The sequence below is a fragment of the Bacillus sp. SD075 genome (assembly GCF_017355165.1).
Lineage (GTDB): Bacteria > Bacillota > Bacilli > Bacillales > DSM-1321 > Peribacillus.
Genome location: NZ_JADILK010000009.1, coordinates 1 through 57,671 on the forward strand (window position 1 = coordinate 1; position 57,671 = coordinate 57,671).

Here is a 57,671-nt window from a genome sequence, read left to right on the forward strand (position 1 = left end):
AGAGCATCGGTTTTTCGATGCTCTTTTTTGGCTGGACTTTTTCATATGAACATCAGATTGCTACTTAATGACTCGTTTTGCCCCTATATATTTTTCTTTCCAATACTTATCACTCATTTTGACCATCTGGACCCCTTTGGTGGTGGTCCCGACAAATGTACCATTTCCATAATAGATTCCCACAAAAGAGACCTGCCCTTTCTTACCTGTCGCATAGAAGACCAAATCTCCCGCTTTTAAATCTTTCTGGTTCACGGCCTTTCCGGTTTTATACTGTTCCGCACTCGTTCTTGGAATCTTCATTTCTGTGGCGGCATTTTTATATACATACTGGGTAAGACCGCTAGCATCGAATCCTTTTGGTGTCGTCCCCCCATATTTATATTTGCTTCCCACCTGCTTCTTTGCCAAAGCGGCAACTTCATCACCATAATTAATAGAGGCTGAAGCATTAGCCGGACTGATTATGAATGCCGTGAATAATGCTCCGATTAAAACTATGGCTGCAAGCCATTTTGAAACTGGTAAACTATAACTCATCTTTTTTCCTCCTCAAACTGAAAATGACCACAATTTTAAATGTATGTTGCAATGCGATTTTCAGACCAAAAATCATTTTTCAATTCGGCCATCATCTCTGACAAAAAACAAATAACCAGATAACACCGTTTTGTAACTAGTACGGTGTTATCTGGTATTCTACTCTTCAATAGAGAAAGAATAGTGCCTATTACTTAGGATCCTTGTATTGTCGAGCATTTTCACTGTCACGTAGACCATTAAAGGTATGATCGACCACACCGCCGACCCCAAATAATGTAAGCGCCATGAAGTTGATGATGCCTAAAGCCCCGTTCATTGCATCATCAGTAATGGTAAAGCCTATGGGCGTAATGAAAATTGATTAGGAATGAAGGCAACCATCTGCGCCAATAATAGAAGCCAGGAAGGAGCACAGTGAATATAAACGTAGGATTTTCAAGACGCATTTTCCAGTTGATCATCGCTTATCCCCTTCTCTATCAAATTAAATCCGCTTCTTTGAATATGGTTACGGACTTTCTATATATTATGCGGCTTGTCCTTTTTAAAAGCACATCCGAGGATGGACCTTCTCTTAAACTTCAAAATAGTTTTTTTAAACCACTAGAGGGCGCCTCACTTTAACAAGTGAGTACCAACTCCCTCAAGGTGCCAGTTGATTCCAATAAGCTTCTTGCCTCTATAGGTCACCATAAAAGCGGGAGAAACAAAGAAAAGAACGTTCGATCCGTGATCGAGCGTTCTTATAACCTGGATATATTGGATACTGGATTTTTCACACTTCAATTTTCCCCTCGAAAAACAATCGGATCCGTTCAGCAGCTTCTGTCAATCTCTTAGCCGGCTGGACCAAGGCCAACCGAACATACCCTTCACCCTGCTTCCCAAAAGCATCGCCTGGGACGACCGTGACCCCTGCTTTTTCAATCAATGCATAGGCAAAATCCCGTGATTTCCAGCCAGCAGGAATTCGGGCCCAAATAAACATGGTAGCTGAGGTTTTCGACACATGCCATCCCCCTTCCGCAAGACCTGATATCAAGGCATCTCGTCGGGACTGGTATTCCTTAACCTGTTCGGATAGCAGCGAAAGATTGGAAGTAAGCGCCATCTCCGCAGCTTTTTGGATGGGATAAAAAACCCCATAATCGATGTGTGATTTCAACGTTCCAAGGATGTTCAGCGCCTCTCGATTGCCCACCGCATACCCAATGCGGCAGCCGGCCATATTAAAAGTTTTGGAAAGTGAGTTAAATTCAATCCCCACTTCCTTGGCACCAGGAATGGACATAAAACTAATTTGCGGATGATCATCAAAAATCAACTCGGAATAAGCAAAATCGTGAACCACCATGATCTCGTTCTTTTTCGCAAATGATATGACTTCCGAAAAGAAAGCTTCATCAGCAAGGGCAGTGACAGGATTTCCTGGATAACTGATGATCATCATTTTAGTCTTTTCCACTATTTCATCCGGAATTCCGTTGAGCTGCGGCAGGAATCCATTATCGGAAGTAAGTGGCATTGGATATATGATTCCGCCGGCAAGCTCTACACTTGCTTCATAAATTGGATATCCCGGATCTGGCACCAGCACAAAATCTCCAGGATTTATCATCGCCGTTGCCAAGTGTGCAAGGCCATCCTGCGATCCCATCAGTTGGAGGACTTCCCTTTCCGCATCCAGCTCCACTCCATAACGCTTCCGATAAAAATAACGGACTGCCTCATTGAATTCAGGCGTACCTTTTAACGTATACCCGTAGGAATTGGGATCCTGCGCATACTTCACTAGCGTATCCATGACAAAATCAGGCGGTGGTAAATCCGGACTTCCTACACTCAAATCGATAACATCCATTCCTCGTTTCATTGCATCCTGCTTGCGAGTCGCCAACTCTGAAAATATCCCTATTGTGAATCTTCCGACTTTTTCTGATGGAGTCATATTCATTCTACGATTCCCCTCCATTAATGATTTTCTATCTATCATTATAGCAATCAATCACAAGCATTTTATGAGTTCATAAGTATTTGTTCCAGAGCCTCATCAAGATGATGGAATTTAAATGCATATCCCGCATTTTCCAATCTCTCAGGTATGACCCACCGGCTTTTTAATATCAATTCCGTTTCGGTCCCCATAAAGAAAGCCCCCATTTCAAGCATGGGTGTTGGACAGGGAAGCCCTATCCTAATATTCATAAGCTTTCTCAAATGAGCCATCAATTCACGATTTGTAACGGGATGCGGCGATGAACAATTGAACACCCCGCTCAGCTCTTGATTCTTTCTCAGAAAAAGGACAATGTTAAATAAATCTTCTATATGTATCCAACTGAATTTCTGATTTCCTGACCCTTGATGGCCTCCCAGTCCGAATTTAACCAAATTTCTATATGGGGTCATCACGCCCCCATCCCCCAATACAATGGCGATCCGTAAAGCAATTTGTCTCGTCTTGGGTAATCGGAAATCGAAAAATGATCGCTCCCATGCTTTCGCAACATCAACGGAAAAGCCTGAACCGATTACACCACCCTCCTCCGTCATTGGTCTATCTTGAGCATGCCTGTATATCGTTGCCGTACTTGAGTTTATCCATAATGAAGGAGGGTTTTCACATTGTTCGATCGCCTCACCTAGCACTTCAGTCGTATCAGTTCTTGAATCCAATATTTCTTTCTTATTCTTGGAATTGTAACGGCAATTGACCGTTTTTCCTGCTAGGTTGATTAACATATCCGAATTATCGATTGTTTCCCTTATTCCTTCTTTATCTTCCCAGCCAATATGCGGGGTTTGCCTGGAGATGATCCTAACCTCATATCCCAAATTACTGAAATGCTTTTCAAAGTATTGACCGACAAAACCGGTCCCGCCAGCTAAAACCACTTTTTTCAGCATATAACCAACCCACTTTCCTTTATATAGATCACATGATGATCCGTTGATCCCTTTTTGTGAACCACTTCACAATTATACCATATTATTACATTTATTGGTATCACGAATACATATCATACGCATCAACAATTGGTGAACTTGTCCAAGCAAAAAGGAAGATTAAACATAAATTAGTAATGTGAAAATTTATAAAGCAAAGGAATGATTACAGTGCCAAACAAAAGACTAAGAAGAGCTGATAGTTCCAGCAATGGCAATTCCGGAAGTGGAAATAACAGCCTTAGGTCAGCCTTGAGAAGAATCTTAAATAATTTGTTGAAAAAGAATAAAGGTTCATCGATCAAGGAACCTACTTCAATCAAGAAATTTAAAAGGGATTAATAGATTGCTTTTTTAAGATTGAGATGGAATCCCTTTGGAAATATTCCAAGGGGATTCCATCTTAATCGAACATAATTACATTATTTTAGGATTTTTGTTTTTTTCAAACGCACTAGCTATATATTTCTGGTGAATAGCTGTTATATCTAATAGAGATAAAGGAGAAATTATGATGTATGTTCGTGAATGGCATCCTAAAAAAGATATCAAGAAACTAACGGATATTACGGTAAGTAATTTTCTGGTTTCGTCTAAAAAAGTGAATGAAATTTTGCAAAAATCACATAAGGTACTTGTAATTTGTAATGATAAAGGTAAAGTAGTGGGGTTTCTTTGTTATAATCTTTACTTATATAAAGTGGCTCATATTAATTATGTCGTACTTGACAAAAAATATAGAGAAAAAGGAATTCTGCAATCCCTTTTACCAGAATTAGTAGCTTATGTGAAAGAAAAAGGGATTCTTATAGTGTCTGGATTTGTTAACAAAAATAACCCTGAAGCATTACAAAAGTTTAAAGACCTTGGGTTTAAACCGGTTCTAATTTATCATGATGACATTCTAATTCAATCACTCGTTTAAAAAGGCCCTCCCGTCACCTATTACCGCAAACAAGAAGATAGATTAAGAATTACCCTTCCCTAGCTCTTTCCATGGCCGAGTTTAATTCCGCTTCAACAGAGATAAGCGGCTGTTTTTTCAAATGGTGATTCATAAACGGGTAAACTACCTTGATTTTTAATAGATAGATGATAATAATGTTCACTATCAAGGTCATGCCTAACCATTTCTAAACAGCTCAATGCCTTGTCATCTGGTTTCCAATGAACCTTACAGGAGTGACTTTTTGGAAACGATCCTATCCTTCAGCGCAAACGACTTATCCAATAATAAAATTGATGGTTCCAATATGGGATATATCAGGGATTTAGGAGACATGTTGCTAAGAATCGCTTATCATGAGTCTGTACATACTGGTCAATTATTGGACAACTTAAGAACTGCTGGAGTTCCTAGAATCAGTGTTTGGGATTAACTACATCATTTTCAAAGTGTTTCAACATCGTGAATCAGCCTTTTTATGGTCTTATACGGCATGGAATTACTCGTATTGATCTATAACCGTGGCAGCTCCGCCCCAATCAAATCTATAATCTTTGTCATAAATTCTCTAATGTGGAAGTCACGCAGTCCAATCATTTTCCCATGATGAAAGGCCATGAAATGCCCCTGATCCATAAACCTGGAACTCCCGGGAGCGGTTTTCAAATAGTTTATCTTTAGTAGACACCCCAACCATACTCCCTAATGCACCACCATAATCAATCCAATTGATCATCAAGAAAATGTTTCATGTAAGTAAATTGTGGAAAAGTAATGATATAGGAGGGATAAGAAATGTTGTCTAAAAAACCAGCGGCCAGAATGGTCAGCGCCATTATTTTAACCGGTTCTCTTTTAGGGGCAGGTGCACCGTTTTTAACAGAGCCGGTTGAAGCTGCATCCACATTGGATTCCGCTTCTGGAATAGCTAAGGAACACGCTCTTACCACCTTATCTGAAATCTACAACAAAGCTTTTTCAGGAGAAATGCCTTATACTGCCACGGGTTTGAAAATTAATGAAAACACCCAAAAAGAAGTATTTGAGACATTTGGTTCTCCCCCTGAACCAGGTAAAACGGATGAAACTTTTGACTATTACCATGCAGAAATGGGGCATCCAGGATTTGCATTTGCCTATAACGATGACAAGACCATCTCACAAATCCGGTATTTTGGGACAAATGTAGAACGGGACCATAATCTGGGAAGCATCACACCTAAAGTTTTAGGGAATCAACTCGGCAGTGCTGACGAAATACGCCATATTTCCAGTACGAATGAAATCAACTACATTTACAAGACAGGGAATTATGAACTGCAATTCATTGTCGGTGAAGATCAAACTGTAGATCATATCAATCTACTCGAAGTTAAATGAACGGCAACATAGCCGCCGCAGGTTGTAGAGAAAGAAAATTTTCGCTACAACCTTTTTTGTTTCAAGTCCCTTCCCTTCTCTCCCTTTCAACTTTCAAACTGCTGTCAGCCCCAAAATATATAATGGAAGCAAACCGGTCATTTCATTTACATAAACCATACTCACCCAAACGGGATTCTTAATATTTTTACAATAAAAATAGCTTGCTCAACATTATTTCAATATATGGAGGGGATCGGTAAGATGATGAATAAGTTCAGGGCTTTCACAGATGGGATCATTAAGAATCTAAGGGACAATACTCCCTTTATCCACGTAGCAACCGCGACCAGAAGACCCTGAAAAAGGATCGCCATGCTTAGATGCTTTTTTTAGGTTCCTTCCTCGGCTAACGCTTCACCTTTGTTTTAGTATTATTTCACTTCAATGCGTAAAAATCCGTATAATTCACCAAGTTTCATTAACACTAACATATAAGTTATTTTCATTGACTTTTTTCCTTTACTTGTATAGTATCACAGAGTATCAATCCCTATCAGATTACTAGGAGGTTTACCCAAATGAAAAAAATGGTTGCACTTTTGTCGCTATTGTTAGCTTTCACGGTTTTACTTACCGCTTGTGGTACCAATACAAAAAATGAGGCAAACGAGACCGACAATAAATCTTCTTCACAGGAAAGTCTATATGATAAAGTCAAAAAAGACGGCGTATTAACTGTTGGAACAGAAGGTACATACCCTCCTTTCACATTCCACGATGACTCAGATAAACTAACGGGGTTTGATGTTGAAATTGCTAAAGAAGTGGCAAAACGCCTTGGAGTGAAAGTTGAATTCAAGGAAACACAATGGGACGGCATGTTTGCAGGATTGGATGCAAAACGTTTTGATATGATCGCAAACCAAGTGGGCATTGATGAAGAGCGTCAAAAGAAATATGATTTCTCTGACCCCTATATTCAATCAGGAGCCGTATTACTTGTACACAAAGATAATTCGGATATTAAATCCTTCGATGATTTGAAAGGCAAGACCTCTGCACAATCTTTAACGAGTAACTACAATGATCTAGCCAAATCACATGGTGCTGAAGTTACCGGTATTGAAGGATTTTCTCAATCTGTACAGCTAATTGGCTCTAAACGTGTAGATGCGACGATCAATGACAAATTGTCGTACCTTGATTATAAAAAGCAACATCCGGATGCACCTATCAAAGTCGCTGATGAGGAAGAAAGCGGAGCCGCCAGTGGTTTAATGTTCAGAAAAGACAGCGGCAAATTAGTGGAAGAAGTAAACAAAGCATTAAAAGAAATGAAAGACGACGGCACGTACGCAAAAATCTCTGATAAATGGTTCGGTGAAGATGTTTCTCCTAAGTAATATTATCACCGACCCCGAGCGTATGGACCAGCTTGTTTCAATCGCTCGGACCTCCCTCTATCCGATGATAGAGGGAGCTATTCAATATACGATTCCACTAACGCTAATTTCATTTGTTCTCGGCCTTATTCTCGCTGTACTCACAGCATTGGCTAGATTATCTTCCATTAGGATTTTTCAAATAATTGCGCGAGTATATGTGTCGATCATCCGCGGGACACCTTTACTTGTGCAATTATTTATCATTTTCTATGGACTTCCAAATTTAGGTGTAACCATAAGTCCTTTTATATCGGCTATAATCGGATTCTCGTTAAGTGTTGGAGCATACGCTTCGGAAATTATTAGAGCGGCCATTTTATCCATACCTAAAGGGCAATGGGAAGCGGGCTATTCAATCGGGATGTCATATACCCAAGCTTTAAAACGGATCGTCTTGCCGCAAGCAGCGCGTGTATCCGTTCCCCCATTATCCAACACGTTCATTAGCCTTTTAAAGGATACATCGCTTGCATCACTCATTCTTGTAACGGAATTATTCCGTAAAGCTCAAGAGATCGCTGCAAAAAACTATGAATTTCTACTACTTTACATGGAAGCGGCTGCTTTATATTGGATTTTGTGTACCATTTTATCTTTCATACAAGGAAGTTTAGAAGACAGACTTAATCGTTATGTAGCAAAATAAGAACCGCAGCAGTTAAAGGAGATTTTAAAATGATCAACATTAAGAATCTTCATAAATCGTTTGGTGACCTTGAAGTTTTAAAGGGCATCGATTTGGAAGTCGAGCAAGGTAAAGTCATTGTATTGATCGGTCCTTCGGGTTCAGGCAAAACAACCTTTCTTCGGTGTTTGAATCTCCTTGAGGTGCCAACGGACGGGACGATTGAAATCGATGAAACGGTAATGGACTTCAAAAAAACCGTTAGAAAAAAATCGATTACATCTTTTCGCAGTTTGACAGGGATGGTTTTCCAAAGCTATAACCTCTTCCCCCACAAAACAGCATTGGAAAATGTAATGGAAGGCCCCATCATTGTAAAAAACATAGCCAAACATCAAGCGAAAGAAACGGCTGCTGCCCTGCTTACAAAAGTGGGCTTAGGTGAAAAAATCGATTTTTACCCGTTTCAATTGTCCGGCGGACAGCAGCAACGAGTCGGTATTGCGAGGGCCCTGGCCATGGAGCCTAAGGTCATGCTATTCGATGAACCGACTTCCGCTTTAGATCCAGAACTCGTTGGAGATGTGTTACAGGTCATGAAAGACCTGGCGAAAGAAGAAGGCATGACAATGATCGTGGTAACCCATGAAATGCGTTTCGCCCGTGAAGTCGCCGATGAAGTCATTTTCATGGATGAAGGAAAAATAATGGAGCGGGGAAAACCCGAGCAGATTTTTACAAACCCTAAAGAAGTGCGTACACGTAAATTCCTCAATATGATTCAATAAAAAACGGTGCTATTCAAGCACCGCTCGCAGCCCCTCATTTTTTTTGAAATGGGGGGTTTTTGCCCATCATTAAATTAATGAGATGCTTGGACCTGTTTAGTCTGTGTCCGTGCATGGTATAACTGAAAAAGAATCAAAGCAAAAACGGACAGGATCGCGCCTGATATGAATGGTAAACCAATCGAAATCGAAAATAACCAGCCGCCTATTGGAGGACCTGCAATCCTGCCGAACGAGTCGAAGGAAGATAGCAATCCAGTGACACTGCCATGGCCCGTCATGGCACTTTTCGTCAGCAGTGCCGAAATGGCTGGCCGGATGAACCCATTTCCCACTCCGAAAATCGTCAGGAAGAGCGCCGATGTCCAAAAGCCGGAAGAAAACAGGATCAGAATGAAACCAACTGCCGATACGATGATTCCCATTCGGATGACAGCGCCTTCCCCATATTTCTTTGTCATCCTACCCACTAATCCACCTTGAACGATCGCACTGCCAACCCCCATGATCATAAAGATATAGCCTAATTGGACAAGACTTATATCAGCCTTTTTTGCTGCAAAATAGGCAAAAGTCGTTTCGAGTCCTGCCATTGAAAGAGTGACGATCAATTGCAGGAAGAACATGGTTTTAAGAGGCCCCTTAAAGGCATTCCACATGGACTCTTTATTTTTTGACTGTTGGGCCCTCTTTTCAACTGTATGTGATTCCTTCAGTATCGCAATCACTAAGAATAATGTAATCAAAGAGGAAATTCCAGCAATGTAAAACGGTAGATTCAAACTTGATTTGGAGAATACCCCGCCAATCGCAGGTCCAAAGATGAATCCAAGCCCTGTAGCGGCCCCGATGATTCCCATCCCTTTTCCCCGATCTTCCGGCGTAGTGATATCAGCCACATACGCCATTGCGGTTGGCATGTTTGCCGATGACAAAACCCCGCCAATGATTCTGGCTACAAATAATACCCATAAGGAATCTGCCGAGGCCTGGATGAAAAACGAAAGGGCCAGTCCAGCAATCCCGATTATCATGACAGGCTTACGTCCTATCCGGTCGGATATACGTCCCCACATCGGGGCAAAAAATAATTGCATCAGTGAATAAACGGCCATTAAAAGACCAAGTTCGGTCGGACTGCCACCAACCTTTTCAGCAAGGAACGGAATGACGGGAATGATGATCCCAAATCCGACCATGACTAAAAACATCACTAAAAAAAGAACGGGTAACACCTTTTTTGTTTCCATTATATTTTTCTCCTTTTATTCTTCCACATTCGCTAAGATTCGGGGCAAAAGAACAGCAACGAATTCCTTAATCATATTACTTAGCATAATATTCCTAACAATACTTTAAACAGTTTATCATACAACCTTTACCAAATCAGCATGAAGCACGATCTTCTTTCGTAAACTCCCTTAACAAAATAATAACCAGGCATCAGAATTTTGATTCCTACAATAATTTTTCATGTAATGGCACTTTCCTTTTTCCACTCTGTTTCATGAAAATATTGGAATGAGTCCGTTAAAAATCTTTCCTCCCCTTATCTTTTCATAAGGGGTACTCTATACTGTAGGGTATGATTGATGTTTGGAGGAAGAAGAATGCCTAATGATCAGTGGATTTTAATTATTGACGATGAAGAAGATTTGGCACGTCTCATGGAGACAGTTTTACATAAAGAAGGTATCCCGAATATTGTTACAGCGGGGACGATTGCGGATGGGTGGACCAAGTTTCAGAAGTTTGATCCAGCACTAGTCCTGCTAGATATTATGCTGCCAGATGGTGAAGGTTATGATTTATGCAAGCAAATTCGTGAAGTGTCGAATGTACCCATTTTATTTTTGTCGGCAAAGGATGAGGAAATTGATAAGCTTTTAGGGTTGGCGATTGGCGGGGATGATTATATTACCAAACCATTCAGTCCGAAAGAAGTTGCATTTCGGGTAAAGGCGCAGCTGAGACGAGCGGGTTTTTCAGAGGGAAAAGCGGCTCCGAAAAAACTTCAAGTTGGTCCTTTTGAGCTTAGTGCAAATGGAAATGAAGTGAAAAAGGATGGCAAAACGCTTGAGCTCACAGCTAAAGAAATCGGGCTGATGAGCTGTTTTATGCACCACCCGAATCAGATCTTGAGCAAGGAAACTTTATTTGAACATGTGTGGGACGATGATTTCTTTGGCTCTGATAATACAGTGATGGTACATATTCGCCGTTTACGCGAAAAAATCGAGGCAGACCCTTCAAAGCCTTCTTTTTTAATAACCGTTAAAGGACTTGGTTATAAATTAACCAAGGGTGAAACTAAATGAAATGGAAATTGACACGGCGCTTTTTAGGATCCGTTGTGACAATTGTTGTAATCATAGGGATCGTAAATACAATTTTACTCTTATCTCTACTCTTTTATCGAGCCATGCATAATTTCGAGGCAGAAGAAGTATCTGCAGAAAACTTTAGCAGAACATTTTCACAATATGTGGAACTAATAGATAACAAACCAATCGTAAATGAAGAAGGGCTGGAAAAACTGCGGAACAATAACGCCTGGATACAATTTTTGAATGAAAAGGGTGAACAGGCTGCAGCCTTTTATACACCTCAAAAATTGCAGACCGTATATTCTCCTGTTGAAATCGTCCAAATGTATAAGTATAAGGAAATTGATGCAGAAACGACTGTTTTTGTCGGCGAAGCCCATAATTTCAGCTATTTTATAGGAGTTAAGGAACAGAAAATCGGCCGCTATATAATAACCTATGATTATGAAAAAGTTATTAAAAACTTAAAAATCTTACTAGTAATATTTTTAATCGTGGATATCATTATTGCATTAGTCATTGGTTTCTTATTTGGAAAAAAATTAACGAGTCCGCTGAATATACTAATAGAAGGAATTCAGCAGCTTCGGGAGCGGCGCTATAAAAAAATGAGCATACCAAAAGGCGTTTATGAAGATGTATTTCGCAATATGAATGAACTATCGGTGAAATTGGATCAGTATGAAAAAGAACGTGATCAACTCGACCAAATGCGTGAGGAATGGATCAGCAATGTCTCTCATGACATGAAGACACCACTTGCTTCCATCCATGGTTATACTGAATTTATGAAAGATAATTCCACTGAATTAACGGCACAGGAATTGTATGAGTTTACATCCATTATTAATAGACAGTCCGTTTATATGAAAGATTTATTGGATGACCTGAATTTAACGATGCGTTTGCGCAACCAACGACTTCCTTTGCAATTTGAAGATGTTGATATCGTTGGGTTTATAAGAGAAATGACGATCGAGCTTTTAAATGATTCACAATTTGGTGATCAACAGGTTGAGTTTGTGGCAAATGTGGACAAAGCAACACATAAAGTGGATAAAAAATTACTGAAACGGGCGATTTTCAACCTTATCTATAATGCACTCTTGCATAACGGGGAAAATGTCGTTGTAAAAATACAAATTGATGATATTCATCTACAATCAGAACAGCATACCCTAATTACGATTGCCGATAATGGCCGGGGTATTCCCGCCAAAGATTTAGAAAAGGTTTTTGAACGCTACTATCGAGGTACGAATACTGCCAGTACACATGGGACCGGTTTAGGAATGGCCATTGCAAGGGACATTATTCTGGCTCACAAAGGTAAACTTGATTTGACTAGCCTTGAAAATAAAGGAACCATAATTACGATACTTTTATAATCATTTTTCTTACAGGGAAAGGGCTGTCCATAACTTACAGACAGCCCTTCTTTCCTATTTATTTTGTTTGTGCCTTTTTTGGAATATCCTCAAATTCCACTTCATCATATGACGAAACTTCATCACCATTTTTCACGTACATCTTTAAGTAAGCATCTTTTCGTAGATTTTTTTGTGCCGTGAATTCAAGCGGTATCGTTTCACCAGCTGCATTTTTGGCGTCCAGTTCATAAGAATAGTAAGTCATCACTGAACCGTCATCCAGTTTGGTTTCATGTTGTATCCCATTTTCAGTAATTTGCAAATAATAATTATCGGCGTTCATGCGGTTAAAGTCTATTTTAGTAAGCGCCAAGACTCCTGCTGCCCCCAGTATAAACAAAATGCCAACTACCATAAGAAATTTCTTCAACTTGATCATCCTTCTATTTTATTATTTTGTGTGATAATACGATTATAGGAAGCTACCGTTAAGATATAATACAGTCCGTAAATAACCGTATAAGCGATCATCCAGATCAGCACAGGTTTTGCAAGATTCAACATCAAAAGGCCCGAGAAGGCTTTTAAAGCAACCGCACTGTGTAATAGCCCCGCTGCCAATGGAACGAAAAAGATTACAAACACTTGTGATCCAATGGATTTCCGCATTTCTTTTGCGTTAACGCCCAATTTATGAAGCATATTGTATTGGGATTGATCTTCCACTGCTTCCGTTAAAACTTTAAAGTAAATGATACTGCCTGTTGCCGCTAAAAAGACCAGACCAAGAAAGCTTCCAATAAAGAGTAATGAGCCTACACCTTCGATGCTTGTTTGGAAATCTTGAGGGGCACTAGAAAATAGCGCTTCTTCAGGCACTTGTCTTGCAATCTTTTCAGATAAATCCGTGGAAGCATGATCAACACCTATGACACGGTATTTTAGCGCTTTCCCTTCTTTTTGCAATGACTTATATTGATCATTCGATACGACCACTGCAATGCCTGCTGTTCCGGCATTTAATACTGTTTGTGTTTTAAAGCTTTGGAATGTGATTGCCGTGTTGTTTTCTGTCCTGATGGTCTTGTCCTTGTATTCAGGTGAGAATCTTTTGTCATATCCAATATCCAAAATCACTGTTTTGCCATTATTCACATGCAGTGCGTCCTTGCCTTGTACTTCAGCTAATTTGTTATAGGTTCTTTCATCGATGACCGTGTAAATCCTTTTATCCGAGCTATCGAATGCCGATCCCTGGTTTAATTCTTTCGTATTAAATGTGACAGATAACGCTTCGACATTTTCATCATACTTTGTATCTGGCAATACAGCGCTCACTTGTTGATCGCTTATTACATTGGTTTGCTGATACATGAAGGTATTCGGATCAACGGTCATAACTTGATCATTCGCGTTGTAATAAAGGCCATAAACCGAACCGCCAGCTGTTACCGTTGTAGCACTTAACACCGCAATAACGGTCAATGTACGTGCATTACCCCGTATGCGATATAGCAATTGCGAGATCGTCATCAGGTGCAAGCCTTTCCATAGCCATTTTTCATTTTTCTTAATAACCGCTAACACAAAGCCTGTCACGCTATGAAACAATAAATACGTACCGGCAATGACCGTTGTCAAAATGATGAGTGCCGTCATTAGAAATCCTACTTTTTCCCACACTTTAGAAATGAAAAGATCTTGCATCGCCAACCAATAACCCATGACAATCAGGAAAATTCCAAGAAAGGCTACAATCACCGATGGCTTCTGAGCCTCTTCCCCCTTTTTCGATGCATGGAAGAGATCAATTAGTTTAAATTGATAAATTAAACGATAGCCTTGGAATGATGTCACCAAGAAAATAAGAAGAAATACGATAGATGTGTTCAAAACTGCAGATCCCGAAAACGTAAATGGTGCTATGACATCATAGCCCATTAAATAAATCAAAATCGTCATGAATCCTTTTGAGCATAGAACTCCAAGAAAAATCCCCACAATCAATGAGACCATACCTAACAATAGGTTTTCAAAGAAGAGCATCAGGCCAATCTGACGATTACGTACGCCAAGCAATGCATATAATGCCACTTCTTTTTTACGTTTTTTCATAAAGAATGAATTGGAATAGGCAATAAAAATCGCAACGAAGAAAATCAGGATGACTGCCGCACCACTCATCAATGAATCTAACTTTTGTGATGAAGCCGTTTGTTCTGAAACTGTATCGCTATATTTTAATGTAACAAATGTGAAGTAGATGATAATGCTAAATACCATGGATGCGATATATAAAAAATATTGGGATAGGTTTCGAGCGATATTTTTTCTCGCTAGACTAAATAACGTCATCTACCTCACCTCCAATTGTTGCAAGGACGTCCATAATTTCTTGGAAGAAAGCTTTACGTGTTTGGCCACGACGATAAATTTCAGTTGAAAGTGTACCATCCTTGATGAAAATGATCCGCCTACAGAAGCTTGCCGCATATGCATCATGTGTCACCAACATGATCGTGGAATTATTGCTTTCATTTAGTTCACTTAAGCTTTCCAGCAGACCTGTTGCTGATTTTGAATCAAGTGCACCCGTTGGCTCATCAGCCAGGATCAATGCAGGCTCTGTCACAAGCGCTCTGGCTGCAGCTGTTCTTTGCTTTTGCCCACCGGAGATTTGGTACGGATATTTAGCTAATAAATCTTCAATCCCAAATGCTTTAGCAATACGATTCACCAAGTTAGTAATTTCTTTCGCTGGAATTTTCGCAATCGCCAGTGGTAATATAATATTTTCCTTAACAGTCAATGAGTCTAGCAAATTGTAATCCTGGAAGATGAACCCAAGATTATCACGTCTGAAATCCGTTAAGTCAGCCCCTTTCATATCGTGAATGCTCGTATCATTCATATATATTTCCCCTTCAGTCGGCGAATCAATGGTAGCTAACATATTGAGCAACGTCGATTTCCCGGCTCCAGAAGGTCCCATGATCCCTACAAACTCTCCTTCATGAATGTCAAAAGATATATTTTCCAATGCTGTGTAGGCAGCACTTGATGTACCATAAGTTTTTTTTATATTTTCCACTTTTAATAATGGTTCCATTTGTTTCACCTCTTCAGTATTGTTGATACTTATACTTTACATGCTCATTCTTACAGCATCTTTGTGCCAACCTTACAGCAAGCTTAAATCCATAAAAAAACGCCTTCCATTTATATAGAAGACGTTAAAGTATAAGAATTTAACTTTGCTTCAGAAGCCTGCGGTCGATAATAAAATTACCAAATGGAATGAATGAAACGATGAAAATCATCGCCATTTTTAAAAAGGACCATTTTGATATGATGCTCACATATAGTAATAAAAGCCCAAACACGACAAACAATAAACCATGGATGCTGCCTAAAATGAGTGTTGCTTCCCCAATATCCAATATGTACTTAATGGGCATCCCAATGGCAAGCAATAGAACATACGAGATTCCCTCAATTATTGTAATAAACCGAAACCAACCAATAGCTGTCGAAAACATTTGCACATCCCCTTATTCATTGTACAAGGACGGCACACAAATATACTTCCAGATTCTCGTCCTCCATCCAAAATATGTTACACCATCATATTATATTACCTGCAGAAAGCCTAATAAATATTACCGAGTTTTCCCCAAAATAGAACAATAAAAGCCCAATCCAAGGATTGGGCCCTTAACAAAGTAAGTTGTAATTTTACTTAAAGATGTTCAATTCCGAAACCAATTCGCTCCCTCATCCATATGCACGAATGGAATATCCGTATCAATTACACCTTTGATTCGTTCTAGCTTAACATCTTCCCCTTCGAGCCATTTCGCAAAATCTATTGAAGTCGGCTCCTGGTTCCCACCTAATGCAATCCAAGCTTTCATCTCCTTAGGTAAGTAAGCAGATGTATGAATCGTTCCCGCCCAGCTGCTATATAAATCCGAGAAGACTCCTTGATTGGTGTCATTAAACAACCTATAAGCTTCGTAGGCGGATGAAAGTCTCCCTTCATGATCTTGAATAACCTCCAATCGGCGTTTCGAATCGATAAGATGGTTGCGATTTTCATTTTTCATGATTTCAAAGTGATTGGTACAGGCATTTGACGCGCGCACCTCTACATTTCTCGGAGAGGTTTCCACAATATAAGTACTTCCGTTTTTATCATAGACGACGTAAGAGAAAGAATGGCGATGCGGGATTTCCATCAACATCGCGACCGCTTCCTGAACGTTCGCACAAGATTCAACAATCAGTCTGCCAATCATGCAACAAATGAAACCATCACCAGGGTTCTTGCGATTCATGAAGTTATAGCCTATCACCAACCCCTTTTCGTTCATTCCATCCATCCGGCCAGTCCCTCGCTGACTCGGGCCGATGCTTGAATATCCTTGATCGGTTGGCTGGAATAAGACATAGCGTCCTTCATAGGTCTTCGGGTGGTAATCATAATTGCGAATGAGATAATCATTGCCTGTCATGATGGAACAGCCCGACCGGACATAATCCAATCGGTATCCACCGAACTCTTGCAACACGCGGTCAATTGGCCATTTCAGCGCTTCTTGCAATCCCAGTAATTCTTCCCAAACCCCAGGGGCGAATCGTGTAATCGCTGTCTTGACCTCTTCTTCTTCAACCGTAAACCGCGGCTGCCTGATCTTCCACTGATCTTCACGATTTTTTACCGTTAGTGAATCTTTTAACTCCTCCCCTTGCATGTATCCAAACTCATAATGTGTACCCCGAAATTGTATGACATCACTATATATTTGCTTCACGGCTTATCCCTCATTTATAGTAGTTGCTATCAAATTAAGGATACTTGAAGTATTGTTGAAAATAAAGAAGATAAGCCTTATATTTTTCCATGTAATTAGTTCAGATTTTAGAAGACCCAGATAGGGCTGCTGGAATTACGGCATTCAATTTCAGAATAATGATATAACGGTGTTAGTTAAGACGGTTTGTCTAGAATTTGATTTACCTTTAAAAATGAAAATAGCCACTTTCAACTAAGAGAAGGACCTTTTCTATAAGAATTTCATGTGAAATTAGTTTTATTAGGTTTCAATTATTCTGTAATGAATTTCAATGATTCCTCATTGTATTTCTTTATATCAACTACATCAAAGCCAACAAATTCTTGATTATCATTGTCCGCGAAACAAAAGTCCATTCCTTTAAAGCTAAACTTACTTTTTATATCTTTTTCCGATAAGCGGAATGAAAATCCCTCTCCATTTTACTTATATATTTTCCTGCGTCCAGCTATCTATTTTGGTAATTCCGATCACTACAACTTCAAAATATAGATTTCATCCATTATTCTAAGGATTTGAACACTTTTGGGCATATTCTATTTTCCACTATTATTTTTTCTTAGACGAAGGTTTCAAGTTGATACTGTACTTAAATTAGAATTTCACATCGATTACTGATCAATTTATCCTGAATCATTTTTAATACAATATTTGAATTAGAGCAATCGATTTGATCTAATTTATAATCTGGAGACGATTTACTAGAAATGAATCAATGTCTCCTTATTACCATAATCTAATCTATTTTTGCCGCGGGCAACTATCGCACCCATGCTATCCCCAAAGACAGCCACTTATTGCCGTATACCATAAACAATATGCAATAGATCAACCAAGCTATCAGGGTGCCGCTTCTTGGGTTCAAAATTTCAACATAAGGGGGGAAATTGAATCCAAACCTTTAAATTTATGAAACAACTCACCACCCCGTACCTCCCTCATAATCTGTAACTAGGCACATTTTTGAGGGGGACGGATCATGGAGATGGAATTAACGGCACTCCATTGGATTTATGTTGTATTTATTGCATTGATAATCGGGTTTATGGTAAGACGTCGTGATACTACCCTCATCTGCATAATTGGTATTTTCCTTTTGGCTTTAGTGGCTACAGGCAGTTTAGCATCCTCCATTAGCGGGATATTCAACAGCTTCATTTTCGCAATCACGGAATTAATGTCCACGATATTAATCATTTCAATCATCGTTGCCATGAGCACGGTTTTAACGAAGTCAGGCATTAATGATGTCATGATTGCACCGTTTGCGAAATTCATTAAGAATCCTACACTTGCCTTTTGGGTGATCGGGATCATCATGATGATGATATCCTGGTTTTTCTGGCCATCACCTGCCGTTGCCTTACTGGGGGCTGTTCTGCTCCCCGTTGCCTTACGGGCTGGTTTACCTGCCCTTGGCGTGGCGATGGCGATGAACCTTTTTGGTCACGGAATTGCATTATCAGGGGATTTCATCATTCAAGCTGCACCTAAACTCACGGCGGATGCCGCTTCCATACCAGTCGGTGATGTCATTGCTGCGAGCATCCCCCTTGTCATTACAATGGGAGTCGTCACCACCCTCTCTGCCTTTATCCTTTTAAAGCGCGATATGAAGCTTGGAAGAATCAAGGCGGCGGATAATGTGGGAATCGTCCAAGATCAGACAATCAGTGAAGATCTGCTTACACTGGCACAAAAGAAGTTTTTTGCCGTTTTCATCCCGATCGCCTTTATGTTGGATGTTATGGCATTGTCGATTTTGAAGCTGCAAGGTGGGGATGCAACAGCATTGGTTGGCGGTACAGCCGTTTTTATTTTGCTGATTTTATCCCTTGTCGCTCATAAGCAACAAGGACTTGAAAAATCAACGGCTTATTTGATTCAAGGTTTTCAATTTGGCTTCAAAGTATTCGGACCCGTCATTCCAATCGCGGCATTCTTCTATTTAGGTGATTCTGGATTCAATCAGATCATCGGTGACTACTTACCAAAAACGTCACTCGGCATCGTCAATGACCTCGGTGCCTCCTTAGCGGCTTCCGTTCCATTAACGAAAGAAATAGCTGCCGTCACATTAACGGGCATCGGTGCCATAACTGGCTTGGATGGATCGGGCTTTTCAGGCATTTCTTTAGCGGGATCTGTCGCCAAACTTTTTGGCACGGCCATCGGAAGCGGAACCGCCACCTTGACCGCACTCGGGCAAATAACTGCGATTTGGGTTGGCGGAGGTACCCTGATTCCCTGGGCACTGATCCCAGCCGCTGCAATATGTAACGTCAGTCCCTTTGAACTTGCGCGCCGGAACCTGCTGCCGGTATCCATTGGTTTGGCAGTCACTACGATAGTGGCGATGTTTCTCATTTAATAGTTCTGCGCCGAAAAGTGTGGACTCTAAAACACGGAACGGCATCTCAATTTCCATATAAAAAGGACTGAATAAAAAATCAGTCCTTTTTTCATTTCAGATAAAAACCGGGTTACATGCGCATCCAGAATCAAAGCGGAAAATGCCAAACTCACTTCACTTAAATTAAAGATTTGAGCATGTATAAAGCAGAAGATATTTTATTGGCGGGGCCATTCCCATTGTGGAAAAGCTCGTGGTTCTGCCATATCTTAAATCAGAACTTCACAACGACTATCGAGTACATACTCTTGTATGATTTTTAAAACGGTATCCTGATTTTGATTTATATAGAAATGATCTCCCTTTAATATATGCAATCCTTCAATATGTTCAATGTATTCATTCCAGCTTTCGATACTTTCCTTCGTCACGGTATCGTCCGATCCCAAAAGCAAAACGGCTTTATTTCTTACCTTTTTCTTGCGTTTTTTTTCCTGGTGATAGTTGGCTAATACATTCAGGTCCGACTGGATTATCGGCAGGAATATATTCATGAAATCTTCCGTTTCCAGGAGTTCCTTGTTCGTTCCCCCGATTTTTTCAAGCGATTGTTTTAAATGTTCTGTATTAGAGCAATCGATTTGATCTACTTTATAATCTGGAGACGATTTACTTGAAATGAATAAATGCTCTACTTCATTGCCATATCTCTCCTCTAATTTCGCCGCAATTTCATAGGCTACGATCGCACCCATGCTATGCCCAAACAATGAGATGTTTTCCAATGAATTCATTTGATGTTTCGTTTCCATTTCTTCTATTAATAGATCCGCCAAATCCGCCATATGGTCAAACAATGGTTCACTATATTTACTGCCATGTCCAGGGTATTCCAGTGGGACTACCTTGATCATATCATCATCAAATTTCCATTCTCTATAAAAGGATGCACTTCCCCCAGCATAAGGGAAACAAAAAAGTGTTTTCTTCAGTCCCTTCATCCCCCTTCTCCCCTATCAATTATTTCAACATGAACTTCATAAAGCTTTCAACATACCTTGAATCAATTTCCGGCATTTTCATTGATAGTGATTCCATTTCCTTCTTGGTTTTGGATTGCAGGATTTCCGACTCTTTTAATTTTGTTGACTCATCAATTAACTGGGACAAAGCACTTAATGAATGAACCTCGTTAGATTGTGTCTTTTCTTTTAAAGATTGTAACCATTCTTCCAAATCCATATTGGAGTAAGGTATTTCATTTTTTTCGAAGAAAGAGGTCACGAATTCACTGGAAACTCTCTGATCATTGAACATATGATAGATCCCGAGCTTCTGATTCTTATTCAATCTTGATATTTTGTAAATGAACTCACTTACGAAATCGACTGGCATCAATTCAAAATGAATTTCCTCTTTAAATGGCAATATCCTTTGTTCAATAAATGATTCAAAAACCTTATACAACATATCCTTCTCGTTCCAAAAACCGTTTGAATTAGATGAAATCCTTCCTAATCGGAAAATATCGATTGTCAGTCCATGTTCCCTTGCTTGAAGAAGTAATTTCTCGGCAACCCATTTGGACTGGCTGTACCCGATCATTAAATCGGGGGAGTAAACCAATTCGTCTTCCTCATCCCACTTCCTTTCGCCGGTCAAGACAGAAAGCGTTGATGCATAATAAATGTTTTTCCGAGTGTATGATGAAGCAAACTTAATGATTTCCACTACACCATCCACATTCGAAACCTTTGATTTGCTATACGGTTCGAAGAAATTCGTTTCGGCACCGACATGATATACATGAGAAACATCATTGCTTAATTTCTCATATGTCATATCATCCAAACCGAATTGATGTTTACTAAGATCCCCTTCAATTCCGACGATTCGGCTTACGAAATCATCCTGCCAAAGACCATATTTCATTAATGTATCTTTCAATCTATTTCTTGAAGGAAATCTAACCAAACAATAGATTTTGACATCATCCATTTCCAGTAACAATTTGTTTAATAAATGTGCTCCTAAAAAACCTGTTCCGCCTGTAATCAACATATTTTTTTCAACTTGAACAGGTTTAGTGCATATTTCCCTTATTTTCTCCTTCAAAGCTCGGCCGAGCATGGAATCCTTTTCCATCACTGCTTCCATGCTGCCAGATGAATCGACTTCAAGTGCCTCAACAAATTTATTGACTGTGTTATTTTCCAATAGTATTTGTAAAGTGGCTTCAGGAAGTACCGTTTCCTTCATTATATAGACCAGTTTTGTAGCTAAAATGGAATGGCCTCCATTTTCAAAGAAATTGTCGTCCAATCCTAGACTTTGATTTCCTACTACATTTCTCCAGATCTCCAATACTTCTTTTTTCTTTCCAGTTTCTTGAATGGCTAAGGAAGTATTATTTTGCATGAAATCGATTTCCAATAATTTCTCTTTATCCACTTTACCGTTGGCATTAAGCGGAAAATCATCCACTCTGACAAAAAAATGAGGAATCATATAGTTTGGCAATTCATTGCATAGGTACTCTTTAATATCATTTTCAGCGTTCTCCGCTTTTTCATCTTTATCTTTGTAATAAGCGATAAGATATTTTTCATCATTGATGTTTTTAACAGCAACTACTGAACTTTCAACCTTCATGTATTTATCAAGCTTGTCTTGAATTTCATTCAGTTCAATTCTAAAGCCGCGAATTTTCACTTGACTGTCTTTTCGACCTTTGTACAGGATCTCACCATTGTGTAGGCGGATGCCATGATCACCTGTTTTATACCACTTCATCTGATTCAGATCATCCATGATCAAAACTTGTTCTGTTAATTGCGGCTGATTTAAATAGCCTCTCATGACTCCTTGACCGCCAATGTAGATCTCGCCTATTTCCCCATCTGCTGCCTCGACTTGTTCTTCCGATAAAATCCTGATTTCTACATTGCTCAAAGGCTTACCAATGGGAATAACATCTGCATCTTTGTCTTCGACCTCATGACAAATGGCAAAAGTCGTGCATTCAGTTGGTCCGTACCCATTAATTAAGGAAAACTGACCGATTGTTTGCTTCAATCTTCTCACATGGGAAACCGAGATTTTATCTCCGCCAACCACGATTTTCTTTAATCCTTCAAAAATGAATGGATCCTCATCAACCATTGCATTGAAAAGACCTGTCGTAAAAAAGGCTACATCCACCTTTCCCATGGATATCGCTTCTTTCCAATCATCAAAAGAAGTGAACTCATTCGACTTCAAGAATAAAGTTGCGCCATTCAATAAAGCCCCCCATATCTCGAAAGTTGCGGCGTCAAAGCATGGGTTGGAAAATTGAGCCACTCTATTATTTTCGTTTATATCCAGTATTTCAGAGTTCAATACTAAATTGACTACACTCTTATGCTCTATCATTACGCCCTTTGGCTCTCCGGTCGTTCCTGATGTATAGATAACATACGCGAGACCATTCTCTGAAGAACGGTTAACGGGAATATGCCCTTCCCTGCTTAGTTCATTCATCTCAAATGGAATTGGTTCAATATCCAATTCACTGAGCTTTCCTTCTTGGCCATTAAACGATAAGAAGAATTTCATATCCGTATCTGCAAGCATGTATTCCAATCTTTTTAAGGGGTACTTTTCGTCGATTGGAACATAGCAACAGCCTGACTTTATAATGGCAAGCATCCCTATGATCAGTTCAATGGACCTTGTGCTTGGAATCCCGATCATTGTTTCTTCTTGAATCCCCAAATCAATGATCCTTTTGGCAAGATTATCTGAAAGAATATCTAATTCTTTAAAAGAAACTTGCCGGTCATTTTCATAAAGTGCCGCTTTTGCCTGATTATCTTCCACGATTTTTTTAAATGCTTCAGTTATTGACATCCATTTATTCGTCGTCATCGATTTACTTATCATCGGGTCCCAACTTTCAAGAGATTTATTAATTTACTAATAGATGGTAGTTTTTCATTTTCTGTTAGTTTTAAGAATATTTCTTGCATGGAATCCATAAAACTTAAAATTTCATTTTCATCAAATTTGCTGTCTTTATAAATGATTTTATAATGCAGCTTGGATTGCACAACAGCCGCAGAGAACGTGAGATCAAAATTGGTCGATTCACTTCCAACTGAGTTTTCGATCATGATTCGTGAATCCTCTGCCAGTTCTGTGCTCGGATAATTTTCGAATACAAATATATGTTGGAACAATTCCTTATCCCATGGAATTTCAGCGTATCGCTTTATATCCGTAAGTGAACTGAACTCAAACTCTCTCATTTGTAATTGCTTGTTTTGAATGGCAGTGAAATAGGATTGCAAATCATCATCCCAATCGATTTTTAAAGAGAATGGTAGAGTATTGATCAATAAGCCTACAGCTGATTCAATATGCGGAATGCTGAGGTTCCTTCCTGAGCTTGTCACCCCATAGCATACTGAGTCACTTTCACTAAGGTAGGATAGGACGATGCTCCAAACTCCTTGAACTACAGTATTAATTGTCTTTCTGTTCCGCTTGGATAATTCTATTAATCTTTCGGTAAGCTCTTCAGGTAAGCTATATTCAATAACTTTATCCGATGTAAAAGCTTCCTTATCCGTTTTCTTACTCACTAATGCTTTTACTTGTTCAAAATCCCTCAATTCTTCATTCCAAAAAGCTGCTTCATCCTTTTTATTCATTTTCCTGATATGATTCATGACTTGTTTATAAGCATACTTATGTTCATCACTGTCTTTTGCCGTATTGGATGGACTTCGATAATTATCCAAAAAATGATTAATGACAATTTGCAGGCTCCAGCCATCTATTAAAGCATGATGATGTGTCCATATGAATTTATAGCGATGATCAGATAGCCGGATCAAGGTGATATTCATGAGCGGACCATTTTCTAAATCCGTTTGTCTGCTTCTGTTATGCTCCAATAGACTTTCTATCTTGGATTCTGACTCATCTCCACTAAACATCGTTAGATCCAAATGATTAAACACATAATAAATGTCATTGAGTATGAGTTGATAACGGTCCCCCAATTGATCGCGCCTGAAAACAGATCTTAAAACGTCGTATTTTCTACAGGTTTCATTCCAAGCTTCTTCTAATTTGACCAAGTCCAGATCACCTATTAAATCAATGGATAGCTGTGAAATATATTCAGGGCTTTGAGTTACTTCACTATGGAATAACATCCCTTCTTGAAGTGATGTCACTGGGTAAATCTCTTCAATGTTATTAAACTTATTAATGAAATGGGTGATCGTACTTCCATCGACTATTTTCTTAGCTTCAAAATCCGTTTCGACAATGGAATCATTCAAATCTGCACGTCCACTTAAAATTTTATTTAATTGCACGTCCACTTCTTTACATATCATTTGGAAGTTTTCATTGTTGCTATCCCCAATAATATTCAGCATGAGTCTATTATTTACGATGCTGGTTACAAAATTGAGTTTATATGGAAATTCATAGTTCAAATCGATATTGCTGCTATTGCTTTGTACCATATCACCAGTGTTATTAAACTGCCCTAGATAGTTGTAACTCACAAGGCTATCTGGATAGGTGTAATTCCGAGTGGAAATATACTTTAGGATTCCATAGTCAAACCCTTTGTTTGGCACACTTCTTAATATATTCTTTGTACTTCTCAAGGCTGAACCCAAAGAAGCCATTCCTTTAATCCTTACTGGATAACTGGAGGTGAACCATCCTACTGTCCTCGATAAATCAATATCATCCTCAATATCCTCTCTGCCATGTCCTTCTAAATCGAGCCAAAATTCATTGATTCCCATTATATTGGAAAACGAATGGGCAATAACGGATAATAAAACTTCATCAATCGTCGATTTATGTTTTCTTAATGTGTTTTTAATGAGGTTTTGTGTTTGGGCCTCATCCACTTGTATTTTGTACATGTTTTCAAAATCACACGTTTCCCCTAAGCTTTTCGTCAGTGGAGAAACGGGAATATTCATTTCCTTTTCCCAATATTGAACCGCCTCTTCCGGTAGGTCAGTGTTCTGGTATTCATTTAGTTTCTCAGACCATTGTTTATAAGAAGTCGTTTTTAAAGGTAGTGATGGTTCTTGTTCATTCTTTATCTGTAGATAGCATCTTTCGAAATGTTCAAGAAGTATCCTCCACGAAACACCATCGACCACTAGGTGATGAATCACCCAAAAAATCCTTACCTCCCTTTCATCCCTGAATAGAAGGAACTTCATCATGGGACCATTATGTATGTTTAAACTTTGTTGGGCATTTTCTTCTAGCTCCTTAATTACTTTCAGACTATTTTCATCTTTAAAACTTGAAACATGATACTCATAAAAACCGTATGCCGTATTAGCATCTGAAATATTGCCAATATATGAATCTCCATGTTTTTCAAATACTGTTCTCAATACGTCGTGCTGATCAATTAATTTCATGATGATTTTTTTATATTGTTCTGTCGCCAACATATTATCCTTCATCAATACGACTGATTGATTCCAATGATGGATATTCTCATGATTTTCATTAAAAAACCAAGATTGAATAGGGGTCAACGGTACATAACCTGATATTTTTTCTTGAACCACCTGTTTTTTCTCCAGCCCATTTACAATATTTCCTAGCTCACGGACCGTTTGGTATTCAAATAAATCTTTAGGGGTTATAAATAAGTCTTTTTCTTTTGCAGCAGAGCATATTTGGATACTGATGATTGAATCGCCGCCACATTCAAAAAAGTTATCTTCCGGTCCTATAGTGGAATCATTTAAAACATTTCTCCATATTGTCAGAAGCTCTGTTTCAGGTTTGGATAATTCCTGCTCATCCAGCACTTTCTCCTTCCTCTCGTCCATCTGTTCCGTCCAATTCGGCAGGGATTTCCGATCAACTTTCCCATTCGGCGTCAAAGGAAATTTATCCAGTTGCATAAAATGAGCAGGAATCATGAAAGCAGGCAGCGTTTCTTTCAATCGACTTCTGATAGAATCTATCGAAACCTCATCATTCACCGTATAATAAGCGATTATCCTTTTATTCCCAAACCCATCTTCCATTACCGTTACATAACCATCCTTGATTTCTGCTATTTTCCGTAATGAAACATTAACCTCCGATAGTTCAACACGGTATCCTCTTATTTTCACTTGATCGTCCGCTCTACCTATATAAACTAATTCCCCAGCTTTGTTATGCTTAACTAAATCCCCAGTTCTATATAATATTTCGGTAGAGTTGAAAGGATTGGATATGAATCTTTCATTTGTCAGGCTCTCATTATTCAAATATCCCCTTGCTATCCCAATTCCTCCAACGTAAAGTTCACCAACCGCCCCTGCGGGCACTAATTGCCGGTTTTCATCCAACACAAGTACAGCCGTGTTAGTCAGAGGCTTCCCAATTGAAACAATGAATTCATCCGTAACATCCTCATTCGGCGGAAACATTTTAAAACTTGTACACACCGAATACTCCGTAGGCCCGTAGCCATTGAAAAACGATATATGCTTAAACTTTGAAACGAGCTCAACTGGACATTCAGAGCCTGCAGACCCCAACACTTTAATCGTGCTCAATTCATTGATTGGCAGTTCCTTCAACACAGCCGGCGGTAAAATGATATGAGAAATTTCTTCTCGCTTAATTTGTTCAACAAGTTTGCTCATGTCAAAATGATTCTCTTTATCTACACTTATATGCAGCTCGGCACCGAATAATAGTGTGCTGAAAATCTCTATGACGGATGAATCAAAATTAAACGTAGCGAATTGCAGCACTTTAGCTGATGTATCCAAACACATCATTTCATTTTGGTTATAAACTAAGTTAATGATTCCTCGATGTTCTAACATGACCCCTTTTGGCCTGCCTGTCGTTCCTGAGGTATAAATGACATAGGCTAAGTCTCTCTGACTCGCAATATGAATATTTGCTTCCATTAACAAATCTGATTCTTTTTCAAAATCTTCAAAATATATTAGCTTGGATGAGTCGATCAATCCATTCTTTCCGAGTTCTTTGTGACTCAAGCAATAGGAAATGGACGCATCTTCAACCATGTAGCTTAATCGTTCATGAGGATAATGAGGATCCAATGGAACATACGCAGCACCAGCTTTAATTACTGCCAACATCCCTGTCACCATATCAATTGATCGATTCACATAAATTCCGATTCTTTCTTCTTTAGAAATCCCTTTGCTTAGTAAATAGTGTGAAAGTCGATTGCTCTTATCATTCAATTCGCGATATGTAATGGTTCTGTCTCCATCAACAATGGCGATCTTATCAGGAAATCTCTCAACAATTTTATGGAAGGCTTCTGGAATTGTGTCATTGATTCCCTCAAAAAGAATGGTTTCCCCCTGCCATTCTTCCAATAATACTTTCTCCTGCTTCTTACTCACGACGGGTAGCTTGACAATCGACCGTTCAGGATGATAGGTAATTTTCCGAATCCACTCTAAGAAATTCTCAGCTAATATTTGAATGGTTTGTTCATCGAAGATCCCTGAATTATACTCAAAGGCGAATAAAAGCTTATCTTCATATTCTTCTGCAGCTAAACTCAAATCGAATTTTGCTACCTTTGATTTTATTACTTCAGGCGTTATCTTTATGTATTCACTTTCAAATGCAGCTTTGGCATTATTTTGTAAGATGAAGACGGTTTGAAATAAAGATGTGCTTGCTAAATTTCTTTCAGGGTTAATGACTTCAACAATTTTCTCCAATGTCATTTGCTGATGATCGTAGATGTCGATGATATGGTTTGTATTTCTTTGAAGAATCTCTTCAAATGTTTCCTCAAGTCCCAGCTTTAATCGAAAGGGCAGTGTATTGACAAAATAACCTATCGATTTTTCTGTTCCTTCAATCATTCTATTCGCCAAGGGACTTCCAACGATGATATCGTTTTGACCTGTATATTTTGCTAAAAAGGACTGGTACATCGTTAGCAGTGTCATGAATAATGTCGAGTTTTTTTCAAGGGACATCCACTTTAAACCTTGGAGTTCTTCACCTGTTAGTTCCACTATAAAACTACTGCCATCGTTGCGATTTTCTTTTGTACGTATCGTATCTAAAGGAAGCTCCAATTTAGGTAATTCCCCAGATAGGTTTGTTTTCCAAAATAGCGATTCTTCTTTAATGTTATTTTCCAACCAGTTTTTCTGCTCAAAGGCAAAATCCTTATATTGTTTAAAGTCGTTTCCAAGGATAAGTTCCTTTTCATTCACTTCACTGTCATAAAAAGATAACCATTCATCTAAAAAAATACTCACTGACCATCCGTCAAAAACGAAATGGTGGAGATTCACAAATAAAACAAACTCTTTTTCACTCAATTTAACAAGTTTCACTGTCATGAGAGGGCCTTTTTCAATTTCAAAGATTTCCGATTGGACATTGTCTTCAATTTGCAGCATACGAGTCGCTTGCTGTTCAGGCTTTAACGCAGAGAGGTCCATTTCAGCTATTTTAATGTACAAATCTTCCCTAATTTCCTGATAGCCTTTACCTGCTTTTTCACGGACGGTCGTCCTTAAAATCTCATGTCTATTAACGACATGGTTTACGGATTTTTCCAGCATAGAAGTATCCACTTTACCAGTAATTTTATATTTCTGAGGGATATTATAATTGGCTGTCTGACCATTGAGTTTTTCGTTGAACCATAATGCTTCTTGGTTACTGGATAAAACATGATGTTTTTGTTGCACTTCTATTTGCTCAATGTCATGATTTGAAATTTCATTAATGATGAAGGCCGTCAACGAATCGATTGTTGAATTTTGAAAAATATGTTTCAAAGTTAGAATTTGATTATATTCTTTGTTTAATTTCGTCAATAACTTCATGGCTAAAATTGAGTGTCCGCCCATTTCAAAAAAATCGGCATCTTTATCGATTTCACTTATTGATAAGATTTCCAAAAATGTCTTTTCTACAAAAGATGAAACTACCTGCGTTTCATTTATCGGAGGTGTAATCACTTCCGGAAAGAACTCATGACTTAGCATTTTCAATGTAGGATTTTCAAATAAATCAGCTAATTTCATATTCGCATTAAGTCTTTTATTTATTTTAGACACCAATTTCATGGCTGTTATCGAATGCCCGCCCAATTGAAAGAAATCAGAATCCTCATTAATATCACTGGTCAAGAAAAACTCTTGCCATATTTCTTTGAGTCCTTGATTAACGGATGTGGATGTGATCAAATGGTCACCAGTTGCTTGATCGTCTTTACTCATATTATTTTTTAGTTTTGAAAAATCAACATCCACATATATTTCATCAATTTGCTGAGCTTTAGTAATTTGATGGGCAATCTGCATGAAGGCTGATTGGATATCATTTACTAGTGAACGCTGTAAGAAGCAGCGATTAAAATACAATTTGCATTTAATCGTTTCTTTATTATCCTGGGCCTGTAAGGATAACGGAAAGCTATGCGACTCTTTTCCGCCTTCGACCTCCCAGTTAATGCTAAAGCCTTCATCTTTCGCTTCCGGATAATTTTCATAAACAAATAAAGTTTCAAAAATCGGATCTTCCTTCTTTAATTGCGTATGCCTTTTGATATCCACTAAAGAAATTTGAGCGTAATCCAGCATATTATTTAATGTTTCCTGGAAGCCTTTCAGTAAATCAGTAACGCTGTCTGTATCGTTTATTTCAGCCATCATAGGAATCGTATTAATGAGCAGCCCAACAATTTCTTCCGATTTGAATAAATTATTCGACCTGCCAGAGCTTACAATTCCAAAAACTATTCGATTTTGATTGGACATTTCCTTTAGGACGATTGCCCAAATTAACTGCAATAATACATTAATCGTTACATGGTTTTTTGCGGCAAATTCCCTTAAAAGCTTACTTTGTTTTTTATCAAGCTCCCAAAAAAGATCATTTCCCTGCTGGTTTTCCTTCACATGTTTCATGACGGGAAATGTGATCGTCGGCTGCACAATATCCTTTGCAAGCTCTTTCCAGAAACGATTTTGATCTTTCGCATCTGTTTTATTCATATACCTGATAAAATCTCCATATTGCTTTGGCTTTTCAATAAGTCCTTTGGAGCCTTTTCCTACAATTTGGCTGTAAATAACAAAGAGTTCATCGATGACTATGCTGGTACTCCAGCCATCCAAAATTATATGGTGATGAGTCCAAATCAAGATAAACTGATTTTCTTCCATTTGCACTAACTGGAGTTTCATCAAATGGGAGTTATTCACATCCATCTCTTGGGATTCGGAAGTCACTCTCTGAATTTCCTTTACTTGTTCATGTTCACTCAAATTTGTCATATCGATTATTTCTGGTTGATAGTCCATTGTATTGAATACAACCTGCACATTATTTTCTATATTTTTAGAGATGACCTTCATTCTTAATGCTTCATGCCGTTCTACAACCTGGCTCCACGCCTGGAACAATGCATTCACTTCAAGAGCGCCCGTTATCCTGATTCGCATTTGAGAAATGTAAAGGTTCTCTGCTGTTTTGTTCCTTTCAAGTTCATAAAGGATTCCTTCTTGAAGTGGAGTTAATGAGTAGATATTCTGAATAGATTTCTCCAATTTTGCGCCTCCCGATTCCATTATCTTGTGCCATCCATACCCGCTGACTATAATCATTCTATTAAACGAGTAATCACCTTATTTATTAGAATTCAATATATGAAACAAATCTTCCTCAGTGAGCACCGCATCTGGAAAATCACTTTCTATTAAAGTACCTTGGTCAAATTCAGTTCCCTTGATTTCCATGACGGCTTTACCAATCGCTTCTATTATTAGGCTCATCTTTTCTTCAGCTAATTTTGAAATTATTTTGATGATTAGTTTTCCGTCCTGGACCAATGCCAGGAAATGCAGTTTTGGTTTATTTTCCAACTCACCAAAGTCCCTGCTATTGGATGATTCAAATTGAGAGTCCAATCTTCCTAAATAATTAAAAGTAACGTGGATTTCCGGATCCTGAATGACCCCAGGGCGTAAATATTTGATAACGCCATAATCAAAACCTTTATTTGGAATTTCCCTTATAGCATTCTTTGTGTTTTTTAAAGTGTCGTCAAACGTCTCTTCTGAATGCAGCAATATGGGATACATTGCAGTAAACCAGCCAACGGTACGAGTAACATCCATTGCTTCGTCCACCATTTCCCGGCCATGCCCTTCTACTTCGATCCAGAAGTTCTTCATTTCAAATGATTGTTTCATGCACTTTGCAATTAATGACAACAATACTTCTTCTACAGTCGCTTTTGATTGCCGTGATAATTCCTGGATCAATAATTCAGTTTCTTCTTCATCGAATGATATCACCATGGTTCTTTCTTCTTTAGCTATAAAGTCTTCCGCTATCTTAAAATCCGTTATTTCACTTTTTGTCTTTTGTTCCCAATATCGGAGCGTTTCAGGATCCATCAACGATTCATTGTATTTCTTCAAGAAGTTTGACCAGTCTTTGAATGATGAAGTTTTATAAGTAAGTTTCCCTGTTTGATTGTTTAATGCTTGATCATGAAGAGTATTAAAATCTTCAAGTAAAATTCTCCAGGAAACTGCATCAATCAATAAATGGTGGATTACCCAAAAGAAGCGATACTTGTTCGATTGTTCTTTTAAAACAAGCATTTTCATGATCGGTCCATGACTTATGTCCAATGAACCTTGAGCCTTGCTTTCCCATTCATCTCTTATTTGCATTCGTGTTTTCTCATCTAAATGATTTATATCCTTATAGACTACCTCCCATGTTTTGTGTTCGGAGTCTATATTCCCGATATATTTATTGTCATGTTTTTCAAATAGGGTTAACAATCCATCATGATGTTCCACGATATGAGATAGAATTTTTTCAATGTCCTCCATTTGAGCACAGGAATCTTTACTAAAAACGATAGACTGGTTCCAATGATTGATGGAAGTCGTGTGTTCTGCAAAGAACCATTCTTGGATGGGGGTCAGTTCCACATTCCCTCTAGTAGCTAAAGGTTGAATCATGACCTTATTTTCGGTTTTCGCGACCGTTGCCAGCTCTGCTACCGTTTGATTTTCAAAAATAGATTTTGGACTAATGATTATATTTTCCCGCCTTGCTAGAGAACATATTTGAATGCTCTGAATGGAATCACCGCCAAGTTCAAAAAAGTTATCTCGGATACTGATGTCATCTGACCCTAAGACACTCTTAAAAATCTGAAGCAGCACTTTCTCATTGAACGTCTTAGGTTCTTCCAATGCATTGCTTCTTGTTACTGGTACCGGAAGAAGCGCTGAATCAATTTTCCCATTTGCATTTAACGGAAATTGGTCCACTTGAATAAAGAATGAAGGAATCATGTAACTTGGTAATCTCTCTTTTAAAAATGCTTTTAAGTGATCGTAATCAACTTGTTGTATGGATGTGAAATAGGCGATTATTTGTTTATTTAAGTTTGGCTGTTCCTGAACCTTAATGAATGAGTCACTTACTTGCGGATACGCATTGAGATTGGCCGAAACCTCATCTACTTCCACTCGGAAACCTCTTATTTTCACTTGATTATCTTTACGCCCCAGAAAGACCAATTCACCATCGCTCGTGAATTTTGCAAGGTCGCCGCTGCGATACAAACGCTTTCCAGCTTTAAAAGGATGTTCAATAAATTTTTCTTTTGTTAAATCCTCATTATTCACATATCCAACAGCTAACCCTTCACCACCAATATATATTTCCCCTGCAGCACCTATGGGTACGAGCCTTTGCTCAGGGCTTAATATATAGACGTCAGTATTCAGGATTGGTTTGCCAATCGATACTTTATTATTAGTAGTCTCATTGTTTTCAAACGCTTTAAACATTTCAAAGGTGGTCCATACTGAATATTCCGTTGGACCGTATGCATTATAAAAATTTATATTTTGATAGCGAGCCAGCAAAGCCATTGGACATTCAGATCCGGCTGAACCAACGAATTTCACATCAGATCCCTTTATATTGAGCTCCTGTAATACCGCTGGCGGCAATACTAGATGCGATAACTTTTCACTTTTGATTTGATTTTCCAATGCGAATAAATCAAACATTTCCTCCTTATTATTCCCGATATGCAGCTCTGCACCATTTAATAAACTTCCAAAAATCTCATATATAGAAGCATCAAAATTAAAAGTGGCGAATTGTAATACCTTTGAGGTCTCATCAAGTTGTAAGTATTTGTTTTGACTTATTATTAGATTCACTACGCCTCTATGAGATAACATGACACCTTTAGGTTTTCCTGTCGTTCCCGAAGTATAGATTATGTAAGCCAGATCGGAAGGTGCAATGGATTCATTACAGCACTTTGTTTCCACGTAATGTACGGATTCAAGATTAATCACTTTAGTTATTTTTTTAATGGCAGGAACCTCAATTTGATTCGTAATGCAAATATCCATTTTCGAATCATCGATGATATATTCCAACCTTTCCGCTGGCAGCATAGGATCAAGCGGAACATACGCACATCCGGCTTTGATGATTGCCAACATGCCGATTACCATATCAATCGATCTGTTTACATGCAGGCCCACCTTATTAGAGCCATTTCCGATATCATTTCTAACCAATTTCGCAATCACATTTGACCTTTGATCTAATTCCGAATAGGTAATGGCCTTACCATTATCAGCAACCGCTAATTTGTTTGAATGCTTCTTAACGATACTTTCGAATATGGAGGTGATCGTCTCATTTTGATATGCATCCGCAACCTCACCTTGCCACTCAAATAACAATTGATTGATTTGATTGTCATCTAAACATTCCAAATGACAGATGGATAATTCTGCATTTCTGCAAATTTGGAATAACCATTTTTCGAAACTTAACATGAGCCTTTCAATTGTTTCCCGTCTGAAAAGTTCATCTGAATACTCGAACTCTAGGATTAGGTCATGGGATCCCTTTACCTTTATAGTCAGGTCATAATTTGAATAAGGAATCTCGAATTTGTCTTGTTCAAGAGTGAAGAATGAATTGCTAAAGTTCCCATCAAAGCTTTCTTCCATTGCCAAAACTGTTTGGAACAAGGGGGAATGGCTGAGATCCCTGTCTGGATTAATGATTTCAACGATTTTTTCAAATGGAAAAGCCTGATGTTCCAATACATCCAAAATCACTTTACGATTTCGGTTCAATATTTCATGAAATGACTCTGTGGCATCCACGGTTAACTTGAATGGCATCGTATTGACGAAGCATCCTACTGTCCGGGCAAATTCCTCTTGGCCACGGTTTGCCACGGTACTCCCAACAATGATTTGATTCTTCCCGGTATACTGACATAAAAACACTTGATAGGCGGTCATCATAAAGGCATATAAAGTCGTACCATTCTCCTTTAAAATCCTGTCTATCAATACACGAAGGTCATCCTTTATGGCCATTTCCAGTCTTTCACCTGAGTAAGAAGGTGATTTTGGACGTTGAAAGTCAAATGGAAGTTCTAAAGCATCTTCCTCTTGATCTAAATAACTTTCCCAAAACCTCCTTTGGCTTGGTGTACTTTCCTTGACCCACTCCTTATGCCAGACAGCATAATCTAAATACTGCATGTCTAGAGGCGGAATATCCCCAACCCTGCCCGTTTGAATTCTTTCATAAATCTCCATTAACTCTTCGAAAAAGGTGACAAACGATACTCCATCAAAAATGATATGGTGAAAATTGCATACTAAAAAATGCCTTTCTTCGTCCATTCGAAATAGCTTCATATTAAATAAATGATCATTTTCCAGATCGAAACATCTTTCCATTTCTTCAGTAAGATGGGCTTCGACCAATATATTACTGACTTCGGGATCTACATCCCGACAGTCTTCATAGGCAATAATGTTTCTGCTTTCTTTGGATAAGAATTGAAGGATTTGATGTTCTTCACCCCTGAAATTGGTTCGCAAAGTTTCATGGCGTTCAATCATGAAATCTAATGCCTGTTGTAGGTCATCAATGTCCACTATGCCATTCAAAATGAATTTAAACGGCATATTATAGAGCATTTTCCTTTCATTCAGGCTGTCAAACAGATACATTCGATCTTGATTATGAGAAAGCATACCTTCACTTTCCCCACGTTTATAAGGCTTATTCACCTCGACTTCCCTCATGTCGAGAAGCATGTCCAGAAAACTTGCCAGCTTTTCTATATTCCGTTGACTTGAAATGATTTCCGGTGTTAATTGAATACCAAACTCCCGTTTTATCGAGGACAAAAACTCATGTTTTTTTTCATTTGTGCAAAGTGATTCATTCATATTCTCTAATAGTGATATTTTAAAAGGTTCGGTAACAATTGAAATTAAGTTTAATAGCCTATCTTCCGTTTCACTGATTATCCTGTCCATAGAAAAAACACCTCAATTCTTTTCCATTCAACTTAACTTATTAATATCGTCCAATTGTTTGATGAGTACAGATAGTTCCTGGATGGTGGATTGTTCGAACAACACTTTGATTGGTAATCTCACTCCCATGTTATTCTTCACCATTTGAATAAATTGCATGGCTAAAAGGGAATTCCCTCCTAAGTCAAAGAAGTTGGAATCTGCACCTATTGTTTCCAGTTCCAAGATCTCTTTCCAAAATCCAATTAGCTTTTCCTCAATTAACCTTTCCTTCACCGCAATTGTTGTCTCCATAAATTTCCCCTCATTTCACTTTCATTTTTTCTAACATTTCGCCTAAGATTTGATTAAATATAGAAATGACTGATGACCTTAACTTTAGATTGACCGCTGCCTCATTAAACTTAATTTGAACACTTGAACCAGGGATGATGATGATGACGATTGGATAATGGGTCGTTTCCCGTCCTTCTTTCAAACTCACTTTGATTTCATCATTATTAGGCAGTTGCATGGGATAGTTTTCAAAGGCATATAATGATTCAAATAGTTGATTTTGCAAATTAGCCCACTCATAAATCTCTGATAATGGTGTATTCTCATAGGCACTTAATTCCAAAAATTCGTTTTGAACTTCATTTAGTATTTCCATGTAGGTCTTTTCTTGGCTGATATGCTTTATAAACGGAACAGTATTGATAAATGGACCAACCATAGCCTCAATATTTTGGACAGGGATATTCCTCCCGGATGTCACTACGCCGCAGCATACATTTTCTGTACCTTTTACTTCTTTTAAAGTCGCTAGCCAAATAGTTAGAAAGAATGTATTCATGGTAATCTTGTATTCCTGACAGAATCGTTGAATGGAATCACTTAATTCCCCATCCAATACTTTCAAGTAACTATTCTCAATGTACTCCTCGCCTTTTAACACTCCCGTTAAAGTAGATTCAGAGTTTCGAGTACCTTCCAATTTCCCTGCCCAATAGTCCCGCAGCTCCTTATTACTCGTATAATCTCTCATATATTCAACATACTTTTTAAATGAAGCACTCACGGATGATGATGGTGTTATTGAATGATAAGAATCAAAAGTGTCATTAATCACCATCGAATAACTCCAACCATCCATAATAATATGATGGAATGTCCAGATTAATTGGTATTCATTTTCCGCAAGCTTAACGATCATGAAGCGATTCAACCTATTGTTCTCGATATCTATGATCTTATATTGATCTGCTATCAACTTTTCCAACTTCACTTGATGATCGATTATCTCTTCATATTCAATCTCGGTATCCATGGAACTCATTAACAGTTGGTAGAATAGCCCTTTTCTGCTTGAGTATAATTTGGTTTTTAAAATGTCATGTTTCCCCGCAGCTGTCACAATGGCATTCTTTAATTTTCCGACGTCCAGAAAACCTTTTATATCAAAAATGAGTTGCACTTTATACTGGCTGCTTTCACTATCAAACAAGCTATGGTACAACATCCCTTTTTGCAAAGCCGTCAATTCATAAATATCAACAATTCCTGTTTCTTTTTGCAGTATCTGGTCAAGTTCTTCTCCAGGCATATCCACCAATGGAAAGTCATCCGGACGGTATATCTGTTTTCCCAATTTCGTTTCTTCTTCCAATGTCCCTAACAATTCCGGCAGATTGTGTCGAATATATTTCTCGAAATCTTCTCTTACGAAATGTCTGTTATAGTTTATTTTTATAGTTTGCTCCTCATTCACTACAAGCAATTCGATATCGACTTCATGTTCGGTATAGGAATTGTGTTGAATATCTTGTTCACTAAAAAAGATGACCTCTTTTGCAGCCAATTCATTGTTTTGGTGAAATCTACCTAAATTATTAAAACTGATGATCGGCCGATTTCGTTTCATATGTGTCTCGCCACATGATTCGGTTATGATTCCATACTCAATCCCTTTATTAGGCAGTGTCCTTAACTTTTTCTTTGTACCTTGAATCGTGTTCAAAATGGATTCTTTATTTTCTATATAAACCGGGCACATGGTCGTAAACCATCCTACTGTCCTGGACAGATCGACACCTGCAAATAATTCTTCGCGACCATGTCCCTCCAAAGTAAAATGAATATCTTTTTTATTAAAATATTTCCCGATTAGCGCTGCGAAAATAGATACGTATATTTCATCGATAGAAGCTTTATACGCTTTTGTCATTTCATTATAGATTTTGTTTGTAATCTCTTTATTCAGCTTCATTTCAAATGATTTTCCATCGTAAACATTCCCTGTTTTGACTAGGGCGTTTTCGTATTCTGTGTCATGTTCATTCAGCCAGTACTCTTTAATGCCTGAAGGAATGCTATTTTTATAATCATGTAAGTTATTCGCCCATTCCTTATATGAAGTCGTTTTATTATCCAGTTTTAGTTCTTGATTATTTATATCTTGACTATATAGCCGGTCAAAATCTTCGATCAAGATTCTCCAGGAAACCCCATCAACCAATAAGTGATGTATGATCCAAATGATTACATGCTCGTTTTGGCCTGTATGGATGCATACTATTTTCATCAGTGGTCCGTTTGAAATGTTTATGCCCTGTTGTGCACCGATCCCGAGTCCAGCTATTTCCCGTTCCTGTTTTTCCTTATTCATGTTTGATAGCTTTACGTAATTCAAAGTCCAATTTTCAGTCGGGTCGATATGCTCTTCTACTTGCGAAAATGATTCTTCTCTATTGAACCTTGACCTAAGCCCATCATGATGTTTAACGATATGGGCCATGATTCTTTGCAGCCGCTTCTCATTCAATTGCGGGTAGCCCTTTAACGTTACAGATTGATTCCAATGGTTATAATTATTTATTTGTTGGGTGAAAAACCAACTTTGAATAGGTGTAAATGGTGCCTTTCCAAAAACATCAGACTGATTTATCGTTAAATCGCCCGTCAATTCCACAACCTTTGCCAGCTCTTCGATACTTTGTTTTTCAAAGATGTTTTTTGAAGTAATGAGAAGATTTTCTTTCTTGGCAAGTGAACAAATTTGGATGCTTAGGATGGAGTCTCCTCCACATTCGAAAAAGTTATCGTGGATGGTTATTTCCTGATTATTCAGCACCTCTTTCCATATCTTTAACAATTTTTGTTCCGTTCCATTCATGACACTCTTATTGTTAGCTCCTTCCGAGTTCGTTTTTATATCCGGTAGACTCTTCGTATCCACTTTGCCGTTAACGGTTAGCGGAAATGACTCCATTTTAATGAAAGAAGAAGGAATCATATAATGGGGAAGATGATTCTTCATATAATTCCGGATATCATTTTCTTCAAGCTCATTGTCGGAGATATAATAAGCTATGATGAATTTCTTCGATTTAGATTCATCTTTTATCGCAATAAAGCAATCCTTTATACCCGTGCATTTATTTAGAACTGCACTGACCTCCCCAAGTTCGATACGATATCCCCGTATTTTCACTTGGTCATCGGCTCTACCTGCAAATAGTAGATTTCCATCCTCGGTATACTTGACTAAATCTCCAGTTTTATATAACTTCCTTGATGGATTGAACGGATTTGGAATAAAGCTTTCAGCGTTTTTCTCCGGATTATTTATATATCCTCTTGCAATCCCTTTCCCGCCGATATACAGCTCGCCTATTTGACCTTTAGGAGTAGGCATCATCCTGGAATTGAACACGTATGCTTCTGCATTTAAGATCGGCTTTCCGATCGGGATCACTGTATCATCATTTGGAAGTACCTTATATGCTGTCGAAACGACAGTGCCCTCCGTTGGCCCATAATTATTATATAAATCAAAACTCAAACGATCGGGTATCGTTTTTAAACGATCTCCCCCTGTCAAAATAGCTCTGATCGATTCTGGAAATTTCATATCGTTGATAAATAATTGCTCGAGCAGTCCCGTTGAAAAAAACGCGAGCGTGACTTTCTCCTTTTCTAACTTTTCCGAAAGGATCTCTACATCCAATAAATCATAGTAATCCAGTATCAGGAGTTTATTTCCATTCGTCAGGTAAGGGAATATCTCCCAAACAGAAGCGTCAAAAGATGTATTCGAAACTAGTACTGCTGCATCTTTTTCATCGATAGAATAATATTCGATATGCCAATTACAGAGGTTAGCCAATCCTCCATGTTCAATCATGACCCCTTTAGGTTTTCCAGTTGTTCCTGAAGTGTAGATGATATAGGCCAGGTCCCTTTCCGATATCTTTCTTGAATCGAATTCTGAGCACTCAATTTCTCGTTCTTTTAGTATGTCTTCGATACATATTAGTTTTCCTTCATCACCGGGATACTTTGAAAGTCCTTCTTCATTACTTAAACAATATGTGATTTGAGAATCCTCAATCATATGTTTCAGCCGTGACTCTGGTTGTGACGGGTCCAAAGGCACATACGCCGCCCCAACTTTCATAATGGCTAAAATAGCCGTAACCATATTGATCGATCGATCCATAAATATCCCAATTCTATCCTCTACACCTACATGGTTCCGGAATAATCGTTGTGCCACCTGATTTGCCAGGGCATTCAGATCGCTATACGTCACCTGATCATCACCATGAACAATGGCAACATCATTGAAATTTGTACTTACTTTATTCTCAAACCTAGTTATTACATCTTCAAAACGATGATCTTCCGCTTCTTGATTTACATTGCCTGTACCCATTTCGATTATTGATCGTAACTGTACAGGCTCCAAGTAGGTAATTTCCTTTATCCGCTTGCCTTCCTGGGTTGTAATCTCTTGCAGCCAATGCTGAAAATTATTAGCCATTCTTTGAATGGTCGTTTTATTAAATAATGATTTGTTGAATTCAAACGAAATGACTAATCCATCCTCATCCATTTCTTCTGCCTGGACAACCAGATCAAATTTAGCTTTAAAGGTATTGATTTTTTTAGGTTTTAACTTGAAATTTCTATATGCCAGCTTTTCTTTTTGGTTATTTTGCAGGACAAATACTGTATCGAACAATGGCGTATTTCCCATGGTTCTTTCTGCCGATAAATATTTCGAAATTTCCTTAGTAGGTAAATTTTGATGGTCAAAAACACCTGCAATCTTTTTTATATTTTTTTGCAAAATCTCTTCAAATGAATCTTCCTGAGATACATTTAACTTAAATGGCAAGGTGTTGACGAAATATCCTATCAATTGTTCAGTATCCACATGGTTTCTCTTCGCCAAAGGACTTCCGACGACCACTTCCTCTTCATCAAAATAAACGGATAAAAAGGTTTGATAGGCAGTAAGTAAACTCATGAACCATGTCGATTTCGTTTTTCTATGAAGACTTTCCAGCTTGTCTTGAATTTCTTTAGGTAACAAAAAGCTGATAATATCGGAAGTACTTTTACCTTCTCCCGTTTTTTGATGATCATATTGTAATAAGGATTTTTGCCGTATAGACGTTATTTCCTTACGCCAAAACTCATTATCCTTGCTGCTTACATAACTTGGAGAGTTTTTTTGCCATAAAGCATAATCTCCATATTGGATGGATTGGTTATCTCCATCATTTGGTTCGCCATTCTCTATTTCCTCATAAATGGCAAACCAATCATTGATCATTAATGGAATCGACCAACCATCAAAAATAATATGGTGGATATTACATATTAATTGATATTCACATTCATTTTTCTTCAATAACGCAATCGATAAGAGCGGACCTTTCCCTAAATCAAATTGCCGTTCCGTTTCTTCCTTCACCAAGTGATTTATTTTTTCTACCTGCATATCTAAAGGAATATCCGAAACATCAAAATAATTAATAGAATGTTGAATCGACTCATCGTAAGCCAAAGTGCCCATTCCAGATTCTTCTCTAATGACACTTTTTAAAATTTGATGTTTATTGCTTAGCTTATCTAAAGATAGTCCCAGATCTCCTTCATTCAGTTCACCTGATATTTCATACGAAAAAACTATGTTATATAACGATTTATCTATATGGGTTTGGTGAATGAACCACAGATTTTCTTGTTCATATGTTAAAGGGTATGTATTCCTGGCATTTATATTGATAGGAATATAATCTTGCTTTTCCTCTTCTTTTTGACGAGTTTCAATCACTTGGGATAATTTCATGATCGTATCGTTATCCAATAAAACTGAAGGAGCAATTTCAATTTGAAATTGATTTTTTATATTGACAATTAATCTCATTATCGATAATGAGTTCATTCCACTTTCAAGTAGGGACTGATTATTTTTTATAACCCCATTGCCTATGATGCTAACCACCAATTCCCTTACCTTTTCACTTATTGTTTCATCTACTGGACTCTTGATACTCGATGGAGCTTCACAGTTTTTCGTGGTTAATTTTGGTAATAACGATTTATCCAGTTTTCCATTTACAGTTAGGGGGATGTTGTCCACCTTGATAAAAAAACTTGGTATCATATAGGCTGGCAATGAGCTTTTTACACTTTCCCTCAAATAATCAGCAGCTAATTCTTCATCAGCAACATAGTATAAAAATAAATGCATATCATCATTAAACGCTTTATCCAGCGTAACAACTGCATTCTTGATGTTTTTCAAATCATTATACGAGCTCTCTATTTCCCCTAACTCAATCCTGAAACCTCTTAACTGCACTTGCTCATCATTCCTGGAGATATATTGCAGATCACCATTATCCAACAGTTTCACTACATCCCCTGACTTATAGTAGCGGACATTATCAATATCCGTAAATTTCAGCTTATTCATCATGGGATTTTTATAGTAGCCGAGCGATACACCTTTTCCTGAAACGTATAACTCGCCCTCTTCATCTCCAGTTACTTCTTCTCCATTTTGATTCATCACTTTGAACCCAAGATGAGGCAAGACTTTTCCGATATTGGTAATTCCTTTTTCCACATCATTCTTAGCGATTTCCTTGTAAGTGACATGAACGGTGGTTTCAGTTATTCCATACATATTTATTAGCTTTGGCAGCCTGCTATTTTCGGGAGAAAACCACTGCGTCAATTTCTTGAAGTTTAATGCTTCCCCTCCAAAAATAATGTATTTTAAACTTAATTCATTTTGACGATTTATTAGCTCACCACTCACCTCGAAGAAAGCGCTTGGCGTACAATTAAAAACGGTTGTTTGTGCACTTATCAATAATTCAACAAAAGTTATTGGATTTCTGCTTTCTTCAAATGAAACCACTACAACTTCTCCGCCATAAATCCAAGCCCCCCACATCTCCCATACGGAGAAATCAAATGCGCAGGAATGGAAAAATGTCCATTTATCTTTATTATTAAACTCGAACAAATCATCGCAGCCTAAAAACAAGTTTTTGACATTTTCATGTGAAACACAAACTCCTTTAGGCTTTCCTGTAGAGCCCGATGTGAAAATGATATAGGCTGGATCCTCTGGGTCAATTAAGGTATGAACATTCCCATCTGTCATATCTTTTGAATTCTCTATCACTTCATCGAGGGTTACATAATTGCAATCAATGCCGCTAATCCTTCCTTTATCCCCTATTAATAACTTTAATTCTGAATTCTTTATTATATGCTTTACTCTTTCATCAGGACTTTTTGGGTCGATAGGTACATAGGTAACACCCAATTTAAGGAGTGCTATGATCAAAAATAAAACATGCTCGGATTTTTCAATATAGATTCCGACATGGTCTCCTTTATTTATCCCTTTGTCCTTTATGTACATTGCCATTTTATTTGCCAAGATATTCGTTTCTTTATATGTAAATTGCATATCCTTATTTCTTACTGCAATATTGTTTCCATATTCCCTAACACTCTCTTCAAATAAATTCGCTAAAGAATTCATATTCATCATTTTCCCCCATTATTTTAAATATGTGCCTGATGCAACTGTCAACATATGAAAAACTAAAGAAATTAAAGCTATTACACTCGTTATGATCCATGCATTCCTTCTCTTGATGAACGCTAATTTTTCCAGACTATAACTGAATAGAATTAAACTGATAATGTAAAACAATTCAAACTCAGCCATGAATGTGTGAAGGATGGAATTTTTATCGTGCACCAGTAAGGATAAACTAGTAAATGTCGTTTCCTTGCTCTTAACCAATAATGCGATGATTGCATTAACACCAGATCCAACCACGATGCATATCCCTGCATTTATGACAGCTTGGCAAATCCCTTTTATATTTACCGGCCTTTCTTTTAAAACTAAAAATAATAGGCACACAATCAATATTTGAATGATAAATGTAACCAATAATCCTAGAGCCCCCATTACAATTGTGTTAATGGCAAAACTCACGGATCCGATCTCTGAAATGGACATCCCATTTAATACATTCATCCCTTTTTGATCTGCAGAATATAACAAAAGCGTCGTTTCGATACCTGCAAGTAAACTGAGTATCAATAACGAAAGTATTAACTTATGAACTCTATCCTCTTTTTTAAAAAGATATTGTACTAATTTATTATTGTTTTTAAATTCAGCTTTTGCTTCCATTTTTAATTCCATTGATATTCCCCCTCATTTATTTTCGTAGAATTTATTGGAAAGGTAACACTTCTTATTTCATCATTCACGAGTACAACCGTTGATTTATATTGGGAGAAATTTTTATAGAAAAGTGAGATGTTATTATGATCGATAATAACCTTGGAAATCTCATAGATTTCAAGTGGAGAGGTCAATCCAGTTTTTAGTACCTTTGATAGACTTTCTTTGGCACTAAAGAAAATTTCTTTACTTAAAACACCTTCACTTTCCATAATCATTTTTTTCTCGGCTTCCGTTAAATAGGTCCCCAAAAATTCAGAATCAGATTTCGTTTTAGTTTCAATATCGATTCCCATTGGATGCATTTGGTCAAATATCAATATTCCGAATGTTTTATCCGTATGTGTGATGGATATCCCCATGTTCATTAATAAGAACAAGTTAGTGACAATTACTGGCTGTCCAAAGACTCCTTTCAAAAGGGATACATTCTTTATTTCATCCAGGCCAATATCTAAAAACTCCATAATTGCTTTTTTTCCACAGTACAAACTTTTCTTTGCTTCGATGGCTCTTTTGGGTCCATTCTGCAAATAAAGATAACTCCATTCTTTTTCATTGAAAATATCACCAATATAGTCCAAATTGACTGAATCTGCTTCATAAAACTTGATGTACGATTTATAAATTTTTTTCTTATTCATAAAATATTCAATCAATTATAATTCACCTCCCAACTTTTTTTAAAATCTTTCAATTTTTATCCATTTCCCGCCTCTAAAATTACTTTTTTTAAACATTTTTTTCATTTTCCAGGTTAATTATTACCTATTATCATTATCGATAACACTTTATCACAACAATTTTGCAGAGTCCATTAAAAATTTGTAAATTATCTACATTACATAATAACTTTACCAATTTTTATTTTTTTCCTCTTTAGTAATATTTTCATAGGACTTATCGTGTGAATTCAGTATGAAAAACTTCACTCTCATCTTTATAAACTGTGCATGAAAAGAAGAAATTAAAAAAACCATATTTTATTTTTCACTATAATTTGCGAAAAATAAAATATGGTTTTATATACTATTCAATCATTTTGGTTGTTTCGTGAAAATGTGCATGGCCTTTTTTAATATCTCATTTTCTTCCTGTAAATCTTTAATTATTTTATCCTTTTCCTCTTTCAGACTGATCCCTGGAAAACCATTACTGAAGTCCGCCGCCGCCGGGCCCTCTTCATTTGTTTCTTTATAGTTATTGACCCAATTTCTTAATGTAGGTATCGAGATATTAAGTTCTTCGGCCAATTCTCTTGGTTTTCTGCCTTCTTCCAAAACTAATCGAGCAGCATAAATTTTAAAATCTTTATCATGGTGCTTCCCCATAATAAGACACTCCCTTTTTAAATTTATTTAGTGCCGATTTTCCGTACTTTCTTTATATACTTTTCTAATATAACGAATTTCACAAATTATATTTCAATCTATTAATCAAAACGGAATTGATCGCTATTACGATCATTAAAATTATGATGGCTCCCAGCAGGGGTTGGACACTGAACCAAACCAAGCCAAAATGAGTGGCTGTTACCATGATTAATAATGGCAATCCATAAAGCAGGCTTATTAAAACATTAGGGTTTGATTTAATGGCAGCAGATGGATTCTCCCATTCTATACTAGGATTTTTCATATCATATAATGGTGTTAGTAGATTATAGCAAACCACTAAACAAGAAATAATTAATAACATGACTGCATTTTCCATTTCCCAATAGCCAAACAGTGCAAATATCAAAAAGCTGATCACTACGGCTATAATACTGATTATTGATGAAAATATCACTTTAGAAAAATAAACATATTTTTCATCAAAAGGGGCACTTTTTAGTAAATAATGATATTTCCCTTCTCTTGAATAAGGGGTTCCGCTTATATTATTTATGCAACACAAGAAAAGGACCGAATATGAAAAGTATTTATCAAAGACTCCCTCTTTCGTTATATTCAAATAATTCGGGAACACTTCATTCTGAATCAACAATAACATGACAAGTGAAAAGATCGGCGGCAAAAAAAGGCCTAACGCTATTTGCATCTTAAAATATGCTTCAGACTTAATGATCCATACCTCTCTTTGTAAATAGTTACTCCACTGATTTTTGGATATATTAACCTCTGAATATTTCACATTCGTTTTGTTATTTCCCAATAATCCATTTTTGAAATAATGAACAGAAATGTTTTCTATAATTAAAGAATACAATAGGAAACCAATTACTAGTATAGAAATATAAATAATAAAGAATTGAACAGTTATTTCATTTGATACAAAAGCATCCAGTATCCATTTAAGAACAGGAATCATATTTGCGGTTTCAAACATATGTCTCATTATGAATTCCAGCGAGTTTGTTAGCCCTTCAATAGAATTCCAATCCATTTCCGAGATGACCTTTGATATAGCAATTGTTGATTTTCCAAAAAAATATAAGATGGAAATTATCGTAAGCATTAGGATGACAGTAATATTCACCATTAAGTATGCCACTTTATTTTTGAATCTATAGTAATACCTATTAATGCACGATAGGATAAAGAGCAGGAATACAGCCGTTAAACCATTGAAAATCGGTAAAAATATGAATAATTTAAACGCTTCCATAAACTTTAGATCCACTATCAAGAATCCTATTGTTGGCACTTGGATCACCATTGATAAGATGATAGGGACCCATAAGCTACTTAACACCTTGGCCCTTGATATTTCCTTATAGCTGAGTGGCAGAGGTGCCAAGGCTTTAAATTCATAATAAGCAAAAATTTGTGATGTGGACAAATAGCAAACCAATGCAAAGACGAGAATGTTAGAAATCGTTAAATTATAAAACAGGAAGACCTGGGTATCTCCAAGAAAATAAACAAAGGCGTTTACGACAGTCAGCTGCAAAAACATATAAAAAATGGCTATTATCAGTACAGCCTGCAACATTGTCTGTTTGGGCATTTTATAGAAGGAAGAAACGAAAAATCTAGTTAACTGAAATTTTTCCTTCATATACCTGTGCCTCCATAAAGGTAGATTCTAATGAACTTTCACCTATTATATTTTGTATTTCATCATGCAGGATGATTTTTCCCTCTTTTAAAATAGCCACTGTATTACAAATTTTCTCTGCCACATCCAGAAGATGCGTCGAGAAAAACACTGTACCGCCCATTTCAACATATTGTTTAATTAACCCCTTAAAAACTAAAACGGCATTTGGATCTAATCCATTCAACGGTTCATCCATAATGATGATCGGGGGATTAATGGTAAAAGCCGCTATCAGGGATACCTTATGCATCATTCCATAAGAATAACTTCCCATTGGCTTTTTAATGGACTCCTGCATCCCAAACCGATTGATATATTTCCCCAAACATTCTTTATCATCATTTTCATATAGGTTCATCAAGAAACGAATCCAATCAAACCCCGAAACATTGTTAAATACATTGATCGTATCAGGGATGAAAAAAAATTGTTTTTTATATGCTATGCCGTCTTCTTTGGTTAGGCCATTTATTTCAACCTTTCCATTTTCAGAATCTAAAATACCTGTAATAATGTTCAGCGTCGTGGTTTTACCGGCACCGTTTGCTCCTATAAAACCTAAGATTTCCCCTTTTTTGATTTCTAGATTTACACCATTCAAAATCTTCTTGGCCGAGTAGCTTTTCTCTAAATCTGTGATGCTTAACAAAGTTATCATCCTCCCATCACTTCATGGTTAGCACATTTCCATCCCCAACTTACTCATTATTGAATTTCTTTTTTGAAATCCATATATTCGTGACCAATATCGTTACTGCCGTCAACGCAAGTGCAGCTAATGCGCCCCAAATCGCCTGTGAATTGACTGTGCCTAAAATCAGTACTTCCATGGCATGTTTACTCATACTTGCCGGATTCACATTGTCTATTACCGGACTTAATCCAACTATGATTCTGCAGCCGAGGAGACATACTATCGAAATTAAGGCAATAATACCCTGACTATTAAAAATGGTACTGATCATCGTCGTGAATGAAACGATAAATAGGATCCACAGCAGATAGAACAGCAAAGCCACTAGTAAATCCGCAAAATCAACACTCGTAAACAAAAAAACTACATACAGATATGAAACCAAGTATCCCAATGCTACACTGCAGGCAACAAACAGATAATTGGAAATGATTTTCCCGCTTATATAAGATCCAACCGTCACGGGCCTTGTAAGAATGAAGGCCAGCATACCATTTGCTTTATCGGATTGTACGACCCCCATCATGGAAACGATGATGATCATGACCCCTAGCTGATCAAATTGAGACCCTAAGGTACTAGCAAGAACTTCGCCGCCTTTTTGGGCAGCCATGCTTGGATCAATGGTAATTCCTTGGCCCCCGCCAAGTGCCTCTAATATTGAAGGTAAATAATAGCTTACAACTGGTTGAGTTATTCCTAAAAATATAAAAACAAGCGGCAGCCAGATCACTTTAAATTCACGTATCATCTGAACAAATTCCTTTTTAGCTAAAACGGCAAAATTATTCATTTTTCCACCACCAATTTTAAGAATATCTCTTCCAATGTATCGTTATCTATTTCGAACCTTACCAAATCAACATTATGCTCCAAAGCATTCGCCAGTAACATATTCTTGTTTGACTCAATATTTTCCACTTCTATCTTCAATTTATTTCCCATTACCTCTACACCTTTGACAAAGTTCAAGCTTTTAACATTTTCAATCCATTTTTGACTTTTAGATGTTATGTCGACATTGATTTTATTTCCGCTATTCCTATTTAACAATTCCGACATTGTTGTGTCCTCAATTTTTTTACCACTTTTTATAATGACAAACCTCTCACATATTTCTTCTGCATCGCTTAATATATGCGTCGATAATAAAATTGTCGTATCCTTCTTTATCTCTTTTATGATATTCAGCACTTCTCTCCTGCCGATTGGATCTAATGCCGAAACCGGTTCATCCATGACAATCAATGCTGGCTTATGTAACAGTGCCTGTGCAATTCCAAGCCTTTGTTTCATTCCGCCTGAAAAAGTCCGCACCTTTGAATTCTCTTCCCCGCTCAACCCCACTTTCGACAATATCTCTGGAATGCCGCTTAATAACTCTTCCTTCTTGATACCCGAGAGCTGCCCCATGAAAGTAAGGGTTTCTTTGGCAGTCATCCATTGAAAGAAGTTAGGGTATTGTGGTAAGTAGCCTATTTCCTTTTTCATTTTTGAAATTTTCTTACCATCAAGCAATACTTCTCCCATACTTGGATCTATAATATCTGCAATCACTTTTATTAGTGTCGATTTACCAGCCCCATTGGGCCCTATCAATCCAACACATTCGCCTGATTGCAATTCCATTGAAAAATTATTGACCGCTGTTTTTTCTTTGAATTTTTTTGTAACATTTTTAATCTCTAATTTCATATTCTCTCACTGTCCTTTCTACCAATAACGAAGTACAGAATTGGACCGATAGTATTTGCAAAAATAATGATGAGTGTCCACATTAAAACATTTTTCCGTGTCTTTCGATTTCTGTATAAATCAATTAATGCTATAAGCACTAAAATCAATCCAATAGCAATTACCGGTAAAATAATCGGCAGAATAGACATGAAATCAATATCTTTCAATTCGTTCCATCCATAATGCAACTCCATATATACCACTCCTTTGAAAACGAAATATTATTATCATTATCGATAATGATAACATGTAAATTGGAATTTTGCACCTGTTTTTTTCTTAATAAAATATTGTTTTAGTTTTTATTGTTATTTATAATGATAATATTATCACAATGAATAATAATAAAAATATAGCGATATTTATTAATTTTTGAAGAAAAGACATTTATTTTTCACAATTGAAATTATTTATAAAAAGCTTATTATTTACTTCGAAAAAATATTTCTGTACTATTATTTTTCGAACCTTATCATTTTCATTTATATGAGAATGATTCAAACAATACAATATATGACGAATTAAACTTATTATTCATGGTCAACATTAAAATTGATTAAAAATTATCCAGTTATAATTTTCAATGTGAGGAGAATAAGATGATTAATAAAGCCGAAATTTTAATGCATCCTGTAAGAATAAAGATTTCCCAAGCTTTAATGAGAAACAGGGAAAATGGTTTAACACCATTAGAAATGTTAAAAATCATTAAAGACGTACCCCAAGCAACATTATATAGACATATACAGGTTTTGTTGGATTCAGGGGTCATTCGCATTGTAAAAGAGAAGAAAGTGAGATCCGTTTCCGAAAAATACTATGTTTTAAATGAAGAAGAAGCACGACTTAGCGGGGATGAATGGAAAAAATCTTCTAATGAGAAAAAGGTGAACTATTTTTCTTATTATCAGTTATCCCTTATGACTCAATATCAAAACTATCTTACTAAATTAGAAGAAAGAGACTGCGCGGAAGATGGTTCAACCTTTTCCCTCTTAGAGCTAAAGCTTGATGATGAAAGCTTTATTAACTTCCAAAATGAATTGAACGATTTAATGTTAAAATACTACAAAGCTACGAATCAAAGTGCTAGACAGGACTCTCCTATTCGAACAATCGGCGTTACAATTATTCCAGAATCTTAAAAAATGAAACGGCTGTTCCAAAACCATGGACTCAAGAATCATGAATAATATAGAAAAATCTGTTAGGAAACATATCTATATATTCACCAGCCAAAATGGTTCCAGTCTCCGTTTTGAAACAGCGCTTCATTATGGAAGAAATTCCGAAAGGGGCTAACCATCCGTTTTTGGACAGGTCAAAACAGAGATACCGTTGTCAGCAGCCCGCCAATGCTTCCTTGATACTGCCGTATACTTCGTCCCACAGGTGTTTTTCTTCAGCAAAAGCCGCAGTTATCTTTTTAATAACTGCTTTTTGCTCTGGCTCGAAACGTTCATCATCCTTGGCCGGCAGGTCAGACCTTAACTCCATTACGTACTCTTGTACCTTTGGTGCACGAGGTCCCCAAACAGCTTTTTCTTCCCCATTCTTATCAATGAATATAAAAATGGGAATCGAACGCGATGTTCCATTCGTTAAGTATTGATCCATCAGTTCAAGGTTTTGATCTCGTAAAACCATGCGAGTTTCAATATTTGCCGCTTCAGATATATTTAGCAGAATTGGAATGTTCATCATTGCGTCTCCGCACCAGTCTTCAGTAATGCAAATGGTTCGTAGTTCCTTCATCTTTACTTCATCAAAAAAACCTTGGTCCTCTGCAGGTATGGAAAAACCCTCCTGGACCGATTGTAAGTTTTCTTTATGAACCTTCAACGAAGATATAAATTCTTTAGCAGGAATCCCCTTTTCAAACCATTCATTCAGTGTCGTCATACTCTTTCTCCTAACTATTTTTAAATTAAAAGTACCATAAACCCCTTATTTTTTCATTGTTTCCACACTGAAAAATAAAATTCCGAATTGGTAAATTAAAACCATGTTTTTCTTTCCGGTGTAAAGGGAAAACTTTAAATACATTCAATAGCTTACTAACTAACTATTTTATATCGTTAAAACATTGTTTTCTAGTTTAGGAGATGAAATTTGTGGAAGGTTTTCTCTTTGCACTCCTCCCTGCATTGACATGGGGCAGCTTAGTGCTTGTATCCGAAAAACTCGGAGGCAACTCTTATAATCAAACACTTGGCATTACAATCGGTTCATTACTTTTTGCCATCATGATGTCTTTGATCAATCCGCCGGAATGGAGTAGTCTAGTGTGGATTGTCGGCATCATTTCCGGGATAGGCTGGGCATTCGGGCAATTATTTCAATTCAATAGCGTCAAGGAAATCGGGGTATCGAAAACCGTTCCAAGCTCAACAGGGTTGCAAATTATAGGAAATACATTTTTTGCGGTAATCATTTTTAGGGAATGGAATGACAAGATTACAATCATCATCGGCATTGTGGCAATAATCTGTTTGATTACGGGTGTCTTGCTGACGAGCTACGGCGATGGTGATAACAAAAAAGAAGGAAGTATGAAAAAAGGGGTTTTTCACCTATCTATTTCAACGGCGGGTTATATTACATATGTCATTGTTGTCAGATGGAATGAAGTTGACGGATGGTCGGCGATCTTGCCGCAAGCAATTGGCATGTTCCTAGCTGCCTTGCTCCTATCCATCAAACATAAACCGTTTAATAAATATGCAGGAAGAAATATTCTAACCGGAATGATGTGGGCAGTAGGTAATATCGGCCTCCTGCTCGCTAATCCAAAAGTGGGCGTTGCCATCGCATTTTCATTTTCCCAAATGGGAATCGTCATTTCCACTTTAGGAGGCATCTTTCTTTTAGGAGAGAAAAAATCCAAAAAGCAAATGGCCTTCGTCATCATCGGAAGTTTGCTCGTAATTGCTGGCGGAATCATGATCGGCTTTACAAAAGAATAGTCAAAGGAGAGGTAAATGATGTATGACGACTTACAGAAAAAAGTGGTAGTTATCACTGGGGCGGCAAAAGGGTTAGGAAGAGCCATGGCCGAAAGGTTCGGTAAAGAAAAAGCACATGTCATATTAAATTATCATACTGAAAATGGTGATCATAAGGAAATCATCAAAACGATTGAAGCTGCCGGCGGGAAAGCCGCAGCCATTCAAGGCGACGTTTCGAAGGAAGCGGATGTGAAGAAATTGCTTTCATTCGCTGTGGACACCTTTGATACAATCGACATCATGATCAACAATGCTGGTATTGAAAATGAAGTGCCCAGCGAAAAATTGACTCTTGAAGACTGGCAGAAAGTCATCGATGTAAATCTAACGGGGATGTTCCTGGCAAGCAGGGAAGCAATCAGTTATATGCTCAATCATGGCATTAAGGGTACTATCATTAACATGTCTTCCGTTCATGACCGGATACCTTGGCCTCATTTTGTCCACTATGCAGCAAGTAAGTGCGGAGTCAAGATGATGACAGAAACCCTTGCACTTGAATATGCTCCTAAAGGGATTCGCATTAATAATATTTCACCTGGGGCAATCGACACACCCATCAATGCCGAAAAATTCAATGATCCAAAAGCTAAACAGGACTTCATCGACCTGATACCGATGGGATACATCGGAAAACCGGAACAAATTGCCGCTTGCGCCGCTTGGCTGGCTTCCGCCGAATCGAGCTACGTAACGGGCATGACGTTATATGCTGATGGCGGAATGACCAAATATCCGGGTTTCCAAGCAGGAACAGGCTGAACTTAACTTGGCTTATTAGCAAGAAACATTCATGTATATGGATAGGAGAAAAGAATTTGAGGGACTGGGGAATTCTCCTTAGTCTCCCTTTTCTTTGTCCTCACCATATATATGGACTTGAATTTGAATGGAGTCTAATGAAAATTTGAGATATCCCTTATTCCAAATAATTTGCAATTTCTTCATCAGCGAAGCGATTTCTTGGATTCTTTAGTCCAAGGTGATCACGGAGAGTATCCCCTTCATAGTCCAAACGGAACAAACCCCTCTCCTGTAAAATTGGAACAACCTTCTCGACGAAATCCTCTAAGTCGCCTGGTAACAGTGGAAATTGAAGCATAAAGCCATCTGCAGCTTTTTCAGTAAACCATACCTGCATTTCATCAGCTACTTGAGTTGGTGTACCGACAAATCTATCTCGTCTGGCAGGACTGAAAAATCTCGCATATAATTCACCCACTTTTATGTCTTCTTCACCAATAATTTTCTTCATTTCATTAAAGTTACTTTGTATGCTATTTACTGATGGAAATTCAACGTCCTTCGCAGGTGTATCTAAAGAATATTTTGAAAAATCCACGTTGCCCATATAACCAGAAATGAATTTCAAACTCTCATAAGGGTCAACGAGACTTTGGAGTTTATTGTATTTTTGAATGGCTATTTCCTCGGTTTCTCCGATAATAGGTGAAATGCCTTGAAGGATGTGGAGCTCTTCCGCGCTTCTTCCAAAATCCGTTAAAGACGATTTTAATTCTTGATAATATCGTTTGGATTCTTCAATGTTATCCCAATGTGTAAAAACGACTTCGGCTGTTCGAGCGGCTAATCGCTGCCCTGGTATAGACGCACCCGCTTGAATGATAACCGGCTGCCCCTGCGCCGAACGTGCAATATTCAATGGACCTTTTACCGAAAAATAGTTGCCTTTATACCGGAGCTCATGCACTTTATCAGGATCAAAAAATTGTCCCGATTCTTTGTTATGCACAAACGCATCATCTTCCCACGAATCCCATAATCCTTGGACAACGTCGATGAACTCCTCCGCTCGTTCATAACGATGATCGTGTGCCCAATGTTTATCACGACTGAAATTCAAGGCCGTCTCCCCGGTCGCATCAGCTGTAGTAACAACATTCCATCCCACCCGTCCGCCGCTTATATGGTCAACAGAAGCAAATTGGCGAGCGAGTACATATGGTTCACTGTACGTTGTAGAAGCTGTCGCCCCAATGCCGATTTTCTCTGTCGCTGCCGCTAATGCTGTAATTAGTACAATCGGATCAAATCGATTAAGTATTTGAGGATGCGATTCATGATTAATGGCCAAACTATCTGCCACAAAGGCAAGGTCAAATTTCCCTTTTTCTGCAATTTTCGAGAGTCTTTGCAAAGCTTTCGCATCAATACTTGCATTCGGATTAGATGCCGGATGCCGCCACGACGCAACATGCATACCTGTTCCAATCAGATAAGCAGCTAACTTCATCTTTCTGTCTTGAGCCATTCTAATCCCTCCTTCCTTATTTATTAGAATAAATCTCCTTATAACTGCTCAATTCTTTCAAGGTAATGAATGTTGGGATATAGTTTCCATTGTAAGTTTCTTCAATAAATTTAGCCGTCTTCTCTGATTGATAGAGATCAACCAATTTCCTATATATTTCATTGTCTTGATCTTCACTCCTAGCCGCGATGATATTAATATAAGGCTTTGCAGTGCTACTTTCATAAATAAGAGCATCTTTCAAATTTAGTCCCGCTTCTACCGCAACTCCATTATTAATCACCGAACCAGCTGTATCTTCCATCACACGCGGGGCACTGGCACCATCAACAGGGACAATTTTGATTTTCTTCGGATTTTCCTTTATTTTGTCCTGTCCACCATTCCCGTCAAAGTCATCAACAACCTTTAAGAGTTTTGCTTCTTGTAATAACAATAAAGCTCTTCCCCAGTTAGCTTGGTCATTGGGCACAGCAATTTGTGCACCATTTGGGATCTCTTCCACCGATTTATATTTGCTTGAATACAAACCGAGAGGAGCAATAATTGTAGTCCCAATTGGAACGATGTCTGTATTTTTTTTCGCATTAAATGAATCTAAATAGGCAACATGTTGAAAGGCATTGATATCAATATCCCCTTCTGCCAGCGCTTCGTTCGGATCATAGGCCGATGAGAAATTAACAATTTCAATTTCCACCCCTTCTTTTTCAGCCTGTTCCTTTATAAATTCCCATGTTCGAAGTTCAGAATTTCTAATCCCTACCTTCACTTTCGTTTGTTTCCCTCCTGCATTCGTTGAATCACTTAAGCAACCTGCCAATAACACTCCCAAGATAAGCAGTATAGGTAAAATACATTTTTTCATCATTCATTCCACTCTCCCTTTGTACACTACCACCACTACACTCTTCTAATTTTCCGTTCGAATATATTACCTAAACTTTGTACTCCCTGAACAACCATTACTAGAATTACAACGGTGACGAATATCGTAATAGTGCTAAAGCGTTGATAACCATATGTTATCGCTACATCTCCAAGTCCACCGCCACCTATAGCTCCTGCCATGGCTGTAGCACCCACTAAACCAATTGTTGCAGTTGTTATACTTAGAATTAAAGACGCAAAAGCCTCAGGCATTAAAAACCTGAAAATAATTTGTAATGGCGTTGCTCCCATGGCTTTCGCGGCTTCAATAATGCCTTCATCCACTTCCAATAGCGAATTCTCCACAAGTCTTGAGATATATGGGCCAATATGAAGAACGAGTGGCACAATTGCTGCTGTCGTACCAATCGAAGTGCCAACAATTAGTCTTGTAAATGGAATAATCGCCACAAGCAGGATAATAAAAGGAATCGATCGGAAAATGTTTACAATCGGATTCACGATAGAAAAAATAAATCTATTTTCATAAATATGACCTTTTCTTGTTACAACCAATAAAATCCCTAAGAATATTCCAATGATGCTTCCAAAAAAAAGTGAAATACTAACAATGTACAGCGTTTCCCACAAGGCGTTTAAAATGAGCTCTTTGCTTACTTCCATCCTTTTCAACCTCCTTAACTTTGACATTTTGATTCTTTATAAACTGTAATGCCCGATCAATCTCATCTTCATTTCCTATTATTTCAACAATTAAATTACCAAATGGGATGCCTTGTAACTCAGTAATATTGCCGAACAGAACGTTTATTTCCACATTAAACCTCTTCGCTATTTTTGAAACGATAGGCTGCCCAGAGCTCAATCCCAAAAAATCAATTTTAAAAATTCGGCTGAAATAAGCATCCTCATTGAGCAATCCATAAACACTTGATGGCACTTCATCGCGAACAACCGATCGAATGAAGTTACGTGTTGGTTCTGTTCGTGAACGGGCAAAAATATCGATCAGATTTCCTGATTCAATCACGCTCCCATCCTCCATCACTGCAACCCGATTACAAATTTCTTTAATCACTTCCATTTCGTGCGTGATAATTAGAATGGTAATTTTATATTCTTCATTTATCCGTTTCAACAGATTCAGGATTGATTTTGTTGTTTGTGGATCCAATGCCGATGTTGCTTCATCACATAATAAAATCGAAGGGTTTGTAGCCAAAGCACGGGCAATCCCTACACGCTGCTTTTGTCCACCTGAAAGCTGATTTGGATAGTTCATTGCTTTGTCTTCTAGACCAACAAAGCGGAGAATCTCATTAACTCGTTCTTCAATCTCTTTTTTCTTTTTTTTACTTAACAATAATGGCATCGCCACATTATCAAAAACCGTTTTGGAATTTAGTAAATTAAAATGCTGAAAAATCATACCAATATTTTTCTTAGCTTCACGCAAATCTTTTTCAGACATCTTGGCAAGATTTTTTCCTTCTACAATCACTT

The 57,671-nt window shown here is 37.7% G+C and carries 42 protein-coding genes and 2 pseudogenes (1 of these 44 running past the window's edge); 13 read left to right on the forward strand and 31 right to left on the reverse strand.

The window, feature by feature from the left end; all coding sequences use genetic code 11:
- Window positions 1-60: 60 nt before the first annotated feature.
- Entirely contained in the window at window positions 61-540 is a 480-nt protein-coding gene (locus IOC57_RS09000) for a C40 family peptidase (protein WP_207438411.1), read from the reverse strand.
- 190 nt (window positions 541-730) lie between these two features.
- Entirely contained in the window at window positions 731-859 is a 129-nt protein-coding gene (locus tag IOC57_RS09005) for a phage holin (RefSeq protein WP_207438412.1), read from the reverse strand.
- 98 nt (window positions 860-957) lie between these two features.
- Here IOC57_RS09005 and IOC57_RS09010 point away from each other — a divergent pair, with 98 nt between their 5' ends.
- Window positions 958-1,167 (forward strand): hypothetical protein, encoded by a 210-nt coding sequence (locus IOC57_RS09010; protein WP_207438413.1) that lies wholly within the window; start codon window positions 958-960, stop codon window positions 1,165-1,167.
- 151 nt (window positions 1,168-1,318) lie between these two features.
- On the opposite strand, the gene IOC57_RS09015 is transcribed toward IOC57_RS09010, so the two are convergent.
- A complete protein-coding gene (locus tag IOC57_RS09015; protein WP_207438414.1) occupies window positions 1,319-2,497 on the reverse strand; it encodes an LL-diaminopimelate aminotransferase in 1,179 nt (392 codons plus the stop codon).
- A gap of 62 nt (window positions 2,498-2,559) precedes the next feature.
- Window positions 2,560-3,450, reverse strand: a complete 891-nt coding sequence (locus IOC57_RS09020) for a TIGR01777 family oxidoreductase (RefSeq protein ID WP_207438415.1) — start codon at window positions 3,448-3,450, stop codon at window positions 2,560-2,562.
- Window positions 3,451-4,003: 553 nt separating this feature from the next.
- Between IOC57_RS09020 and IOC57_RS09025 the strand changes: the two genes are divergently transcribed.
- Window positions 4,004-4,414, forward strand: a complete 411-nt coding sequence (locus IOC57_RS09025; protein ID WP_207438416.1) for a GNAT family N-acetyltransferase — start codon at window positions 4,004-4,006, stop codon at window positions 4,412-4,414.
- Window positions 4,415-4,487: 73 nt separating this feature from the next.
- On the opposite strand, the pseudogene IOC57_RS25800 reads toward IOC57_RS09025, so the two are convergent.
- Window positions 4,488-4,665: pseudogene (locus IOC57_RS25800) on the reverse strand (DinB family protein); the annotation flags it as partial.
- Here IOC57_RS25800 and IOC57_RS09030 point away from each other — a divergent pair.
- A pseudogene (locus IOC57_RS09030) lies at window positions 4,659-4,868 on the forward strand (DinB family protein); the annotation flags it as partial. The pseudogenes IOC57_RS25800 and IOC57_RS09030 overlap by 7 nt on opposite strands.
- 80 nt (window positions 4,869-4,948) lie before the next feature.
- Here IOC57_RS09030 and IOC57_RS25805 read toward each other — a convergent pair.
- A complete protein-coding gene (locus IOC57_RS25805) occupies window positions 4,949-5,071 on the reverse strand; it encodes a hypothetical protein (RefSeq protein ID WP_286184659.1) in 123 nt (40 codons plus the stop codon).
- 159 nt (window positions 5,072-5,230) lie between these two features.
- Here IOC57_RS25805 and IOC57_RS09035 point away from each other — a divergent pair, with 159 nt between their 5' ends.
- The 4 genes from IOC57_RS09035 to IOC57_RS09050 all read left to right on the forward strand — a co-directional run bounded on the left by IOC57_RS09035 (window position 5,231) and on the right by IOC57_RS09050 (window position 8,655).
- The gene (locus IOC57_RS09035; RefSeq protein WP_207438417.1) at window positions 5,231-5,815 is read left to right on the forward strand and encodes a YjgB family protein; all 585 of its coding nucleotides are present in this window, start codon (window positions 5,231-5,233) and stop codon (window positions 5,813-5,815) included.
- Between the two features lie 560 nt (window positions 5,816-6,375).
- Entirely contained in the window at window positions 6,376-7,200 is an 825-nt protein-coding gene (locus IOC57_RS09040; protein ID WP_207438418.1) for an amino acid ABC transporter substrate-binding protein, read from the forward strand.
- Window positions 7,184-7,888 (forward strand): amino acid ABC transporter permease, encoded by a 705-nt coding sequence (locus IOC57_RS09045; protein ID WP_207438419.1) that lies wholly within the window; start codon window positions 7,184-7,186, stop codon window positions 7,886-7,888. The genes IOC57_RS09040 and IOC57_RS09045 overlap by 17 nt, the downstream gene beginning before the upstream one ends.
- A gap of 29 nt (window positions 7,889-7,917) precedes the next feature.
- The gene (locus tag IOC57_RS09050; protein ID WP_207438420.1) at window positions 7,918-8,655 is read left to right on the forward strand and encodes an amino acid ABC transporter ATP-binding protein; all 738 of its coding nucleotides are present in this window, start codon (window positions 7,918-7,920) and stop codon (window positions 8,653-8,655) included.
- Between the two features lie 74 nt (window positions 8,656-8,729).
- Here the strand turns inward: IOC57_RS09050 and IOC57_RS09055 are convergent, their stop codons facing one another.
- Window positions 8,730-9,905 carry an MFS transporter gene (locus IOC57_RS09055; protein WP_207438421.1) on the reverse strand — a complete coding sequence of 392 codons (1,176 nt, stop codon included), beginning with the start codon at window positions 9,903-9,905 and terminating at the stop codon, window positions 8,730-8,732.
- Between the two features lie 360 nt (window positions 9,906-10,265).
- On the opposite strand from IOC57_RS09055, the gene IOC57_RS09060 reads away from it, so the two are divergent.
- Both IOC57_RS09060 and IOC57_RS09065 read left to right on the forward strand, forming a co-directional pair.
- Window positions 10,266-10,973 carry a response regulator transcription factor gene (locus tag IOC57_RS09060; RefSeq protein WP_207438422.1) on the forward strand — a complete coding sequence of 236 codons (708 nt, stop codon included), beginning with the start codon at window positions 10,266-10,268 and terminating at the stop codon, window positions 10,971-10,973.
- Window positions 10,970-12,370, forward strand: coding sequence for a sensor histidine kinase (locus IOC57_RS09065; RefSeq protein ID WP_207438423.1), 1,401 nt, complete (start codon window positions 10,970-10,972; stop codon window positions 12,368-12,370). Before IOC57_RS09060 ends, IOC57_RS09065 begins: the two co-directional genes overlap by 4 nt.
- A 58-nt stretch (window positions 12,371-12,428) precedes the next feature.
- Here the strand turns inward: IOC57_RS09065 and IOC57_RS09070 are convergent, their stop codons facing one another.
- The 5 genes from IOC57_RS09070 to IOC57_RS09090 form a co-directional block, all read right to left on the reverse strand.
- Window positions 12,429-12,791, reverse strand: coding sequence for a YxeA family protein (locus tag IOC57_RS09070; protein ID WP_286184661.1), 363 nt, complete (start codon window positions 12,789-12,791; stop codon window positions 12,429-12,431).
- Entirely contained in the window at window positions 12,788-14,707 is a 1,920-nt protein-coding gene (locus tag IOC57_RS09075; protein ID WP_207438425.1) for an ABC transporter permease, read from the reverse strand. Before IOC57_RS09075 ends, IOC57_RS09070 begins: the two co-directional genes overlap by 4 nt.
- Window positions 14,694-15,461: an ABC transporter ATP-binding protein gene (locus IOC57_RS09080; protein ID WP_207438426.1), complete on the reverse strand. Its 768-nt coding sequence runs from the start codon at window positions 15,459-15,461 to the stop codon at window positions 14,694-14,696. The genes IOC57_RS09075 and IOC57_RS09080 overlap by 14 nt, the downstream gene beginning before the upstream one ends.
- A gap of 139 nt (window positions 15,462-15,600) precedes the next feature.
- Window positions 15,601-15,891 (reverse strand): DUF3817 domain-containing protein, encoded by a 291-nt coding sequence (locus tag IOC57_RS09085; RefSeq protein ID WP_207438427.1) that lies wholly within the window; start codon window positions 15,889-15,891, stop codon window positions 15,601-15,603.
- Window positions 15,892-16,101: 210 nt separating this feature from the next.
- The gene (locus IOC57_RS09090) at window positions 16,102-17,166 is read right to left on the reverse strand and encodes a C45 family autoproteolytic acyltransferase/hydrolase (RefSeq protein ID WP_207438428.1); all 1,065 of its coding nucleotides are present in this window, start codon (window positions 17,164-17,166) and stop codon (window positions 16,102-16,104) included.
- Window positions 17,167-18,187: 1,021 nt separating this feature from the next.
- Here IOC57_RS09090 and IOC57_RS09095 point away from each other — a divergent pair.
- On the forward strand, window positions 18,188-19,579 hold the full coding sequence (locus IOC57_RS09095; RefSeq protein WP_207438429.1) for a hypothetical protein: 1,392 nt from the start codon (window positions 18,188-18,190) through the stop codon (window positions 19,577-19,579).
- A gap of 251 nt (window positions 19,580-19,830) precedes the next feature.
- On the opposite strand, the gene IOC57_RS09100 is transcribed toward IOC57_RS09095, so the two are convergent.
- The 14 genes from IOC57_RS09100 to IOC57_RS09165 all read right to left on the reverse strand — a co-directional run bounded on the left by IOC57_RS09100 (window position 19,831) and on the right by IOC57_RS09165 (window position 50,191).
- Window positions 19,831-20,562 carry a thioesterase II family protein gene (locus tag IOC57_RS09100; protein WP_207438430.1) on the reverse strand — a complete coding sequence of 244 codons (732 nt, stop codon included), beginning with the start codon at window positions 20,560-20,562 and terminating at the stop codon, window positions 19,831-19,833.
- A gap of 19 nt (window positions 20,563-20,581) precedes the next feature.
- Window positions 20,582-23,485 (reverse strand): non-ribosomal peptide synthetase, encoded by a 2,904-nt coding sequence (locus IOC57_RS09105; RefSeq protein ID WP_207438431.1) that lies wholly within the window; start codon window positions 23,483-23,485, stop codon window positions 20,582-20,584.
- Window positions 23,482-31,167 (reverse strand): non-ribosomal peptide synthetase, encoded by a 7,686-nt coding sequence (locus IOC57_RS09110; protein ID WP_207438432.1) that lies wholly within the window; start codon window positions 31,165-31,167, stop codon window positions 23,482-23,484. The genes IOC57_RS09105 and IOC57_RS09110 overlap by 4 nt, the downstream gene beginning before the upstream one ends.
- Before the next feature lie 78 nt (window positions 31,168-31,245).
- Window positions 31,246-35,964, reverse strand: coding sequence for a non-ribosomal peptide synthetase (locus IOC57_RS09115; protein WP_207438433.1), 4,719 nt, complete (start codon window positions 35,962-35,964; stop codon window positions 31,246-31,248).
- A 27-nt stretch (window positions 35,965-35,991) separates the two neighbouring features.
- Window positions 35,992-36,258 carry a phosphopantetheine-binding protein gene (locus IOC57_RS09120; RefSeq protein WP_207438434.1) on the reverse strand — a complete coding sequence of 89 codons (267 nt, stop codon included), beginning with the start codon at window positions 36,256-36,258 and terminating at the stop codon, window positions 35,992-35,994.
- Window positions 36,259-36,268: 10 nt separating this feature from the next.
- Window positions 36,269-43,807 (reverse strand): non-ribosomal peptide synthetase, encoded by a 7,539-nt coding sequence (locus tag IOC57_RS09125; protein ID WP_207438435.1) that lies wholly within the window; start codon window positions 43,805-43,807, stop codon window positions 36,269-36,271.
- Between the two features lie 12 nt (window positions 43,808-43,819).
- Window positions 43,820-44,479, reverse strand: a complete 660-nt coding sequence (locus IOC57_RS09130) for a hypothetical protein (RefSeq protein WP_207438436.1) — start codon at window positions 44,477-44,479, stop codon at window positions 43,820-43,822.
- A complete protein-coding gene (locus tag IOC57_RS09135; protein ID WP_207438437.1) occupies window positions 44,470-45,180 on the reverse strand; it encodes a 4'-phosphopantetheinyl transferase family protein in 711 nt (236 codons plus the stop codon). Before IOC57_RS09135 ends, IOC57_RS09130 begins: the two co-directional genes overlap by 10 nt.
- 378 nt (window positions 45,181-45,558) lie before the next feature.
- The gene (locus tag IOC57_RS09140) at window positions 45,559-45,852 is read right to left on the reverse strand and encodes a transposase (RefSeq protein ID WP_207438438.1); all 294 of its coding nucleotides are present in this window, start codon (window positions 45,850-45,852) and stop codon (window positions 45,559-45,561) included.
- A 79-nt stretch (window positions 45,853-45,931) separates the two neighbouring features.
- Window positions 45,932-47,524: a hypothetical protein gene (locus IOC57_RS09145; RefSeq protein ID WP_207438439.1), complete on the reverse strand. Its 1,593-nt coding sequence runs from the start codon at window positions 47,522-47,524 to the stop codon at window positions 45,932-45,934.
- Window positions 47,499-48,215, reverse strand: a complete 717-nt coding sequence (locus IOC57_RS09150; RefSeq protein WP_207438440.1) for an ABC transporter ATP-binding protein — start codon at window positions 48,213-48,215, stop codon at window positions 47,499-47,501. Before IOC57_RS09150 ends, IOC57_RS09145 begins: the two co-directional genes overlap by 26 nt.
- A 49-nt stretch (window positions 48,216-48,264) precedes the next feature.
- The gene (locus IOC57_RS09155; protein ID WP_207438441.1) at window positions 48,265-49,053 is read right to left on the reverse strand and encodes an ABC transporter permease; all 789 of its coding nucleotides are present in this window, start codon (window positions 49,051-49,053) and stop codon (window positions 48,265-48,267) included.
- Window positions 49,050-49,955, reverse strand: a complete 906-nt coding sequence (locus tag IOC57_RS09160) for an ABC transporter ATP-binding protein (RefSeq protein WP_063234766.1) — start codon at window positions 49,953-49,955, stop codon at window positions 49,050-49,052. Before IOC57_RS09160 ends, IOC57_RS09155 begins: the two co-directional genes overlap by 4 nt.
- On the reverse strand, window positions 49,952-50,191 hold the full coding sequence (locus IOC57_RS09165) for a PLD nuclease N-terminal domain-containing protein (protein WP_207438442.1): 240 nt from the start codon (window positions 50,189-50,191) through the stop codon (window positions 49,952-49,954). The genes IOC57_RS09160 and IOC57_RS09165 overlap by 4 nt, the downstream gene beginning before the upstream one ends.
- 405 nt (window positions 50,192-50,596) lie before the next feature.
- Here IOC57_RS09165 and IOC57_RS09170 point away from each other — a divergent pair, with 405 nt between their 5' ends.
- The gene (locus IOC57_RS09170; RefSeq protein WP_207438443.1) at window positions 50,597-51,142 is read left to right on the forward strand and encodes a helix-turn-helix domain-containing protein; all 546 of its coding nucleotides are present in this window, start codon (window positions 50,597-50,599) and stop codon (window positions 51,140-51,142) included.
- A 196-nt stretch (window positions 51,143-51,338) separates the two neighbouring features.
- Here the strand turns inward: IOC57_RS09170 and IOC57_RS09175 are convergent, their stop codons facing one another.
- A complete protein-coding gene (locus IOC57_RS09175) occupies window positions 51,339-51,899 on the reverse strand; it encodes a thioredoxin family protein (protein WP_207438444.1) in 561 nt (186 codons plus the stop codon).
- A gap of 203 nt (window positions 51,900-52,102) precedes the next feature.
- Here IOC57_RS09175 and IOC57_RS09180 point away from each other — a divergent pair, with 203 nt between their 5' ends.
- Together IOC57_RS09180 and IOC57_RS09185 are read left to right on the forward strand one after the other, a co-directional pair.
- On the forward strand, window positions 52,103-52,963 hold the full coding sequence (locus IOC57_RS09180; RefSeq protein ID WP_207438445.1) for a GRP family sugar transporter: 861 nt from the start codon (window positions 52,103-52,105) through the stop codon (window positions 52,961-52,963).
- An 18-nt stretch (window positions 52,964-52,981) separates the two neighbouring features.
- Window positions 52,982-53,767: a glucose-1-dehydrogenase gene (locus IOC57_RS09185; RefSeq protein WP_207438446.1), complete on the forward strand. Its 786-nt coding sequence runs from the start codon at window positions 52,982-52,984 to the stop codon at window positions 53,765-53,767.
- A gap of 157 nt (window positions 53,768-53,924) precedes the next feature.
- On the opposite strand, the gene IOC57_RS09190 is transcribed toward IOC57_RS09185, so the two are convergent.
- The 4 genes in view from IOC57_RS09190 to IOC57_RS09205 are tightly spaced (at most 35 nt apart) and all read right to left on the reverse strand, a layout consistent with a single transcriptional unit that may run on beyond the window.
- Window positions 53,925-55,277 carry an LLM class flavin-dependent oxidoreductase gene (locus IOC57_RS09190; RefSeq protein WP_207438447.1) on the reverse strand — a complete coding sequence of 451 codons (1,353 nt, stop codon included), beginning with the start codon at window positions 55,275-55,277 and terminating at the stop codon, window positions 53,925-53,927.
- Between the two features lie 16 nt (window positions 55,278-55,293).
- Window positions 55,294-56,145 carry a MetQ/NlpA family ABC transporter substrate-binding protein gene (locus IOC57_RS09195; protein WP_207438535.1) on the reverse strand — a complete coding sequence of 284 codons (852 nt, stop codon included), beginning with the start codon at window positions 56,143-56,145 and terminating at the stop codon, window positions 55,294-55,296.
- A 35-nt stretch (window positions 56,146-56,180) separates the two neighbouring features.
- Window positions 56,181-56,831, reverse strand: coding sequence for a methionine ABC transporter permease (locus IOC57_RS09200; protein ID WP_207438448.1), 651 nt, complete (start codon window positions 56,829-56,831; stop codon window positions 56,181-56,183).
- Window positions 56,773-57,671 carry the 3' portion of a methionine ABC transporter ATP-binding protein gene (locus IOC57_RS09205; protein WP_207438449.1) on the reverse strand. Its footprint extends 181 nt past the window's final position, so 899 of the gene's 1,080 nt are visible here — the last part of the coding sequence; its start codon lies beyond the right edge, outside the window; it ends in the stop codon at window positions 56,773-56,775. The genes IOC57_RS09200 and IOC57_RS09205 overlap by 59 nt, the downstream gene beginning before the upstream one ends.

Coding starts and splice junctions, on each gene's coding strand:
- IOC57_RS09000 (WP_207438411.1), bottom strand. CDS start 540: ATGAGTTATAGTTTACCAGTTTCAAAATGGCTTGCAGCCATAGTTTTA.
- IOC57_RS09005 (WP_207438412.1), bottom strand. CDS start 859: ATGAACGGGGCTTTAGGCATCATCAACTTCATGGCGCTTACATTATTT.
- IOC57_RS09015 (WP_207438414.1), bottom strand. CDS start 2,497: ATGAATATGACTCCATCAGAAAAAGTCGGAAGATTCACAATAGGGATA.
- IOC57_RS09020 (WP_207438415.1), bottom strand. CDS start 3,450: ATGCTGAAAAAAGTGGTTTTAGCTGGCGGGACCGGTTTTGTCGGTCAA.
- IOC57_RS09025 (WP_207438416.1), top strand. CDS start 4,004: ATGTATGTTCGTGAATGGCATCCTAAAAAAGATATCAAGAAACTAACG.
- IOC57_RS25805 (WP_286184659.1), bottom strand. CDS start 5,071: ATGGATCAGGGGCATTTCATGGCCTTTCATCATGGGAAAATGATTGGA.
- IOC57_RS09035 (WP_207438417.1), top strand. CDS start 5,231: ATGTTGTCTAAAAAACCAGCGGCCAGAATGGTCAGCGCCATTATTTTA.
- IOC57_RS09040 (WP_207438418.1), top strand. CDS start 6,376: ATGAAAAAAATGGTTGCACTTTTGTCGCTATTGTTAGCTTTCACGGTT.
- IOC57_RS09045 (WP_207438419.1), top strand. CDS start 7,184: ATGTTTCTCCTAAGTAATATTATCACCGACCCCGAGCGTATGGACCAG.
- IOC57_RS09050 (WP_207438420.1), top strand. CDS start 7,918: ATGATCAACATTAAGAATCTTCATAAATCGTTTGGTGACCTTGAAGTT.
- IOC57_RS09055 (WP_207438421.1), bottom strand. CDS start 9,905: ATGGAAACAAAAAAGGTGTTACCCGTTCTTTTTTTAGTGATGTTTTTA.
- IOC57_RS09060 (WP_207438422.1), top strand. CDS start 10,266: ATGCCTAATGATCAGTGGATTTTAATTATTGACGATGAAGAAGATTTG.
- IOC57_RS09065 (WP_207438423.1), top strand. CDS start 10,970: ATGAAATGGAAATTGACACGGCGCTTTTTAGGATCCGTTGTGACAATT.
- IOC57_RS09070 (WP_286184661.1), bottom strand. CDS start 12,791: ATGATCAAGTTGAAGAAATTTCTTATGGTAGTTGGCATTTTGTTTATA.
- IOC57_RS09075 (WP_207438425.1), bottom strand. CDS start 14,707: ATGACGTTATTTAGTCTAGCGAGAAAAAATATCGCTCGAAACCTATCC.
- IOC57_RS09080 (WP_207438426.1), bottom strand. CDS start 15,461: ATGGAACCATTATTAAAAGTGGAAAATATAAAAAAAACTTATGGTACA.
- IOC57_RS09085 (WP_207438427.1), bottom strand. CDS start 15,891: ATGTTTTCGACAGCTATTGGTTGGTTTCGGTTTATTACAATAATTGAG.
- IOC57_RS09095 (WP_207438429.1), top strand. CDS start 18,188: ATGGAGATGGAATTAACGGCACTCCATTGGATTTATGTTGTATTTATT.
- IOC57_RS09100 (WP_207438430.1), bottom strand. CDS start 20,562: ATGAAGGGACTGAAGAAAACACTTTTTTGTTTCCCTTATGCTGGGGGA.
- IOC57_RS09105 (WP_207438431.1), bottom strand. CDS start 23,485: ATGATAAGTAAATCGATGACGACGAATAAATGGATGTCAATAACTGAA.
- IOC57_RS09115 (WP_207438433.1), bottom strand. CDS start 35,964: ATGGACAGGATAATCAGTGAAACGGAAGATAGGCTATTAAACTTAATT.
- IOC57_RS09120 (WP_207438434.1), bottom strand. CDS start 36,258: ATGGAGACAACAATTGCGGTGAAGGAAAGGTTAATTGAGGAAAAGCTA.
- IOC57_RS09125 (WP_207438435.1), bottom strand. CDS start 43,807: ATGAATATGAATTCTTTAGCGAATTTATTTGAAGAGAGTGTTAGGGAA.
- IOC57_RS09130 (WP_207438436.1), bottom strand. CDS start 44,479: ATGGAATTAAAAATGGAAGCAAAAGCTGAATTTAAAAACAATAATAAA.
- IOC57_RS09140 (WP_207438438.1), bottom strand. CDS start 45,852: ATGGGGAAGCACCATGATAAAGATTTTAAAATTTATGCTGCTCGATTA.
- IOC57_RS09145 (WP_207438439.1), bottom strand. CDS start 47,524: ATGAAGGAAAAATTTCAGTTAACTAGATTTTTCGTTTCTTCCTTCTAT.
- IOC57_RS09155 (WP_207438441.1), bottom strand. CDS start 49,053: ATGAATAATTTTGCCGTTTTAGCTAAAAAGGAATTTGTTCAGATGATA.
- IOC57_RS09160 (WP_063234766.1), bottom strand. CDS start 49,955: ATGAAATTAGAGATTAAAAATGTTACAAAAAAATTCAAAGAAAAAACA.
- IOC57_RS09165 (WP_207438442.1), bottom strand. CDS start 50,191: ATGGAGTTGCATTATGGATGGAACGAATTGAAAGATATTGATTTCATG.
- IOC57_RS09170 (WP_207438443.1), top strand. CDS start 50,597: ATGATTAATAAAGCCGAAATTTTAATGCATCCTGTAAGAATAAAGATT.
- IOC57_RS09175 (WP_207438444.1), bottom strand. CDS start 51,899: ATGACGACACTGAATGAATGGTTTGAAAAGGGGATTCCTGCTAAAGAA.
- IOC57_RS09180 (WP_207438445.1), top strand. CDS start 52,103: ATGAAATTTGTGGAAGGTTTTCTCTTTGCACTCCTCCCTGCATTGACA.
- IOC57_RS09185 (WP_207438446.1), top strand. CDS start 52,982: ATGTATGACGACTTACAGAAAAAAGTGGTAGTTATCACTGGGGCGGCA.
- IOC57_RS09190 (WP_207438447.1), bottom strand. CDS start 55,277: ATGGCTCAAGACAGAAAGATGAAGTTAGCTGCTTATCTGATTGGAACA.
- IOC57_RS09195 (WP_207438535.1), bottom strand. CDS start 56,145: ATGAAAAAATGTATTTTACCTATACTGCTTATCTTGGGAGTGTTATTG.
- IOC57_RS09200 (WP_207438448.1), bottom strand. CDS start 56,831: ATGGAAGTAAGCAAAGAGCTCATTTTAAACGCCTTGTGGGAAACGCTG.